This is a genomic window from Streptomyces sp. NPDC048417 (genome assembly GCF_040651615.1).
Classification (GTDB): Bacteria; Actinomycetota; Actinomycetes; order Streptomycetales; family Streptomycetaceae; genus Streptomyces.
On sequence record NZ_JBEZKI010000007.1, the window covers coordinates 129945 to 186151 of the forward strand.

Annotated in this window: 59 protein-coding genes (2 of these 59 cut by a window edge); 37 read left to right on the forward strand and 22 right to left on the reverse strand. The window is 69.9% G+C overall.

Annotated elements, in window-relative coordinates; translation table 11 throughout:
* The 8 genes from AB0D59_RS13245 to AB0D59_RS13280 all read left to right on the forward strand — a co-directional run.
* Window positions 1-1011: the 3' portion of a menaquinone biosynthesis decarboxylase gene (locus AB0D59_RS13245; RefSeq protein WP_362564362.1), read on the forward strand. Its footprint begins 447 nt before the window's first position; only the last 1011 of its 1458 coding nucleotides appear in the window; its start codon lies off the left edge, out of view; it ends in the stop codon at window positions 1009-1011.
* 216 nt (window positions 1012-1227) lie between these two features.
* Window positions 1228-2130 (forward strand): menaquinone biosynthesis prenyltransferase MqnP, encoded by a 903-nt coding sequence (gene mqnP, locus AB0D59_RS13250; RefSeq protein ID WP_362564364.1) that lies wholly within the window; start codon window positions 1228-1230, stop codon window positions 2128-2130.
* An 85-nt stretch (window positions 2131-2215) separates the two neighbouring features.
* On the forward strand, window positions 2216-2860 hold the full coding sequence (locus tag AB0D59_RS13255; protein WP_362564365.1) for a UbiX family flavin prenyltransferase: 645 nt from the start codon (window positions 2216-2218) through the stop codon (window positions 2858-2860).
* A 113-nt stretch (window positions 2861-2973) separates the two neighbouring features.
* Window positions 2974-3429, forward strand: coding sequence for an Lrp/AsnC family transcriptional regulator (locus AB0D59_RS13260; RefSeq protein WP_351327910.1), 456 nt, complete (start codon window positions 2974-2976; stop codon window positions 3427-3429).
* A 38-nt stretch (window positions 3430-3467) separates the two neighbouring features.
* A complete protein-coding gene (mqnE, locus tag AB0D59_RS13265) occupies window positions 3468-4631 on the forward strand; it encodes an aminofutalosine synthase MqnE (protein WP_093499805.1) in 1164 nt (387 codons plus the stop codon).
* Between the two features lie 475 nt (window positions 4632-5106).
* On the forward strand, window positions 5107-5631 hold the full coding sequence (locus AB0D59_RS13270) for a GNAT family N-acetyltransferase (RefSeq protein WP_362564367.1): 525 nt from the start codon (window positions 5107-5109) through the stop codon (window positions 5629-5631).
* Window positions 5632-5706: 75 nt separating this feature from the next.
* Window positions 5707-6018, forward strand: coding sequence for a DUF4229 domain-containing protein (locus AB0D59_RS13275; protein WP_362564369.1), 312 nt, complete (start codon window positions 5707-5709; stop codon window positions 6016-6018).
* 39 nt (window positions 6019-6057) lie between these two features.
* The gene (locus tag AB0D59_RS13280) at window positions 6058-6708 is read left to right on the forward strand and encodes a TetR/AcrR family transcriptional regulator (protein ID WP_362564370.1); all 651 of its coding nucleotides are present in this window, start codon (window positions 6058-6060) and stop codon (window positions 6706-6708) included.
* Between the two features lie 117 nt (window positions 6709-6825).
* Here AB0D59_RS13280 and AB0D59_RS13285 read toward each other — a convergent pair whose 3' ends face one another.
* The gene (locus AB0D59_RS13285) at window positions 6826-7764 is read right to left on the reverse strand and encodes a MaoC/PaaZ C-terminal domain-containing protein (RefSeq protein ID WP_362564372.1); all 939 of its coding nucleotides are present in this window, start codon (window positions 7762-7764) and stop codon (window positions 6826-6828) included.
* A 380-nt stretch (window positions 7765-8144) separates the two neighbouring features.
* On the opposite strand from AB0D59_RS13285, the gene AB0D59_RS13290 reads away from it, so the two are divergent.
* The gene (locus tag AB0D59_RS13290) at window positions 8145-10055 is read left to right on the forward strand and encodes an AMP-binding protein (protein WP_362564659.1); all 1911 of its coding nucleotides are present in this window, start codon (window positions 8145-8147) and stop codon (window positions 10053-10055) included.
* An 11-nt stretch (window positions 10056-10066) separates the two neighbouring features.
* On the opposite strand, the gene AB0D59_RS13295 is transcribed toward AB0D59_RS13290, so the two are convergent.
* Both AB0D59_RS13295 and AB0D59_RS13300 read right to left on the reverse strand, forming a co-directional pair.
* Window positions 10067-10381, reverse strand: coding sequence for a hypothetical protein (locus tag AB0D59_RS13295; RefSeq protein WP_362564373.1), 315 nt, complete (start codon window positions 10379-10381; stop codon window positions 10067-10069).
* A 93-nt stretch (window positions 10382-10474) separates the two neighbouring features.
* Entirely contained in the window at window positions 10475-12676 is a 2202-nt protein-coding gene (locus AB0D59_RS13300) for an MMPL family transporter (RefSeq protein WP_362564375.1), read from the reverse strand.
* Window positions 12677-13027: 351 nt separating this feature from the next.
* On the opposite strand from AB0D59_RS13300, the gene AB0D59_RS13305 reads away from it, so the two are divergent.
* A complete protein-coding gene (locus tag AB0D59_RS13305; protein WP_362564376.1) occupies window positions 13028-14233 on the forward strand; it encodes a histidine kinase in 1206 nt (401 codons plus the stop codon).
* Window positions 14234-14239: 6 nt separating this feature from the next.
* On the opposite strand, the gene AB0D59_RS13310 is transcribed toward AB0D59_RS13305, so the two are convergent.
* The 4 genes from AB0D59_RS13310 to AB0D59_RS13325 all read right to left on the reverse strand — a co-directional run bounded on the left by AB0D59_RS13310 (window position 14240) and on the right by AB0D59_RS13325 (window position 16740).
* Window positions 14240-14914, reverse strand: coding sequence for a response regulator transcription factor (locus AB0D59_RS13310; RefSeq protein WP_362564377.1), 675 nt, complete (start codon window positions 14912-14914; stop codon window positions 14240-14242).
* Between the two features lie 8 nt (window positions 14915-14922).
* Window positions 14923-15528: a helix-turn-helix domain-containing protein gene (locus AB0D59_RS13315; RefSeq protein ID WP_362564379.1), complete on the reverse strand. Its 606-nt coding sequence runs from the start codon at window positions 15526-15528 to the stop codon at window positions 14923-14925.
* Between the two features lie 37 nt (window positions 15529-15565).
* Window positions 15566-16234, reverse strand: coding sequence for a methyltransferase domain-containing protein (locus tag AB0D59_RS13320; protein ID WP_362564381.1), 669 nt, complete (start codon window positions 16232-16234; stop codon window positions 15566-15568).
* Between the two features lie 302 nt (window positions 16235-16536).
* Complete coding sequence (locus tag AB0D59_RS13325) at window positions 16537-16740, reverse strand: cold-shock protein (protein WP_003992177.1); 204 nt, start codon at window positions 16738-16740, stop codon at window positions 16537-16539.
* 318 nt (window positions 16741-17058) lie between these two features.
* Between AB0D59_RS13325 and AB0D59_RS13330 the strand changes: the two genes are divergently transcribed.
* Entirely contained in the window at window positions 17059-17907 is an 849-nt protein-coding gene (locus AB0D59_RS13330; RefSeq protein WP_362564383.1) for a menaquinone biosynthesis protein, read from the forward strand.
* A 616-nt stretch (window positions 17908-18523) separates the two neighbouring features.
* Here the strand turns inward: AB0D59_RS13330 and AB0D59_RS13335 are convergent.
* Entirely contained in the window at window positions 18524-23089 is a 4566-nt protein-coding gene (locus tag AB0D59_RS13335) for an FtsK/SpoIIIE domain-containing protein (RefSeq protein WP_362564384.1), read from the reverse strand.
* A 237-nt stretch (window positions 23090-23326) separates the two neighbouring features.
* On the opposite strand from AB0D59_RS13335, the gene AB0D59_RS13340 reads away from it, so the two are divergent.
* On the forward strand, window positions 23327-23632 hold the full coding sequence (locus tag AB0D59_RS13340; protein WP_351317920.1) for a WXG100 family type VII secretion target: 306 nt from the start codon (window positions 23327-23329) through the stop codon (window positions 23630-23632).
* Between the two features lie 67 nt (window positions 23633-23699).
* On the opposite strand, the gene AB0D59_RS13345 is transcribed toward AB0D59_RS13340, so the two are convergent.
* Entirely contained in the window at window positions 23700-24392 is a 693-nt protein-coding gene (locus tag AB0D59_RS13345; RefSeq protein ID WP_362564386.1) for a hypothetical protein, read from the reverse strand.
* A gap of 78 nt (window positions 24393-24470) precedes the next feature.
* Here AB0D59_RS13345 and AB0D59_RS13350 point away from each other — a divergent pair, with 78 nt between their 5' ends.
* Genes AB0D59_RS13350 through AB0D59_RS13370 form a run of 5 tightly spaced genes read left to right on the forward strand, consistent with a single transcriptional unit; the run spans window position 24471 to window position 27905 of the window.
* On the forward strand, window positions 24471-24776 hold the full coding sequence (locus AB0D59_RS13350; protein WP_362564387.1) for a hypothetical protein: 306 nt from the start codon (window positions 24471-24473) through the stop codon (window positions 24774-24776).
* Window positions 24773-26050 carry a putative T7SS-secreted protein gene (locus AB0D59_RS13355; protein ID WP_362564389.1) on the forward strand — a complete coding sequence of 426 codons (1278 nt, stop codon included), beginning with the start codon at window positions 24773-24775 and terminating at the stop codon, window positions 26048-26050. Before AB0D59_RS13350 ends, AB0D59_RS13355 begins: the two co-directional genes overlap by 4 nt.
* A gap of 51 nt (window positions 26051-26101) precedes the next feature.
* Window positions 26102-26680 carry a hypothetical protein gene (locus AB0D59_RS13360; RefSeq protein ID WP_362564390.1) on the forward strand — a complete coding sequence of 193 codons (579 nt, stop codon included), beginning with the start codon at window positions 26102-26104 and terminating at the stop codon, window positions 26678-26680.
* Window positions 26677-27342 carry a hypothetical protein gene (locus AB0D59_RS13365; RefSeq protein WP_362564391.1) on the forward strand — a complete coding sequence of 222 codons (666 nt, stop codon included), beginning with the start codon at window positions 26677-26679 and terminating at the stop codon, window positions 27340-27342. The genes AB0D59_RS13360 and AB0D59_RS13365 overlap by 4 nt, the downstream gene beginning before the upstream one ends.
* A complete protein-coding gene (locus AB0D59_RS13370; protein ID WP_362564393.1) occupies window positions 27342-27905 on the forward strand; it encodes a hypothetical protein in 564 nt (187 codons plus the stop codon). Before AB0D59_RS13365 ends, AB0D59_RS13370 begins: the two co-directional genes overlap by 1 nt.
* 59 nt (window positions 27906-27964) lie before the next feature.
* On the opposite strand, the gene AB0D59_RS13375 is transcribed toward AB0D59_RS13370, so the two are convergent.
* The 4 genes from AB0D59_RS13375 to AB0D59_RS13390 all read right to left on the reverse strand — a co-directional run bounded on the left by AB0D59_RS13375 (window position 27965) and on the right by AB0D59_RS13390 (window position 30929).
* Entirely contained in the window at window positions 27965-29050 is a 1086-nt protein-coding gene (locus AB0D59_RS13375) for a hypothetical protein (RefSeq protein ID WP_362564394.1), read from the reverse strand.
* Entirely contained in the window at window positions 29041-29718 is a 678-nt protein-coding gene (locus tag AB0D59_RS13380; RefSeq protein WP_362564396.1) for a hypothetical protein, read from the reverse strand. Before AB0D59_RS13380 ends, AB0D59_RS13375 begins: the two co-directional genes overlap by 10 nt.
* A gap of 489 nt (window positions 29719-30207) precedes the next feature.
* Window positions 30208-30585, reverse strand: coding sequence for a hypothetical protein (locus AB0D59_RS13385; RefSeq protein ID WP_362564397.1), 378 nt, complete (start codon window positions 30583-30585; stop codon window positions 30208-30210).
* On the reverse strand, window positions 30585-30929 hold the full coding sequence (locus AB0D59_RS13390; RefSeq protein WP_362564399.1) for a hypothetical protein: 345 nt from the start codon (window positions 30927-30929) through the stop codon (window positions 30585-30587). The genes AB0D59_RS13385 and AB0D59_RS13390 overlap by 1 nt, the downstream gene beginning before the upstream one ends.
* Before the next feature lie 182 nt (window positions 30930-31111).
* Here AB0D59_RS13390 and AB0D59_RS13395 point away from each other — a divergent pair, with 182 nt between their 5' ends.
* The 4 genes from AB0D59_RS13395 (at window position 31112) to AB0D59_RS13410 (ending at window position 34350) form a co-directional block, all read left to right on the forward strand.
* Window positions 31112-31381 (forward strand): GntR family transcriptional regulator, encoded by a 270-nt coding sequence (locus AB0D59_RS13395; RefSeq protein ID WP_362564400.1) that lies wholly within the window; start codon window positions 31112-31114, stop codon window positions 31379-31381.
* 470 nt (window positions 31382-31851) lie between these two features.
* Window positions 31852-32169 (forward strand): hypothetical protein, encoded by a 318-nt coding sequence (locus AB0D59_RS13400; protein WP_362564402.1) that lies wholly within the window; start codon window positions 31852-31854, stop codon window positions 32167-32169.
* A complete protein-coding gene (locus tag AB0D59_RS13405) occupies window positions 32159-32866 on the forward strand; it encodes a hypothetical protein (protein ID WP_362564403.1) in 708 nt (235 codons plus the stop codon). Before AB0D59_RS13400 ends, AB0D59_RS13405 begins: the two co-directional genes overlap by 11 nt.
* Window positions 32867-32871: 5 nt before the next feature.
* A complete protein-coding gene (locus AB0D59_RS13410) occupies window positions 32872-34350 on the forward strand; it encodes a putative T7SS-secreted protein (RefSeq protein WP_362564405.1) in 1479 nt (492 codons plus the stop codon).
* Here AB0D59_RS13410 and AB0D59_RS13415 read toward each other — a convergent pair.
* From AB0D59_RS13415 to AB0D59_RS13430, 4 genes are all read right to left on the reverse strand, one after another.
* A complete protein-coding gene (locus AB0D59_RS13415) occupies window positions 34340-34837 on the reverse strand; it encodes a hypothetical protein (RefSeq protein WP_362564406.1) in 498 nt (165 codons plus the stop codon). The genes AB0D59_RS13410 and AB0D59_RS13415 overlap by 11 nt on opposite strands.
* A 6-nt stretch (window positions 34838-34843) precedes the next feature.
* Window positions 34844-35509 (reverse strand): hypothetical protein, encoded by a 666-nt coding sequence (locus tag AB0D59_RS13420; protein WP_362564407.1) that lies wholly within the window; start codon window positions 35507-35509, stop codon window positions 34844-34846.
* Between the two features lie 238 nt (window positions 35510-35747).
* Window positions 35748-36020, reverse strand: a complete 273-nt coding sequence (locus AB0D59_RS13425; RefSeq protein WP_362564408.1) for a hypothetical protein — start codon at window positions 36018-36020, stop codon at window positions 35748-35750.
* A gap of 30 nt (window positions 36021-36050) precedes the next feature.
* Window positions 36051-36716, reverse strand: coding sequence for a hypothetical protein (locus AB0D59_RS13430; RefSeq protein ID WP_362564410.1), 666 nt, complete (start codon window positions 36714-36716; stop codon window positions 36051-36053).
* 271 nt (window positions 36717-36987) lie between these two features.
* Between AB0D59_RS13430 and AB0D59_RS13435 the strand changes: the two genes are divergently transcribed.
* Genes AB0D59_RS13435 through AB0D59_RS13455 form a run of 5 tightly spaced genes read left to right on the forward strand, consistent with a single transcriptional unit; the run spans window position 36988 to window position 40895 of the window.
* A complete protein-coding gene (locus tag AB0D59_RS13435) occupies window positions 36988-37272 on the forward strand; it encodes a hypothetical protein (RefSeq protein ID WP_362564411.1) in 285 nt (94 codons plus the stop codon).
* Window positions 37269-38681, forward strand: a complete 1413-nt coding sequence (locus AB0D59_RS13440) for a hypothetical protein (protein ID WP_362564413.1) — start codon at window positions 37269-37271, stop codon at window positions 38679-38681. Before AB0D59_RS13435 ends, AB0D59_RS13440 begins: the two co-directional genes overlap by 4 nt.
* Window positions 38682-38740: 59 nt before the next feature.
* On the forward strand, window positions 38741-39580 hold the full coding sequence (locus tag AB0D59_RS13445; protein WP_362564415.1) for a hypothetical protein: 840 nt from the start codon (window positions 38741-38743) through the stop codon (window positions 39578-39580).
* The gene (locus tag AB0D59_RS13450) at window positions 39577-40251 is read left to right on the forward strand and encodes a hypothetical protein (RefSeq protein WP_362564416.1); all 675 of its coding nucleotides are present in this window, start codon (window positions 39577-39579) and stop codon (window positions 40249-40251) included. The genes AB0D59_RS13445 and AB0D59_RS13450 overlap by 4 nt, the downstream gene beginning before the upstream one ends.
* Window positions 40251-40895, forward strand: a complete 645-nt coding sequence (locus tag AB0D59_RS13455; RefSeq protein WP_362564418.1) for a hypothetical protein — start codon at window positions 40251-40253, stop codon at window positions 40893-40895. Before AB0D59_RS13450 ends, AB0D59_RS13455 begins: the two co-directional genes overlap by 1 nt.
* On the opposite strand, the gene AB0D59_RS13460 is transcribed toward AB0D59_RS13455, so the two are convergent.
* Window positions 40837-41400, reverse strand: coding sequence for a hypothetical protein (locus AB0D59_RS13460; protein WP_362564419.1), 564 nt, complete (start codon window positions 41398-41400; stop codon window positions 40837-40839). The two genes, AB0D59_RS13455 and AB0D59_RS13460, sit on opposite strands and share 59 nt — an antisense overlap.
* A gap of 18 nt (window positions 41401-41418) precedes the next feature.
* On the reverse strand, window positions 41419-42075 hold the full coding sequence (locus AB0D59_RS13465) for a hypothetical protein (protein ID WP_362564421.1): 657 nt from the start codon (window positions 42073-42075) through the stop codon (window positions 41419-41421).
* A 581-nt stretch (window positions 42076-42656) separates the two neighbouring features.
* On the opposite strand from AB0D59_RS13465, the gene AB0D59_RS13470 reads away from it, so the two are divergent.
* From AB0D59_RS13470 to AB0D59_RS13510, 9 genes are all read left to right on the forward strand, one after another.
* Window positions 42657-43373: a hypothetical protein gene (locus AB0D59_RS13470; protein ID WP_362564423.1), complete on the forward strand. Its 717-nt coding sequence runs from the start codon at window positions 42657-42659 to the stop codon at window positions 43371-43373.
* A gap of 16 nt (window positions 43374-43389) precedes the next feature.
* Entirely contained in the window at window positions 43390-44229 is an 840-nt protein-coding gene (locus AB0D59_RS13475; protein ID WP_351694080.1) for a hypothetical protein, read from the forward strand.
* Window positions 44226-45533, forward strand: a complete 1308-nt coding sequence (locus AB0D59_RS13480) for an ATPase, T2SS/T4P/T4SS family (protein ID WP_362564424.1) — start codon at window positions 44226-44228, stop codon at window positions 45531-45533. Before AB0D59_RS13475 ends, AB0D59_RS13480 begins: the two co-directional genes overlap by 4 nt.
* Window positions 45534-45563: 30 nt before the next feature.
* On the forward strand, window positions 45564-46511 hold the full coding sequence (locus AB0D59_RS13485) for a type II secretion system F family protein (protein ID WP_362564661.1): 948 nt from the start codon (window positions 45564-45566) through the stop codon (window positions 46509-46511).
* Window positions 46508-47428: a type II secretion system F family protein gene (locus tag AB0D59_RS13490; protein ID WP_362564426.1), complete on the forward strand. Its 921-nt coding sequence runs from the start codon at window positions 46508-46510 to the stop codon at window positions 47426-47428. The genes AB0D59_RS13485 and AB0D59_RS13490 overlap by 4 nt, the downstream gene beginning before the upstream one ends.
* A gap of 91 nt (window positions 47429-47519) precedes the next feature.
* Window positions 47520-47771, forward strand: a complete 252-nt coding sequence (locus tag AB0D59_RS13495) for a hypothetical protein (RefSeq protein ID WP_362564663.1) — start codon at window positions 47520-47522, stop codon at window positions 47769-47771.
* Window positions 47772-47799: 28 nt separating this feature from the next.
* Window positions 47800-48249 (forward strand): TadE family protein, encoded by a 450-nt coding sequence (locus AB0D59_RS13500; RefSeq protein WP_362564428.1) that lies wholly within the window; start codon window positions 47800-47802, stop codon window positions 48247-48249.
* The gene (locus AB0D59_RS13505) at window positions 48250-48666 is read left to right on the forward strand and encodes a TadE/TadG family type IV pilus assembly protein (protein WP_362564430.1); all 417 of its coding nucleotides are present in this window, start codon (window positions 48250-48252) and stop codon (window positions 48664-48666) included.
* A gap of 2 nt (window positions 48667-48668) precedes the next feature.
* Window positions 48669-49124, forward strand: a complete 456-nt coding sequence (locus AB0D59_RS13510; RefSeq protein ID WP_362564664.1) for a pilus assembly protein TadG-related protein — start codon at window positions 48669-48671, stop codon at window positions 49122-49124.
* Between the two features lie 6 nt (window positions 49125-49130).
* Here the strand turns inward: AB0D59_RS13510 and AB0D59_RS13515 are convergent, their stop codons facing one another.
* Complete coding sequence (locus AB0D59_RS13515) at window positions 49131-50657, reverse strand: sigma-70 family RNA polymerase sigma factor (protein ID WP_362564431.1); 1527 nt, start codon at window positions 50655-50657, stop codon at window positions 49131-49133.
* A gap of 198 nt (window positions 50658-50855) precedes the next feature.
* Between AB0D59_RS13515 and AB0D59_RS13520 the strand changes: the two genes are divergently transcribed.
* Complete coding sequence (locus tag AB0D59_RS13520; protein ID WP_351740918.1) at window positions 50856-51206, forward strand: SsgA family sporulation/cell division regulator; 351 nt, start codon at window positions 50856-50858, stop codon at window positions 51204-51206.
* Here the strand turns inward: AB0D59_RS13520 and AB0D59_RS13525 are convergent.
* Complete coding sequence (locus tag AB0D59_RS13525) at window positions 51196-52254, reverse strand: hypothetical protein (protein WP_362564433.1); 1059 nt, start codon at window positions 52252-52254, stop codon at window positions 51196-51198. The genes AB0D59_RS13520 and AB0D59_RS13525 overlap by 11 nt on opposite strands.
* Window positions 52251-52901: a hypothetical protein gene (locus AB0D59_RS13530; RefSeq protein WP_362564435.1), complete on the reverse strand. Its 651-nt coding sequence runs from the start codon at window positions 52899-52901 to the stop codon at window positions 52251-52253. The genes AB0D59_RS13525 and AB0D59_RS13530 overlap by 4 nt, the downstream gene beginning before the upstream one ends.
* A 304-nt stretch (window positions 52902-53205) precedes the next feature.
* Here AB0D59_RS13530 and AB0D59_RS13535 point away from each other — a divergent pair, with 304 nt between their 5' ends.
* Window positions 53206-56207 carry the 5' portion of a hypothetical protein gene (locus AB0D59_RS13535; RefSeq protein WP_362564437.1) on the forward strand. It continues 7 nt past the right edge of the window, so 3002 of the gene's 3009 nt are visible here — the first part of the coding sequence; it begins with the start codon at window positions 53206-53208; the stop codon falls past the right edge of the window.

Here is a 56207-nt window from a genome sequence, read left to right on the forward strand (position 1 = left end):
GACGGCGGGTCCTTCTTCAACCTGGGCCTGACCCACACCAGGGACCCCGAGTCCGGCATCCGCAACCTGGGCCTGTACCGGCTCCAGCGGCACGACCGGAACACCATCGGCATGCACTGGCAGATCCACAAGGACAGCCGCAACCACTACCAGGTGGCGGCGCGCAGGGGCGAGCGGCTGCCCGTCGCGATCGCCTTCGGCTGCCCGCCGGCCGTCACCTACGCCTCCACCGCCCCGCTCCCCGGAGACATCGACGAGTACCTGTTCGCCGGGTTCATCGCGGGCCGGCGGATCGAGATGGTCGACTGCAAGACGGTCCCGCTCCAGGTCCCCGCCAACGCCGAGGTCGTCCTGGAGGGCTGGCTGGAGCCGGGCGAGATGCTCCCCGAGGGTCCGTTCGGCGACCACACCGGCTTCTACACCCCGCAGGAGCCGTTCCCGGCGCTGACCATCGACTGCGTGACGATGCGGAAGCGGCCGCTCCTGCAGTCGATCGTCGTAGGCCGCCCCCCGACGGAGGACGGACCCCTCGGCCGTGCCACCGAACGGTTCTTCCTCCCCCTGCTGAAGATCATCGTCCCGGACATCGTGGACTACCACCTCCCCGAGGCAGGCGGTTTCCACAACTGTGCGATCGTCTCGATCGACAAGAAGTACCCGAAGCACGCGCAGAAGGTCATGCACGCGATCTGGGGGGCGCACATGATGTCCCTCACCAAGCTCATCGTGGTCGTCGACTCCGACTGCGACGTCCACGACCTGCACGAGGTCGCCTGGCGGGCCCTCGGCAACACCGACTACGCCCGTGACCTCACGGTCGTGGAAGGCCCCGTCGACCATCTCGACCACGCCTCCTACCAGCAGTTCTGGGGCGGCAAGGCCGGCATCGACGCCACGAAGAAGTGGCCCGAGGAGGGCTACACCAGGGACGGGGGCTGGCCGGACATGGTCCTGTCGGACCCGGATACGGCGGCGACGGTCGACCGCCGCTGGAAGGAGTACGGACTTTGACTGCTTCCCGCCGACCTTCACGCCTGGCTGGTTGCTCAGGCCAAGTCCGCCCGTCGCTCCCTCAATTCCGAGATCGTGTACCGCTTGGACGGTGAGCGCTCGACCACAGCGTCAGACGGCGAGTCACCATGACAGCGATTCGTCTTTCCGTGCCCTGCACCGCAGGCGCTTGATTCCTCCCCGATCTGAAGGCCGGGGCATCCTCGGAGGTTCCCAGTGAGTTCTGCATCAGCCGCGATCCCGCAGCCAGGACGCACCAAGGCGTTTCTCCGTCTGGTGATGATCGAGCACTCGGTCTTCGCCCTGCCCTTCGCGTACATCGCCGCGCTGACCGCGATGTTCGAGCTGGACAAGAACATCCACTGGGGGCGGCTGCTCCTGGTCACGATCTGCATGGTCGGGCTGCGCACCTTCGCGATGGCCGTGAACCGGATCATCGACCGCGAGATCGACGCCCGGAACCCGCGCACGGCCCACCGGGAGCTGGTCACCGGCGCGATGAGCGTGAAGCACGCCTGGACCGGCGCGCTGATCGCGGTGGTGGTCTTCCTCGGCGCCGCGGCCCTCCTCAACCCGCTCTGCCTGGCGCTTGCCCCCATCGCGGTGATCCCGATGGTGGTCTACCCCTACGGCAAGCGGTTCACGAACTTCCCGCAGGCCATCCTGGGTCTCGCCCAGGCGATGGGCCCGATCGGCGGCTGGCTGGCGATCACCGGCGAGTGGTCCTGGGACGCGGTGATCCTCGGCCTGGCGGTCGGCGTCTGGATCGGCGGCTTCGACCTGATCTACGCCTGCCAGGACGTGACGACGGACCGCGAGATCGGCGTCATGTCGGTCCCGGCCCGCTTCGGCATCCCGGCGGCGATCTGGGGCGCCCGGGCCTGTCACCTGGTCACGACGGCCCTGTTCGTCTGGTACGCCGTGGCGACGCACGCGGGCGGGTTCTTCTGGCTGGGTCTGGTGATCGTCGCCGGCGCCTTCGCCTACGAGCACTCCATCGTCCGCCCCCACGACCTCTCCCGCCTCAACCGCGCCTTCTTCAGCGTCAACGGCTTCATCGGCATTGCTCTCTTCGTGTGCGCCCTGCTGGACCTGCTGGTCCGGGGCCTGACGGTCTGAGTACCGGCGGCCACCGCGGCCCCGTCCTGAACTCGGTCGGGCGCGCCGGTACGCTCAAGGTGTGAACGCAGGAGAAACACAGCGCGTGCCTTGGATCGTGGGGGTGTCCGGGGCGTCCGGTACGCCGTACGCGGCCGCTGTGCTGCGTGCGCTGCTGGACGCGGGCGAGAGCGTCGACCTGGTGGTCAGCCGGGCCTCGCGGCTCACCCTGCTGGACGAGACCGGGATCTCCTTCCGGGACGCGCACTGGCGGGACGACCTGGGGGAGTGGCTGGCCCGGGGGGCCGACGGCAAGCCGGGGACCTTCCAGGCGGACCTGGCGCGGGTGCGGTACTGGAACGCCGGGGACCTGGCCGCCGGGCCGTCCTCCGGGTCGTACCGGACCAAGGGCATGCTGATCGTGCCGGCGTCCACCGCCGCCGTCGCCGGGGTCGCGCTCGGGCTCTCCAAGGACCTGCTCCAGCGGGCTGCCAGTGTCAACCTGAAGGAGCGGCGCCCGCTCGTCGTCGCCGTCCGCGAGACTCCGCTGAACGGCCAGACCCTGCGTCACCTCGTCACCCTGGACGACCTGGGGGCGGTCGTCGTCCCCACCTCCCCGGCGTTCTACGCGGGCGCGACGCACATCCAGGACCTGGTGGACTTCGTCGCCGGGCGGGTGCTGGACGCGGCCGGTGTGGGGCACCGGCTGTACCGCCGCTGGGAGGGCGACCTCGGAGGCGGCGGCAAGTAGCAGAACCCGGTACCACCCGGAATCACCGGCCAGCACCACCCGGCACCACCAGGCTCCACCTCTGCAGTACCTCTCATCTACTTCGGGAACTTTCAGCGGAAGGCTTCGATCGCATGGACGCCGTGGACAGGCAGCTCATCCAGGCCCTGAGAGAGAACGGCCGGGCCTCGTACGCGGAGCTGGGGCGCCTCGTCGGACTGTCGGGACCCAGCGTCACCGACCGCATCAACCGGCTGGAGGCGGCCGGTGTCATCACCGGCTACCGCGCCACCGTCGACGCGGCCTCGCTCGGCCTCGGTGTCATCGCCCTGATCGGCATCTCCCTCTCCGACGCGGCCGACCACGAGGACGTGGCGCAGCGGCTGCGGGACCTGCCGGAGATCGAGGACTGCTGGTTCATCGCCGGCGACGACTCCTTCATGCTCAAGGTGCGTTCGACGAACGTCGACGGCCTGGAGAAGACCATCCGGCGGCTGTCCGGGACCAAGGGCGTCTCCCGGACCCGTACCACCATCGTGTTGTCCACGAAGTGGGAGAACCGGGTCGGGGAACTGCCCGAAGAGGTGTAGCCGTACCGTTGGGCAAGTCGTCGGAGAAAGGTGTGGGCATGGATGTCGGGCTCAAGCGCGAGCTGGAGGAGAAGGTCAGGGCCGGTGAGCGGCTGACCCGTGAGGACGGCATCGCGCTGTACGAGTCGGACGACCTGGCCTGGCTGGGCGGTCTCGCTCACGAGGTGCGGACGCGGAAGAACGGTGACGTCGTCCACTTCAACGTCAACCGCCACCTCAACATGACCAACGTGTGCACCGCGTCCTGCGCGTACTGCTCGTTCCAGCGCAAGCCGGGCGAGAAGGACGCGTACACGATGCGCATCGAGGAGGCGGTGAAGCTCGCCAAGGCGATGGAGGGCGAGAACCTCACCGAGCTGCACATCGTCAACGGCCTGCACCCGAACCTGCCCTGGCGGTACTACCCGCGGTCGCTGCGTGAACTGAAGGCGGCCCTGCCGGACGTGTCGTTGAAGGCCTTCACGGCCACCGAGATCCACCACTTCGAGACGATCAGCGGGCTGTCGGCCTCGGAGATCCTCGACGAGCTGATCGACGCGGGTCTGGAGTCCCTCACCGGCGGTGGCGCGGAGATCTTCGACTGGGAGGTCCGCCAGCACATCGTGGACCACCGCACCCACTGGGAGGACTGGTCCCGGATCCACCGGCTGGCGCACGAGAAGGGCCTCAAGACGCCCTGCACCATGCTCTACGGCCACATCGAGGAGCCGCGCCACCGGGTCGACCACGTGCTCCGTCTCCGCGAGCTCCAGGACGAGACGAACGGCTTCCAGGTCTTCATCCCGCTCCGCTACCAGCACGACTTCGTGGACATGAAGGACGGCAAGGTCCGCAACCGGCTCCAGGCGCGGACGCAGATGGCGACCGGCGCCGAGGCCCTGAAGACCTTCGCGGTCTCCCGGCTCCTCTTCGACAACGTGCCGCACGTCAAGGTCTTCTGGGTCATGCACGGCGTGCAGACGGCGCAGCTGGCGCTCCAGCACGGAGCCGACGACATGGACGGGTCGGTCGTCGAGTACAAGATCACCCACGACGCGGACAACTACGGCACGCCGAACAAGCTGACCCGCGAGGACCTGCTGGACCTCATCCGCGACGCCGGCTTCCGGCCGGTGGAGCGGAACACGCGGTACGAGATCATCCGCGAGTACGACGGCCCGGACCCGGCGCGCCGGGAGTCCCCGCAGCCGATGCGGGTCTGAGCGGGCCGTGGGGTGCGTTCTGCGGGTGCGGGTGCGGGTGCGGGTGCGGGTGCAGATGCGGATGCGGATGCGGGTGCGTCGTGGCTTGTCGCGCAGTTCCCCGCGCCCCTGAAGGGCACGTTGCCGATGCGCCCCTTTCAGGAGCACGTCAGTTCCCCGCGCTCCTGGAGGGCACGTAGCTGATCCGCCCCTTTCAGGAGCACGTCAGTTCCCCGCGCTCCTGGAGGGCACGTAGCTGATCCGCCCCTTTCAGGAGCACGTCAGTTCCCCGCGCTCCTGGGGGGCACGTAGCTGATCCGCCCCATTAGGAGCGCGTCGGTTCCCCGCGCCTCTGTGGGGCACGTTGCTGTTGCGCCCCTTCAGGGGCGCGGGGAACTGCGTGATCAGCCCCCGCTCACCCGCAGCCGCCACGGGACCGGTCTCGCCGCGGCGAATAGTCGTCGACCCACCCCGCCGTAATGGATACCATCCCGCCATGCCCCTTACCTTCACCCTGGATCCCGCCATCACCCCCGCCCTCCGTGACGGGATCCTCGACCTGTGGACGGACGTGTCCAACGCCGGTGGAGCCGTCGGCTTCGTCGCCCCGGTGAGCCCCGAGGACATCCGCCCGGAGCTGGTCAAGCACTTCGTCGCCATGGCCGAGGGGCGCCACCGGCTCCTCGTCGGCCACGACGACACCGGTACCGTCGCCGCCACCGCCTTCTTCTCTTTCAACACGCACCGGCTCATGAACCACTGGGTGTGGCTGTACACGGTGATGGTGCACCCCAAGCACCAGGGGCAGGGCTACGGCCGGGACCTGCTCGCGGCCGCCGCCGACGCGGCCCGCGGCTTCGACGGCATAGCCGCGATACGCCTCGGCTGCCGCGGCGGCCACGGCCTGGAGAAGTTCTACGGCGCCTGCGGCTACCAGGAGGTCGGCCGCGTCCCCGCCGCGATCCGCGTCGCCCCCGGCGACGACCGCGACGACATCACCATGCTGCTGCCGCTCGTCTGACCCCGCCGCAAGATCGGTCTCACGCCGTGCTTCACTGGACGGTGCCCCTTTTCGTCATCGGAAGACTGGATTGAGATGCTCCGCTACACGCTGATGCGCCTCGGTATCTTCGCGGGCTGCCTCGTTGTCGTCTGGGGCCTGGTCTACGCCGGCGCGTTCCCGCGTGGCTTCGGCGACTCCAACCTCCTGTGGGTCCTGCTGCTCTCCCTGGTCCTGTCGGCGCCGATCAGCTACGTGGTGCTGCGCAAGGAGCGGGACCGCGCCTCGGTCCAGGTCTCGCAGCGGGTCGACCGGATGAAGGCCAACCTCGAGGCCAACCGCAGCCAGGAGGACGACGCCGTCGACGAGACGACGCAGGCGCAGGGTCAGGCCCAGACCTCTTCCTGAGCGACTCCCGCGCCGCCGGCCCCCCTTAGGCTTTGCCCCATGGGTGCCGTGAAGACCAAGCGCATGCCGCGGGCGGTCCGGGAGCAGCAGATGCTGGACGCCGCCGTGCGGACCTTCGGGCAGCGCGGCTACATGGCCGCGTCGATGGACGAGATCGCCGAACTCGCCGGTGTCTCCAAGCCGTTGGTGTATCTGTACCTCAACTCCAAGGACGACCTGTTCACGGCGTGCATCCGCCGTGAGGCGACGGCGCTGACCGAGGCGATCCGGACCGGCGTGCGCCGGGACCTGCCCGCCGACCGCCAACTCTGGGACGGGCTCCAGGCGTTCTTCGCGCACACCGCCGAACACCCCGACGGCTGGTCGGTGTTGCATCTGCAGGCACGAACGCACGGCGAGCGGTTCGCCTCCGAGGTCGCCGCGATGCGCACGGAGATCGTGGAGTTCGTGACCCAGCTCATCGTGGTCGCCGCCCGCGAGGCGCGCCGCGACCCCGACCTGCCCGAGCGCGAGGTGGCGGGGCTCGCCGAGGCCCTGGTCGGTGCCGCCGAGTCCCTCGCGGCCTGGGCGAACGTCACTCCGGGTGTCACCGCACGCGAGGCGGCGACGACCCTGATGAACTTCGCGTGGGCGGGCCTCGGCAACCTGATGGACGGCCGGCCGTGGATGTCGCCGGTCACGGTTTCCTGAAGGATCCGCACGGGTTCGGGGTGCTTGTCGCGGAGTCACGGTCATGGGCATCCGGCTCTGGGGCCCCGCCACCGGGCGCTTCCCGCGGACCGACCTGGTCGACAACCGCCGCATGCCTCAGGTGGCGAGCGGCAGCACTCGTCCCTCGACATGTACCCGCTTCGGGCCCCGCAGCGCGAACCGTCCGGTGCCGTCCGCCGCGTACGCCACCGTGCCGGGCAGCAGCACCGGCGCCCGGAACTCCGCCTCCACCCGGGCGCGTTCGGGCACCCCGTGCGCGGCGAGACAGCGGGCCACGGTCCACATGCCGTGCGCGACGGGCCGGGGGAAGCCGAAGAGCCTCGCGGTGAGCGGGTGGAGGTGGATGGGGTTGCGGTCCCCGGAGGCGGCGCCGTACCGCCGGCCGACATCCCCGGCGATCTTCCACTCCTCGACCACCGGCAGCGGCTCCCGGTCCTCCCGGTCCTCCCGGTCCTCCCGGTCCTCCCGGTCCTCCCGGCCCTCTCGGCTCTCCTGGTCCTCTTGGGGTGTGCCGCCGCGGACCGCCGTGGTCCGGTGCCGCGCCAGGTAGCTGCTCCGCGACGCCCACACGACGTCCTCGCCGACGCGCGCCTCGGTGACGACGGTGGCCTCGGTGCCGCGCCGATGGGGGCTCAGCTTCTCGATGTGGACGGAGAGTTCGTACGTCCCCGCACCGGGCAGCTCGGCATACCGCTCGATCTCGACCGAGGTGTGCACCAGGCCCAGCAGCGGCAGTGGGAAGTCCCGCGCGCTCATGAGCCGCATGGCCAGCGGAAACCCGAGGACGTGCGGGTAGGTGACGGGCAGTCCGTCGTCGCCGGTGGGGAAACCGCAGACGCGTTCGTAGGCGGCGAGCCTGTCGACGTCGGCGCGGACGGCGGGGAGTACGAGGCGGGTGCGGGGGAAGGGGGCGTCGGCGGCCGGCCTCTTGAAGGGCGACCGCAGCGCACCGCGCGCGAGCAGGGGCCCGAGAGCGGGCGGGCCACCGAGGACGATCACCGCGCCCGCCCTTCCCGCGGCCGTCGGCGCGGACAACGACAACGGTCCGTCATATCCGTCCCCCAGGATCGCCCAACTGCTGACTCTCAAGTAAGGTTACCCAAGGTAAGTCTATGTCAGGGCTGTCAGGGTCCGGAAGCGGGGCCTAATGTGAGAGGTCCTCACGTAACCTCCGGGATTGCACAGGCCCGGCCCCGGACCATTCCCGAAACCCCACAACCCCGCCACAGCGGCCCCGTACGATCTCCAGACCTAACCGCCGGTAACCCTTTTCTGAGGCCCGGCCCCGGTGAACGCCTCGGTGCGCGAGGCGCGTACGACATGCAGCCAGCAGTTCACTCGCTGCACGCCCGAGGAGCCGCCCCGTGTCCACTTCCTCTTTCCAGAACGTCGCCCCCGTCTCCTCGGGTGCCGCGATCCAGGCCACGGACTACGACGGGAAGCCGATCCTGATCGAACCCCTCGTCCAGCGGCTGGACGGGGTGGTGCGGGAGGCCTACGTACCGCCGTTCGCGCCGCCGGTGCGGCACGGCTCGCTCGCCGACCTGCCCTTCGAGAACGCGGAGGCCGAGCCCGGCACGATCGTGCTCAGCCGCAAGCCGGCGGCGGGCGAGGGCCGGTGGGAGCAGGTGACGGCCGCCCAGTTCGCCGCTCAGGTGCTGGCGGTGGCCAAGGGACTGATCGCGGAAGGGCTGATGCCGGGCGACCGGATAGCCGTCATGGCCCGGACCACGTACGAGTGGACGCTCCTCGACTTCGGCGCCTGGGCGGCCGGCCTGGTGACCGTCCCGGTCTACCCGACCTCGTCGCTCTTCCAGACCCGCTGGATCCTGCACGACTCCGGCGCCGTCGCCCTGGTCACCGAGACCTCCGCCCAGGCCGCCGCGCTCGGCCCCGAACTGGACCGGCTGCCCGACCTGCGCCATCTGTGGGTGATGGAGAAGGGGCACGTGGACCGGCTCGCGGAGGCGGGCGGGCACGTCCAGGACGCCGAAGTGGGCGTACGGCGCGGCATGCTGGGCCCCGACACGCTCGCCACCCTCATCTACACCTCGGGCACCACCGGCCGCCCCAAGGGCTGCGCCCTCTCGCACGGCAACTTCTTCGCCGAGGTCGACAACGCGATCGAACTCCTCTACCCGATCTTCAAGGCCGGCCACGACGAGGAGGTCTCCATCCTCCTCTTCCTGCCCATGTCCCATGTGTTCGGGCGGATGGTGGCGATCGCCTGCATCCGCGCCGGCGTCCGCCTCGGCCACGCCCCCAGCCTCAAGGCCGAGGACCTGCTCCCGGACCTGGCCGCCTTCAAGCCGACCTGCCTTCTCACCATCCCGTACATGCTGGAGAAGGTCTTCAACACCGCCCGGGCGAAGGCCGAGGCGGGCGGCCGGGTCGTGGTCTTCGACCGGGCCACCGGGGTCGCCCAGCGGTACGGCGAGGCCCTGGAGGCCAAACAGACCGGCACCGGCAGCGGCCCCGGCCGCGCCCTGAAGACCGCCCGCGCCCTCTACGACCCGCTGGTCTACCGCCGTATCCGCACCGCCATGGGCGGCCGGGTCCGCCACATCATCTGCGGCGGCTCCCCGCTGGGCCGCCGGCTCGCCGCGTTCTACGCCGGCGCCGGCATCGAGGTCTACGAGGGCTACGGGCTGACCGAGACCACCGCCGCCACCACCGTCACCCCGCCGCTCAAACCCCGGCTGGGCACGGTCGGCTGGCCGATGCCCGGCACCAAGGTCCGGATCGCCTCCGACGGCGAGATCCTGGTCGCCGGCGACCACGTCCTGCGCGGCTACTGGGACCCGCAGGCCGGCGGGGTCGTGCCGGCGACCCGGGACGGCTGGCTGGCCACCGGCGACCTCGGCGAACTCGACGACGAGGGCTACCTCACCATCACCGGCCGCAAGAAGGAGATGCTGATCACGGCCGGCGGCAAGTCGGTGGCCCCCGCCCCGCTGGAGAACTGGCTCCGCTCCCACCCGCTGATCTCCCAGGTGATGCTGGTCGGCGACGGACTGCCGTACGTCAGCGCGCTGATCACCCTCGACCGGGACGGCCTCACCCACTGGCGCCAGATGAACGGCAAGCACCCGGTGCCGCCGGAACTCCTCCTGGACGACCTGGAGTTGCAGGCGATCCTGCAACGGGCCGTCGACGAGGCCAACAAGCTGGTCTCCCGCCCCGAGTCCATCCGCCGCTTCACGATGCTCCCCGTCGACTTCACCGAGGAGGCCGGGCATCTGACCCCCTCGATGAAGCTGCGCCGGGAGGCGGTCATGAAGGACTTCGCGACGGAGATCGAGAGCCTCTACACGAGGAAGAGGTAGCCGGGGGGCGCTCAGGGTCTCCCCGGGCACGCCTCGCCGGTCTTCACGACGCGCACGGTGACCGGCGTGGTGAGGCTGTGGCGGGCCGGCGGGGGCTGCTGTGAACAGACCCGCCAGTTCGAGCCCAGCACGGGGATGCGGTGCCGGTCGAGGGCGTCCGTACCGGCGAGCCGGCGGAACCCCGCGTCCCGGGCCGCCAGTTGGGCCGCGCGCAGGGTCATCCCGCGGAGGTCCGGAAGATCGGCGGTCTGCTGTCCGGCGTGCCGGGACAGGGCCAGCAGGGCGATGACGACCGCGAGGGCCGGCAGGGCGGGACCTTTGCGCATGGACGACTCTCCCGGGACGGACATGCTCGGGTGTGTTCGTGACCGTGGTGCGGCGATGCGCCCGCACTCGGGGTGCGGGCGCATCGGCCGGTCTCAGTTGACGCTGGTGAACCCGGCTTCCCTGGCCGCCGGTTCACGGTCCGCGGGGGCGGCGCCGGTCAGGCGCTCGCCCTCGATGTCGACGTGCGGCAGGCGGCGGTCGATCCAGCGGGGCAGGGACCAGGCGCGGCGGCCGAGGAGGACGAGGACCGCCGGGACGATCGTCATGCGGACCACGAACGCGTCGAAGACGACCGCCGCGGCCAGGCCCAGACCCAGCGACTTGATCATGGTGTCGTCGCCGCCGATGAAGCCGCCGAAGACGAACGTCATGATCAGCGCGGCCGCGGTGACGACCTTGGCGCTGTGCCGGAAGCCCTCGACGATCGCTTCACGCGGACCGGCCCCGTGGACGTAGGCCTCGCGGATCCGGGTGACCAGGAAGACCTGGTAGTCCATGGCGAGGCCGAAGACGATGCCGACCAGGAGGATGGGGACGAGGCTCATGATCGGGCCGGTGGTCTGCAGCCCGAACAGGTCCTTGAGCCAGCCCCACTGGAAGACGGCGACCATCGCGCCGAAGGCGGCGAGGACGGACAGCAGGAAGCCGAGGGCTGCCTTGAGCGGTACCAGGAGGGAGCGGAAGACGAGGATGAGGACCAGGAAGGCCAGGCCGACGACGAGCAGCATGTAGGGGACGATCGCGCCGGCGAACTTCGCGGCGATGTCGATGTTCAGGGCGGTCGTGCCGGTCACCAGGGCTTCGGCACCGGTGGCGGCACGGGTGTCCGCGGTCTGGTCGCGGAGGGCGTGGACGAGGTCCTTGGTCGCCTCGCTGGAGGGGGCGCTCTTCGGGACGACGGTGATGATCGCCGTGTCGCCGGCCGGGTTGTAGACGGCCGGGGCGACCGCGATCACGTCCTTCGCGCCGTCCATGGTGCCGGTGAGTTCACCGACGGCCTTCTTCGCCGTCGCCGGGTCGGAGTCGCTGACGACGACCGTGAGCGGGCCGTTGAAGCCGGGGCCGAACGACTCGGCGAGCATGTCGTAGGCCTTGCGCTCGGTGGTGGAGGGGGGCTTGGACCCGTCGTCGGGCAGGCCCAGCTGGAGCTTGGTGGTGGGCAGGGCGACCAGGATCAGGCCGGCGACCGCGACGAGCAGCACCTTCCAGGGGCGACGCAGGACGAAGACCGCCCAGCGTTCGCCGAGGGGCGTCTTCGTGACCGTCCGCGGCTTGCGGGCGGCGCGGCCGAGGACACGTTCGGGGGCGAGGGCGAGCAGCGCCGGGACCAGGGTGACGGCGACCAGGACGGCGACGACGACCGCACCGGCGGCGGCCAGGCCCATGGCCGTGAGGACCGGGAGATGCACCACGGCCAGACCGACCAGGGCGATGACGACGGTCAGCCCGGCGAAGACCACGGCGGAGCCGGCCGTGCCGTTCGCCCGGGCGGCCGCCTCCCGGGCGTCGTGTCCGGCGGCCCGTTCGGAGCGGTAGCGGGAGACGATGAACAGCGCGTAGTCGATGCCCACCGCGATGCCGAGCATGGTCGCCAGCGCCGAGGTGCTGCTGTTGAGGTCGAGGGGGCTGGTCAGCGCGGTCAGGGTGCTGATCGTGATACCGACGCCGATCAGCGCCGTCAGCAGCGGCATGCCGGCCGCGGCCAGGGAGCCGAAGGTCATGACCAGGATCACCGCGGCCAGCACGAAGCCGATCGCCTCGGCGGAACTGCTGGACTCGGCGGCCGCCAGCGCGTCGCCGGACGCCTCGACGGTCAGCCCCTTGGCACGGGCGTCGTCGAGGGCGTCGTCGAGGTGCCGGTGGTCCGCGTCGGTGAGGTCGGTGGACTTGGCCTTGTAGGTGACCTGGGCGTAGCCGGTGGTGCGGTCGGCGCTGACGGTCTTGGCGGTGAAGGGGTCGGTGACCGAGGCGACGCGCGGGGAGGAGTCCCGCAGGTCCTTCAGCAGCGCGCGGACCTCGGCCTTGGGTCCGCTGCCGGTCAGCTTCTCCCCGTGCGGCGCCCGCAGCACGACCCGGGCGCTCGCCCCGGAGGCGTTGGCTGCGGGGAACTTCTTGCCGAGCAGGTCGTACGCCTTCTGTGCCTCGATACCGGGCAGGGTGATGTTCGAGTTGCCGCTGCCGGTGCTGTTGGCCGCCGCGGCGCCCGCGACGCCCAGCACGACCGCCCAGAGCAGCAGAACCAGCCAGCGGCGTGTGAAGGCACCCCGGCCTATCCGGTGCAGGAATGTAGCCATGAGGAAGACAGACTCCGAATGTCAGGACGTGAAAGGGAGGGGAACGGGGGGGAACGAGGGGAACGGACGTGAGGGGGCACCTGCGGCGGCCCCGAGGTGACGGCCCTGACGGGCGACCGCCCTGACAGGCGGCGGTGCCGGCAGGCGGCGGACACGGGGCGGTGCTCCGGGCGGCCCGTCGTCGTCGGCGGGCGGAGGGAAGGGCACCGGCGCCGGGGCCGCCTGTGCCCGGACTCCATGCTGCGCCGCCCCGCCCCGCCGCCGTGTCGGCCGTTCGTCCGGGGTGTGTCCCGCCGTGTCGGTCATCCGGCCGACACCACCGGATCCGGCCGGTTTCCTACCCTGGAGAGCGTGGACTGGAAGCTTCCGTTCTCGCCGCTGGTACGACGGCTCCTCACTGGCGCCGCCCTGCTGGCCCTCGCCCTGACCTGGGTGGTCGACCTCGTCGCGCTGTACCAGCCGGCCGGGGCGAGCGCGCCCATCCGCTGGCTGCCGGTGTTCGTCACCGGCCCGCTGGCCGTGCTGGCGCTGCCCGACACCCGCCGGTCGCCCTCGCTCACGGCCCGTGCCGTGGGCGTCGCCGCCATGTCCGCCGTGCTGACCTGCGTCTGCCTGTCCGTGTCGGGGAGAGTGGCGAACTGGGGTCTCCTGGAGACCCTCGCGCTGCTGTTCCTCATCGTCCGGGTGCTCGCCGGGACGGAGTCCGACCGCACCACGGCATGGACCGTCGCCGCCCTGGTCGCCGCCGTGCTGATGCTGCCGCTGCGCGGCCGTACGGTGGCCACTTTGGTGGCCGGGCAGTACGTGCTGACGGTCGCGCTCTCCCTGGCGGTCCTCATCGGCTGCTTCCTGCGCGCCATGGAGGCCCGCAGACAGCGCGCCGTCCAGGACGTGCGGTACGCCGAGCGGCTCGCCCTCGCCCGTGACCTGCACGACCTCATCGCCCATCACATGACGGGGATCATCGTGCAGGCCAACGCTGCCCGGACCGTGCACGCGATCGCGCCCGAGAAGGTCGATCCGGCCCTGGAGGCGATCGCCCGGTCCGGGACGGAGACCCTGGAGTCGATGCGGCGCCTGGTCCGCGTCCTGCGCGAGGACAACCACCAGGCCCTGCGCCCCGCCGACCTGCTCTCCGGCCTCGGCGACCTCGTCACCACCTTCTCCGGGCGCCGTACCGACGCCCCCGCCGCCCGGTTCGAAGCGGGCGCGGCGGCCCGGACCAGCAGGTTCAGCCCCGAGGTCGAGACCTCCGTGTACCGGGTGGTCCAGGAGGCCCTCACCAACGTGCACCGCCACGCCCCGGGCGAACGGGTCGTCGTACGGCTGGACGCCGACCCGGACTGGCTCCATGTCACGGTCACCAACAGCCTGGCCCACCGCCGTACCGGCAGTCCGGCGGGCGGGCAGAGCGGGCTCGGGCTGATCGGGCTGCGGGAGCGCATCGAGGCGCTCGACGGCGAGTTCTGGGCCGGGGCCGTCGACCCCGCCCAGTGGGAGGTCCGCGCCAGCGTGCCCCGCTCCCCGGCGGACCCGGTGCTCGGACTGCCGGGATGAGCCCGCTCAGTGGTGCCGCGAGGTGACCACGCCGTGCTCCCAGGCCCAGGCCGCGACCTCCACCCGGTTACGGGCGCCGGTCTTGGACTGGATCCGGGCCAGATAGGTCTTCACCGACGACAGCGACAGGAACAGCGCCTCGCCGATCTCCTGGTTGGTACGGCCCACCGCCACCAGCCGCATGATCTCCGTCTCCCGGGCACTCAGCCCGGCCGTGTCCGGGCCCGGGCCCGTGCCGGGACCCCCGCGCAGCTCCCGCAGCAGCCGGACGGTGACGGCCGGCGCCACCAGGGCGTCCCCGCGCGCCGCCGCCCGCACCGCCTCCACCAGCAGCGCGGGCGAGGCGTCCTTCAGGAGGAACCCGCAGGCGCCGAACCGCAGCGCGTCCCGTACGTAGTCGTCCTGGTCGAAGGTGGTGATGACGACGACGTTCGGGCCGTGGCCGCCGTTCCGTTCGCCGGTCAGCGTCCGGGTGACCTCCAGCCCGTCCAGCCGGGGCATCCGCACGTCGACCAGTACGACGTGGGGCTTCAGCCGCCGGGCCAGCTCCACGCACTCGGCGCCGTCGCGGGCCACGCCCACGACACGGATGCCCGGCTGGGCGTCGAGGATCATCTCGAAACCGGCCCGCACCAGCTCCTGGTCGTCGGCGATCACCACGTCGATCGGTTCGTCGGCCATGCGCGGTCCTACCTCGCCCGCACCGCAAGCACCGGGATCGGTGCCGCGGTGCCCTCGTGCAGCATCGTGATGATCCGGTCCGCGTAGTCGGCGGGCGCCACCTCGTCGAGGCTGTCGCGCGCATGGTCGTGCGCCATGCCGACGATCATGAGCGTGAGGTGTGCGGCGGCCGCGTTCCACAGCCGGTCCCGGCCGCTGCGCTCCGCGATCGCGTCCTCGAGCAGCAGCCGCTCCCGGTGCACCAGGTCCCACAGCCGCGCCCGCGGCCCGGGCGCGCGGTCCAGCTGCGCCCGCAGCCGGCGGAGCCGGGCCAGTTCCTCCGGGTCCAGCTCGAGAACGGCGCGCGCGGCCCGGCCCAGCGAGACGGCGACGTCCTCGCCCTCGGGCCGGGCCCGGAGCTGCCCGGCGAGCGCGCCGATGCTGCGCTCGACCGGGTCGAGCAAGATGGCGTCCTTGTTCGCGAAGTACCGGTAGACCGTGGAGACCGCCACCTCGGCCCGCTCGGCGACCTGCTCCAGGGTGGCCGCCTCGTACCCGTCCCGCTCGGCCAGCGCGATCATGGCGTCGTAGATCGCGTCCCGGACCTTCTGCGCCTTCTTCTCCCTCAGACCCACGCGGCAACCGTAACAGAATGAGAAGTCTTCTCATTTTTTACCGGGACTCGTGCGACCGGTCCGTGCGGCCGGCGCCTGCGAACAGGAACGCCTGCGGGCACGTTTCGTCGAGGGCGGCGTCGGCCTCCCGCACCGTGCTGGAGTGGAGCGTGAAGCCGGCCTCCGCCAGCAGGCGTGCCATCTCCTGCGGCCGTCGCCGTTCGAAGTCCAGCGCCACCGGATGCCCCCACGGATCCTCGTGCCGCCGTGCCACGTCCCCCACCTGGAACGCGAGCAGCAGCCGGCCCCCCGGCCGCAGCACCCTCCGGAACTCCCCGAACAGCGCCGGCAGCCGGTCATCGGGCGTGTGGATGGACGAGTACCAGCACACCACCCCGTCCAGCGCCCCGTCCGCCACTGCCAGCTCCAGCATCGAGCCCGGCACGAAGCGGAGGCCGGGGTTCTCCCGGCGGGCGATGGCCAGCATCGACTCCGACAGGTCGAGCCCGAAGACCGACAGCCCGAGGCCGGCCAGCCGGGCGGTGACCCGACCGGGCCCACAGCCCAGGTCGGCCACCTCCCCGCCCTCGCCGACCAGCCCGGCGAACGCGGCCAACAGGGCCCGCTCCAGCGGCCTGTCGGCGAGGTCCGCGCGGAAGTGGTCGGCGTAGTCCTCGGCGATCGTGTCGTAGAAGGTACGGGTGGCGGCAAGGAAGTCGGCAGTCATGCCCGCGGACACTAACGGCCGGCACTGACAACGGCCCCCACCGACAACGGCCCCCACTGACAACGGCCCTCACCGACAACGGCCGCCCCTGGACTTCGGGTGGACTTCGGGGAACCCCTGGCCGAATGTGCCGCAGCATGAGTGCGAACGTGGTCGCGGGCGCCGGCGCTCACGGGAATGCGGAATATCCCCGCGATACGGCGGGCGGGAAAAGGCAGGAGCCCCGTCGCCGGAAGGCGCGGGGCTCCTTGGGTACTGCACTCAGTCTGAGATCAGACTCTGGGGTGTCTGGATCAGTGAGATCAGACGGGGGTGACGTTCTCCGCCTGCGGGCCCTTCGGACCCTGCGTGACGTCGAAGCTCACCTGCTGGTTCTCCTCGAGCGAGCGGAAGCCGCTCGCGTTGATCGCGGAGTAGTGAACGAAGACGTCCGGGCCGCCGCCCTCCTGGGCAATGAAGCCAAAGCCCTTTTCGGCGTTGAACCACTTAACGGTTCCGGTAGCCATAAGCCCTCCTTGGGCTCAAAAGGGTCGCCCTGCTCCAGAACCTGCAAGTGTGAAAACAAACTAAGTGCCGCACAACTGCATACGTCTGAAAACGACGAGAGCCTGCGGTTACATGCTCCGCAGGCTCTGTACTGCAAGGGAAACCAAACTGCAACTTGCGGCGAGCCTAGCATGTGGGCAGCCGAAAGCAACAGAGGCCAAGATCACGTCACCCGGACGTTTGAACGGCCTCGTAAGTGGGTTGACGCCCGGGGTGGCTTGGGTGCCGACGGCGGGGGCGGTCCCAGCACCGTACCTCATGGGGTCTAGTGTCGCGATGTGGACAATTCTCGCACCCGGCCGCGCGTCGGCCACATCCAGTTCCTGAACTGCCTGCCCCTCTACTGGGGGCTCGCGAGAACCGGCACCCTTCTCGACTTCGAGCTGACCAAGGACACCCCTGAGAAGCTCAGCGAGCAGTTGGTGCGCGGCGACCTCGACATCGGGCCCATCACCCTCGTGGAGTTCCTGCGCAACGCCGGCGACCTGGTCGCCTTCCCGGACATCGCCGTCGGCTGCGACGGACCGGTGATGTCCTGCGTGATCGTCTCGCAGGTCCCGCTGGACCAGCTGGACGGCCGCCGGGTCGCCCTCGGCTCGACCTCGCGCACCTCGGTCCGCCTGGCCCAGCTGCTGCTCGCCGACCGCTACGGCGTCCAGCCCGACTACTACACCTGCCCGCCCGATCTCAGCCTGATGATGCAGGACGCGGAGGCGGCGGTGCTCATCGGCGACGCCGCCCTGCGCGCCAACCTGCTGGACGGTCCGCGCTACGGCCTCCAGGTGCACGACCTCGGATCGCTGTGGAAGCAATGGACGGGCCTGCCGTTCGTCTTCGCCGTGTGGGCGGCCCGCCGGGACTACCTGGAGCGCGAACCGCATCTCACCCGCGAGGTGCACAGCGCGTTCCTCGACTCCCGCGACCTCTCCCTCGAAGAGGTCGCGAAGGTCGCCGAACAGGCCGCCCGCTGGGAGGCCTTCGACGAGGCGACCCTGGCCCAGTACTTCACCACCCTCGACTTCAGCTTCGGCGCACCGCAGCTGGCGGCGGTGGCGGAGTTCGCCCGCCGGGTCGGCCCGACGACCGGGTTCGCGGCGGATGTGAAGGTCGATCTGCTGCAGGCCTGACCGGCAATGGGCTGCTGCCCGGACTTACTGGGGGGTGGGGGCATGCAGCCGCTCGCGGGTGACGAACCTACGACTGTCGGGCCGTACCGGCTGCTCGGCCGACTCGGCTCCGGCGGCATGGGCCGCGTCTATCTGGGCCGTTCGGCCGGCGGCCGGACCGTCGCCGTGAAGATCGTGCCGGGCGTCACCGGCGCCGCGGACGGCGTCGGCGTCGGGCGGCGGGCCGGTCCCGGCCGCCTACCTCGGCACCTGGGAGGGCTTGGCCACCGCCCTGGACGGCAATCTGCCCGTCGGCACCTTCCGGGGCACCGTCGAACAGACGACGGTCGGCCGGGAGCTGGGCCGGCTGCGCCAGACCGACCGGCTGGGCGGGGTCTGTACGGACGTACTCACCCTGAAGTCGGTGACCGCCGAGAAGCTCGTCGCGACGTCGAAGGGCGTCGAGGGCAACCACGACGGCTGCGACCCGGACCCCACCACGGTGTACCTGACCCCGAAAGACGGCGAGCTGACCTACACGTCGGACAGCTCGGCGGAGGGAAATCCGGTGGCGGTGATGTCGATGACGGGGGACCGAGCCCCCGCCGTCCGACCACGACTATTGCGGGGTGGTCACCTACTGCGGGGTGGTCACCGTGACGTGCTCCCCGCTGCCCAGGTGCAGCATGCCCCGGCCGGGCTGGATCGGGCCGCCGACCATCGCGCGGGTGGTCCGGATACCGATCAGCTCGCCGGAGCCGGACTCCTGCGGGGAGAGCAGGATGCCCCGGCGGGCCTTCTTGGCGTCGACCTGCCAGCCGGAGAAGCCGTCGCAGATCTCGTCCTCGTCACCGGCGATGACCACGGCGAGCCCCTCCTCGGCGCCGCTCTCGACGATCCGCTTGAAGACGTCCTCGGCGTCGCAGTCGTCCAGCACCTCGGCGTCGTCGACCAGGACGACGATCGGCTCGGCCGGTGACGCCGAGGCGATGACCCCGGTCAGCTCGTCCTCGTCGATGTCCCGCCCGGTGAAGACCTTCAACACACCTTCCTGGCCCTCGAGTTCGCGCAGCGGGGACGTCCGTGGCGCGGCGACGACGATCCGTACGCCCTTGGCGAGGTAGGAGCGGGCGAAGCCCAACAGGGTGCTGGAACGCCCGGACTTGGCGGGACCGCCGATCACGAACGCGGGCACGCCCTGCGCCAGGTCCGGCCCGAAGGCCGTGAGTTCGTCGCCGCCGACGCCCACCAGGGCCCACAGCGGTGCGGCCGCCACGGCCGGATCCCGCATCGCCCAGGCGTCCTCGAAGGAGATCCGGCTGGGCAGCACGTCCACCCGGAACGGGCGCCGGGAGCGCGGCACCTGGGCGTCCCGGGCCGCCGCCGCCTCGCCGATCGCGACGATCGCGGCGGCCTGCCCCTGACCGGAGGTGTCCGCGGACAGCAGCGCGAACTGCGTCTCGGCGGCCGTCTCGCTGCGGAAGGCACGGCCCGGCGGGATCTCCTCGGGAACCTTGCGGGAGTTGATGTCCAGCATCGAGAAGTCGGCGCGGTCGGCGAGCCGCAGACCGTACTTGTCCTCGGTGAGGGAGGAGATCCGCCCGGCCAGGATCTGCCGGTCACCGGTGAGGACGAGATGGATACCCACGCTCGCGCCTTCTCGCATCATCACCATGATCTGGTCGGTGAGATCACCGTGGTTCAGCTCGCCGAGGGTGGGCAGCCAGCCCTCCCAGCGATCCAGCAGCAGCACGATGTGCGGCAGCCGCTCCGCCTCCGGCACGGCGGCCCGCTGCTCGCCGATGTCCGCGAACCCCCGGTCGGCCAGCAGGTCCTGACGCTGGCTCAGCTCACCGGAGAGCCGGGCCATCAGCCGCTCGACGCGCTCGGTCTGGTTACGGCTGACGACCGCACCGCAGTGCGGCAGCCGGGTCAGCGCGTTGAGCGCGCCGTTGCCGCAGTCGATGCCGTACAGGTGCACGTCCGCGCAGGAGTTGGTGCGGGCCAGCGAACCGGCGATGGTGCGCAGTACCTGCGAGCGTCCGGTGCGCGGGGCACCGGCGATGATCAGATGCCCGAAGCCCGCGAAGTCGACGGCGACCGCACGGCGGGCCTGGTCGGCGGGCAGGTCCTCGACACCGTAGGGGGCGGCGGGCAGCGCGCCCTGCGCCGGTGCGGCCGGCACGTCGTCGAGCAGCAGCATGTCGTCCAGGGCAGGCAGCCACGGCGAGTGCTGGGCCGGGATCGCGAGCGCGGTGTTGGCCTCGCGCACGGCGTCCACCAGCACCTTCAGGTCCGTGATCTCGTCGTCGTCCTTGGCCTCGGACTTGGGCTTGCGCAGCGCTGCCCGCCCGAGGTCCTGCCAGGACAGCGCCCCGGCCCAGGGCGCGAGCGTCGCGGGGTCGGCCGCCCCGGGGCGCCGGCCGCCGACCCGGCCCGACTGGAAGGGGATCAGCGAGGCATGCCCGAGCCGGACGTACGCCCGTCCCGGCGTGCTCTTCGCGATGTGCCCGGCGTCGGGAGCGTCGATGACGTCGGTCGACTCACCGGCGTCGGTCACACGCAGCGCGATCCGCAGGTTGGTGTTGGCACGGATCTCGGGGGACACCACACCGGACGGCCGCTGGGTGGCCAGCAGCAGGTGGATCCCGAGGGACCGGCCACGCTGGGCGATGTTGACCAGTCCCGCGACGAAGTCGGGAAGGTCCCGCACCATGGACGCGAACTCGTCGATGACGATGAGGAGCCGCGGGACCGGCGGCCGGGACGGATCCCTTCGCACCAGGTCCTGGTAGTCCTCGATGTCCTTGGCGTCGGCGGCGGCGAGGATGTGCTCACGGCGCTTCAGCTCGGCGCCCAGCGACTCCAGCGCGCGCTCCACGAGGTGGGCGTCGAGGTCGGTCACCATGCCGACGGTGTGCGGGAGTTTGACACAGTCCTTGAACGCCGAGCCGCCCTTGTAGTCGACGAGCACGAAGGTCATGTTCTCCGGCGTGTTCGCCACCGCCAGCGCGGCCACGATGGTCTGCAGCAGCTCGGACTTGCCGGAACCGGTGGTACCGGCGATGAGCCCGTGCGGCCCGTCGCGCCGCAGGTCGATGCCGAACGGGCCGTCGTACGACTCCCCGATGACCGCCATCGTCGACTGCCCGCCCATCCGCCACCGCGCGGCGATCGCGTCCCGGGAGGGCGGCTCCAGCTGGAGCACGTCGAGCAGCCGGCTGGCGGCGGGCAGCGCCGAGTCCTCGGCCTCACCGCTGATGTCACGCAGCGGGGAGAGGGAACGGGCGAGCCGGGCGCACCAGGCGGGGGAGACGAAGTCGGGCCGTACGTCGCGCTTGCGCAGCGCCCCGCTCTGCTCGACCCGCAGCCGCAACTCCAGCTCCTGCGGGGCCTGTTCTTCGGCCTGCTGGGCCTGCGGGTGCCAGGCCTGGAAGGACGGGAAGCCGCCGGCGGCCTGCTGCGCCACGGCTGTCGCGGGCGCGTCCTTGGCCGCCACCGGCTCGGCGACGACGACGCCCTGGCACTCGCCCGGCAGGAACCGCTCCTCCTCGTCGAGACAGATGGAGCGCAGGGCCACCCCCGGCCCTTCCTTCAGCAGCCGCACCACACCCGGCATGGACCGCAGCCGCCGCGACCCGTCCCACACGATCACGATGTCCGGATCGGAGAAGGCGGGCCCGTCGGTCTTGCTGCGTCCGCCCTGCTGGAGGGCCTTCTGCCGGCCGTCGAGGAGCTGGGTGAGCTCGCCGACGCGGGCGGCCACGGTCTCGGAGTCGGTGCCGATGAGGACGTTCACGTCCTGGCCGCCGCCGGGACGGGAGTGCGGCAGCCAGCGCACCCAGTCCCATCGGGTGCCGGCGTCGTTGTCGGTGAGGACGTAGAACTGCACGTCCATCGGGCTGTGCAGGACGGCGGTCTGGGCGACCGCCCAACGCCCCAGCGCATGTGCCGCGTCACCGGGCCCGGCGACGCCGATGACCCCGAGGTCGCGCAGCGACAGGGCGACCGGAGCGTCCTCGATGTACCAGCGGACCTTGCGCTTGTGCTCGTCCTGCTCGGGGTCGTCGAGTTCGACCTCGGAGGGGACGCGCCCGGTGCCGAAGCGGATCAGCAGATGGTCGGCGTCGGTGCGGCGCCGCTCCCAGAGCCGGGTGCGCGGCCCGGTGCCGTACGTCAGCACGGCGGCGGGGTCGGGCACGGCGGCCCGTCGGTCGCTGCGTTCGGTCTTCAGGGCGTCCTGTGCGTCGTTCTCGATGCGGCCCTTGTGCTCCTTGTACTCCTTCAGCTGCTTGGCATGGGACTTGCGCCCGTGCTTCTTGTCCATGAAGTAGTTGCCGAAGAGCATGACCGGGCTCATCACGGCCATGATCAGGTAGTACCAGCGGTGGAACATGAACACCGAGACCACGGCACCGACGAGCGGCAGCACCGCCATCAGCCAGGGCAGCGGACGGGCCTCGTAGTCGCCGGGCGGGTTCGGGAGCGAGAAGTGCGTCTGGTGCTCGGCGGGGCGCAGCCGCGGGGGCCGGTTGTAGTCGAGCCCGGCACCGTCGTCGGACCACTTGAGGGCGGCGTTGGGCGGCGCGTAACCGGTGATCTCCAGCAGGGAGTTGCCGACGGCGAGCTGGGAGCCGAGCGGCCAGTCGCCCTCGCCCTCGAACTCCTCCCCGTCCAGCCGGGCGCCGTCGCCGTGCGTCCGTACCTTGCAGGTGCCGTCGATGGCGATGGTGAGGGTGGCGGCGCGGTCGGGCAGCTCCGGGTCCTCGACGCGGATGTGGCAGGCGGGGCCGGTACCGATGTCGTACCGCCCGACACCGAGCCGGTGCACGGCGCCGGCGGCGGGACCGCCCGCTGCCCGGAACTCGACGATGCCGGTGGGCTCGCCGAGCAGACACCCGGCGGGGTCGTGCAGGCTGACGACCACGCCGTCGCGCAGCGGCGAGCCGACGACGGTGGCGGCGGGGTCGAGGGCGTAGCCGTCGACGTAGGCGAGCGGACCGGCCGCCTGGACGACCGAGGTCCCCCTCGGCGCCCCGATGGGTATGACCTGGGCGACCTCGCCGTGGTCCGGGTAGCCCAGACCGACCTGCCTGGCCAGCTCCCGGGCCACGTCACCGACCGTCGACTCGGGATCCGCGTCGAGTACGACGTCGGCGGTGGCACCGCCGACCGGGTCGACGACGGTCAGACTCAGGCGCACGTTCGTCCTCCTCGCAGGCCCGGCACATTCGGTGTGACCTTAGCCGGACGGGCTTTCACGGGCGCAACGGGATTGCGCCGGTTCACGATTCCCTCGCACGAGGCCCCTGCGGCCATGTGCCTCCCACCCGTAGGATCTTTGCTCATGGGACGGCCGGGTCAGGACCGGCCGATCCGTCAGAGCAAGCCACGGGGGCGAGCCCTGGGGCGGCCACAACACAACGGGAGGGATGCCGACATGGGCAAGGGCAAAGACACGGACCTTACTTATGCCGAGATGGAGAAGGTCGCAGGCGACCTGATCAAGGACATGCACGAGCTCGAGGACAAGATCAAGAACATCGAGAAGCGTGTCTCGGCACTGGTGGAGGAGGGCTTCACCACCCAGAAGGCCTCGGGAGCGTACGACGACTCCATGAAGGACTTCACGAAGGGCGCGACGAAGACGATCCAGGGCCTGCACGGCCTCTCGGACTTCCTGAAGAAGGCCAAGGAAGCGTACGAGCAGCTGGACGACCAGCTGGCGAAGCAGGCCAAGGGTTAGTAAAGTCCGAGGTCTTTGAACGACTGGGTGCGACGGAGTGCGTCAACTGCTCCGTCGCACCCGGCTGTCAGGCCTCGGTGGCCTGGGTCTCGCCCGGCTGCGGACGACGCATCAGGTAGGTGTGCAGCTCGCTGCGCCACTCCTCGGTCGTGAGCGTGAGCCACGAACCGTCCTTGAAGCGCAGGAGCAGCCGGTCGTTCTCGAACGCGGGGAGGGGGTCGGCGAGGGTGGCGTCCCCGGCCGGAATCTCGGCGACGACCTGCATGAGTGCGTCCCGGCGGATGGACACGCGGGTGGGCGGAGCGGCCAGCAGGATGCGGTCCCCGGCAAGGGCGACCAGGCGTTGGTGGTGGGAGGAATGGCTGTACCACTGCAGGAGGAAGCGGCCGGCGGCCCCGTTCCAGTCGCCGTCGAAGGTCTTGTCGAGACCGAGTTCGACGACGGCCTGGTCCCGCCGCTTCTCGTCGAGTTTCGCGGCGCGGTGGCGCTCCTGTTCCCCTGTGGTCGACAGCATGCGCTTGAGGGCCTCCTCGCCGGCGCCGAGGAGACTCAGCAGCTTGCCGATGAACAGCAGGGGCGATCCCAGAGCGACGCCGAGCATGCCGAGCGGTCGTATGGAGGCAGGGCGCAACGGCCGGGATCCTGCTGCCCGGTGTGCTTCGGCGGGCGGCTCGGGGATCTTGCCGATCGTGCACCAGGCTGCCGCGTCGGGTGTGACGCCGAGTCGGTCCCGTACGGTGCGCTCGGTGCTCGTGGACAAATCCGTTCCACCTTCCAAGTCGTTTGCCGAAGGAAGTCTCGCGGCAGTGTCTCATGTCCATGATGGGGGATTTTTTCAATGGCGGACAGAATCAGGTACGACCTCGACATGATCAAGGGGTGCTCTCGGACGCTGGGCAAGCTCCACAATGAGTTTGACCAGCACGGGAACCCTGCGGACGGTTACGAGGACGAACTGGGGCACGGTGGCCTGAAAGACGCCTTCGATGACTTCAGCACCACGTGGAAGAAGACGCGGAAGAAACTGTCGAAGGAACTGAAGAAGCTGGCCGAGTACACCGGAGCCGCGGCCCAGAAGTACGAAGAGATCGACCACGAGTTGGCCAAGGCAATTGCCGATAACACGGGGAAGGGCAAGAAGTGAGCAGGCGATCCGGTGACTGGCCGCCGCTGTGGGACGAGGACCCCACACCGGGGAATCCTGACGAAGTCGCCGCCCTCGGGCGGAAGTTGCGGCAGATGGCCGACATGATCGACGAACAGGCGCGGGTCATCAAGGCGCTGTCCTCGGTGGAGGGCTGGGACAGCGATGCCGGCCGAGCCTTCAACGACATCGCGGACGGTGCCGGCGACCGGCTGAAGAAGGCGTTCGAGCGGTACGACGAGGCGTCCAAGGCCGTGGGTACCAAGGTGGCCGAAGGTGAATCAAAGGAATTCGCCGGAGAGTTGCACCGGTCTCAGAAGAAGGCCGACAAGGCCTTGGCGGATTACCGTGAGGCCAAGTCCGATCACGATCTGGCCGACCGGGAAGTGAAGAAGTTCACGGACAAATACCTCGTCAGCCAGATACCCGAGGCGGACAAGCCCGAGTACGAGCGCTGGGAGAGGAAGCGCGACGAGGCGCTGCACCGCATCGGCCAGGCGCGTAAGGAAGTCAAGGACGCCAGGGACATCTTCGACGACGCCGGAGACCGTGCCGCCCGCCGTATCAAGGATGTGGTCCACCACGACGCGGTGCGCGACCCGGGCGGATTCATGAACTGGCTCGCCGACTGGGCGGACACGTTCTCCAACATCTCCGCGATCCTGTCCGTCCTCGCGGTCGTCTGTGCGTTCATCCCGCCGCTGCAGTTCCTGGTGCCCATCTTCGCCACCCTCGCGGTGCTCAGCAGCGCGGCGGCCCTGGCCGGCCACGCCTACGACATGACGGTGCGCGGTGGGAAGGTCAACTGGCTGACGCTGGGGACGGACTTCCTCGGAGTCCTCCCGGGGCTCGGCGCGCTCAAGGGTTTCAAGGCCGTGTCCAAACTCAAGGGCCTGGCCAAGCTCAAGGCCTTCGGCAAGGTCGGCACCTGGGGCGAGGCCTCCCTTCGAGGGCTCGACGGTGTCGGGCACAACTTTCTCAACGGCCTCAGTGTGAGCATGACGAACAAGGTCCTTTCCCAAGGCCTCAAACTCGGACAGCGGCTCAACATCGCCGGTCTGCCGGAGAAGTTCGCACCCATCGGCGGAAAGCAGATCACGGCGGTCATCAAGGGGAACGGCCTGGCGAGCGCGCTCCACCGGATGTTCAGCGGTGAGAACGGCGGGACCACCGGTTACCAGGAGCCGGAAACGGCCAAGCCGACGCCGACGCCGACCCCGAGCCCGTCGCCCCAGCCTTCGCCGAAGCCGTTCCACGCGGCTCTCGCCGCGTAGACGTAGCGGTTTCGAAGTCGGTGTGAACCGCATGAAAGGAGGGCGATCCAAGTGAGCGACTCGACCGATCTTGACGAAGGGGAATTCGTCGGCCGCAGGGGCACGGATCCTGTCCGGCTCGTCCCCGGTGAGGTGATCGCCGCGGTCCCCGCCGCCAAGGCGCTCGCGGAACGGTCCGGCAGAGAACTCCGTTTCGACTTCCTGGACGACCGAGCGGTCCTTCGTATGCTGCGGCTTCGGCACGAGGACGAGACCGCGATGTTCAACGCGGGGTTCAAGACCGGTGTTCCCCTGGCGATCATCGGTTTCGGCGCCGCGGTGTACTGGGGCGGCGTGGTCCAGTACTGGGAGTCGGGCACCGCGCGAGGTGTCTATGCGGCCGTGGCCGTAGCCGTCGTACTGATCCTGCTCGCCGTGTACGTACGCACCGCCGTGACCCAGTGGGGCGACCCGGTACGCCAGAATCTCCGCGCCCGGGCGCGGAGATACCGCGAGCTGGCGCATCTTGCACGCAGGGAAGGGGCGGACATTCCTGCCCACTATCCCCACTACGGGCCGTATCCCTTCGCGGCCACGTTCCATCCCGAAGTGGATGAACCGGAAACCATCGATGGAGAAGGCCTGTCGTGAGCGCCGTAGCAACTGAAGAGGATGTCCAGGGCTCAATCGGCGGGCCGGGCATCGATGTCCGCTGGATCATGCCGGAGGGCTTCTTCGAGATTCCGATGGACTCGGAGAGCCTGGACGAGACCGCCGAGCAACTCGTCGAACTGGCCCGCGCCGTGATGCCGGAGGCCACCTTCGAGGTGCAACTGGAGTGGGCGGTCATGGTCGCCGCGCACTACGACTCCTTCGTCGAGGCCGGCATCCAGTACTCCGGCTTCGTCATGACAGAGGTCGACGGGGAGCGCTGCACGGCGACGGTTTCCGTCAGCATGACCGATCTGGACGAGAGGGCCGGCGCGCATCCCGTCGGGTTCCTGGGCTCGACGATGCGTCACCTCAGCATGGGAGAGGTCAGCGAGATCGAGCTGCCGTGCGGCCCTGCTGTCTCCTGCATCGGGACCCGGAAGGGGAGTCTGCCCGGCAGTCTCACCGCGTCCGGATCCGACGAGCCGGTGGTGACCTCCTTCATCCAGGTCCAGATACCGCTCAGCAACGGGACGGTCCTGCTTCTGGAGATGGGCACCCCCACACCGCAGGCCTGGGAGGTCTTCTCGGCCATGTTCGCCGGCGTAGTGAAGAGCGTCCGCCTGTTCAACGAGTCGGGCAAGCCGATGGTGATGTCCTGATGACCGCGGAGCCCGACGCCACGGCACCTCCCAGGGACTATCGGCTCCTGGTCCCCCGGGACTGGTTCCGCATCGATCTCACCCAGGACCGCTGGCGTGCCCAGCTGAAGACGTTCGTGGACCACCAGGCCGAGGGCAGGAACGTTCCGGCCGAGCTCAAGCAGGAGGCCTGGGCCACCCTGCGCAACACCGCCGAGGCCGGGGTCAGAACCGGTGCGCTGGAGTTCTTCCTGAGACCGGAACTGGAAGGCGGCGGCATCCTGCCCGCGTCGCTCATCGTCTCCTTGATCCCTCGCCCCGGGGGACTGACCCCCCGGGGTCTCCAGGAATCGCTCGAAGCGAAGCAGGTGCGCAACGCCTCCGCCGCAGAGGTCTCGACCGTCGTCCTTCCCGCGGGGGAGACCGTGCGGGTCCTCGGCCCGACGACTCTGGACCTGTACGTCCGGATGCCCGGTGGCGTCGGCTACCTGGCCCTGGCGTTCGCGGTACCGCTCAGTGGGGTGACCGGCCCCATGCGCGGACTCTGCGACTCGATCGCGGAGTCGTTGCGGTGGATCGTGTGAGCGGCACCGCTTTCGGGCCCCTCCTGACCGGACACCCCGACGCGGTCACCTGCGTCTGATCAGCGGTTGACGGCTTGGATCTCCTGGACGGTGACGTCCTGTGTGGTCCCGAAGGTGCCGTCGGGCAGGTCTCCGCCCGCGCCGCCGGTGCCCGTCCAGGAGATCTTCCAGGTGATCGTCGCCCGGAGCTTGAAGACGCCGTCACCGGAGGAGTGCAGGTACCTGATTCCACAGGGCGGCGTTTTGCCCGCGTCTCCCTTGGCATACGGCTGGCCGATGGAGCCGTCGGGGTTGATGGCGCACTGGCCGGAGGCGGGGAAGGTCTCGGCGTCCGCGGTGCCGGGTTCGAGTTTGAGGGAGACGGGCTTCGCGGTGGTCGTGGCCTGGATGCCGAAGCCGGGGACGTTGATGGCCGCGGTGGCCTGGACCTCGTCGAAGACGGCCTTGTCGAGCCAGGCCCAGGTCGGCAGGTTCACCTTGGTGGCGGTCTCGGGTGCGAGGGTCACCTCGGTGTCGGGCAGTTGCATGCGCTGGTAGGCGAGGGCGGCGAGGATCTCCGGTTTGATGGCCTCTTCGTACCGGGCCGGTGGGGTGTCGCCGTTGTCGACCCAGAAGGGGAGGTCGTTGCAGGAGCTGCGCTTGAGTACGTCGGGCTCGTCAGGATTCTCGACGGCGGCCCAGAACATCCCCTCGCCGTCCTTGTCGACGTTGTAGTCCTTGTAGCCGGGGGTGTCGGTCCAGCCGTACTCGTCCTCGTAGTGGCGCTGCATCTCGCCGATCGCCGCGCCCGCGGTGCCGCCCATGCCGGGCGTGTTCTTGGCGCTCTCGATCTGCCCGGACATCTTCTTCTTGAAGTCCTTGGCGCCGAGGTAGGGGGCGTACCAGCAAGGCGGCGGCGTCCAGTTGACGTCGGAGGACGTCACGTTTCCGGTGCCGCCGGTCTTGGTTACGGCGCCGGAGTACTGGATTTTTGCGGCGGCGTAGATGCTGGTGTTGTCGCTGCCGGCCGACTGTTCCGTGTCGGCGCCCTTGTCCTTGCCCGTCGGCCCTGCCGCGTAGGCCGGTTCTGTGAGGACGAGGACGCCGAGAAGCAGAGTCAGGGCCCCGGTGCCGAGCAGTACGCGTCGAGATCCGCTCACTGGCACTTCGCCGCCTTGGTCTGGACGTACACCTTGGACGCCTGCCACAGGTCATCGGCCGTGGGGAACTTGGCCATGACGATCTTGAAGTAGTCGAAGTCCGCGAGACTGGGCTTAGTCTTCAGGACCTTCCCTGTCTTGATCTCCTTGCCATAGAACTTGCTTGAGTCCACACAGAACGCCACCTCCACGGCCTGGCCGTTCGTGGTGGACCGGGTGCTGACGTCGTAGTGGCGCTCCGTGCCGGTCGCCGTCCAGCCGCCCTTGATCCAGGAGTTGATCTGCACCTGCGCGTAGTGGAGCCCGTCACCAGTGGCGTATGTGGTCACGGCCGCGTCCTTGGCCGACCGCTTGTCGATGCCCCGGTAGATGGCGCGGAGGAAGTTCGCGGCGTCGTCCATCGCCGCCGCCTCGTTCTTGTCCTTTGGCTTGCCCCAGTCGAAGACCATGGTCAGGTCCATGTCCTTGGGGAGGGACACGTCCACGCCGTCCGGCTTGTCCTCTGCTGGTGCTCCCGAAGCGGATGCCGAAGGCGTCGGCGTCTTCGTTTCCTGGTCGGCGCCGGCGATCTTGTCGTTGTCGCTGGCTTTGTCGTCCCCACTGCCGCAGGCGGTCAACAGCAGTGCTGCGGTTGCCGCCAGCGCGGCAGCGGCGGGCAAGGTGCGGCGCTTCACAGTGAACTCCCCGTGAGAAAAAAGTCCATTCAAGAGACCCGACGCTATCGGGGAGGTTCTCGGTTTCGCCAGAGCGAACTTCCCTGTGATTGGTGACAATTCCGGGCGCATGGGGTAGGCGGAGGTGTGACCTGTGTCCTGATCTTGCCCGAATGGATGACGACTCGGATGTGTCGGGACGCCGTGCCCGGCCATCGTGAGGTGCGAGTTCCGTTTCGCTATCGCGGTGCGTTGCATCTCGGGTAGGCGCACGGCGGGTATGCCGATGTGCGCGGCGCCGGTTCGGTGCGTCCGTCGGCCAGGATCTCGAGCTTGCCTTGGTCCTAGGTCATCTCACCCTGCGCGCCGACCTTGTAGACGCGCAGGGTGAGGTGGGAGCGGCGGTCGGTGGAGTCGAGGAGTTGGAGTGCGTCGGTCAGGGGCGGACGGTCGCTGTCGGTTCGGCGGCGTGAGCGGCCGTGACCGGTGAACTCCTTCGATGCGTCGCGGCTACGACCGTAGTTCGCTCCCTGCGCTATGCGGTGCCTGCCCGTTGGTGCTTTCGCGGTCCTCCTCGTCGTCCGGTACGACCAAGCGCATGCCCCGGGAGTCGGCGACACGGAGCGCGTCGGTGAGGCACTCGGCGAGGCGGATGCCGGCGTAGCGGACCTCGGTGTACGGCGACATCGGGTCGTCCAGTACCTGGCGGGCGCGGCCCAGGACGTCGGTGCCAGCGGCGAGTTGAGTGGTCTCCAGGTCGTCGGCGAGGCGGGAGAGATACCCGCCGTTGTTGTCCGTGACCAGGTAGCACGGTTTGCCTTCGGGGGTGGGCCAGGGGAGCAGGCGGGGGGAGGTCGGGGCGTGCGCGTGGCTGCTTGGCTGTTCCATCACGCGGCTACCTCCGGCGCGCCGATCACGTGTTGGTCGAGGTCGATCCCGAAGTCGGCGGCGAGTACGAGGGCAAGGCGGCGGCGCTGCTGGAGGGCGGCCTCGCGCTCGTGGGCGGTGAGGTAGGGGCGGACAAGGGCGGACTCGGCGCCGTCGAGGAGAGTGGCCAGGCCGTACGGCGACCGGTGGGGGAGGTGCGAGGCCTCGGCGGTGAGGGGGCAGCGTACGAGGGTGAGGTGGACGTGGGGGAATGGTGGGCGGTGAGGACGGCGGCGCCGTTTCCCGGTGCCAGGGGCGAAGAGGAGGCGCAGCCATTGGAGGGCGCGAGGGATAAGGTCGTACATGTCGACGCTCCTTGTAAGCGTTGGCCGTGCCCCGGGAGGTCTAGCCACCTCGCCGGGGTCCTGTCATTTCGACCATACCGGTAACTGCGTCCCCCTGCACCCCCCAGATATATTCCGCGTCCCGCTGCGTTGGGACGCGTTCTGGTCCTGCGGTATGCGTAGGGCTGCGGCACGGTGGAGATATGACCGAGCTTCCGCGTTATGAGTACGTGAAACTCGCCGACGCCATCGCGGCAGACATCGCCTCCGGAAAACTGCCGCAGGGGGCCGCGCTGCCCGGCGAGCGCGCCATGACGGATCTGTACCGCGTGAGCATCGGCACCGTGCGCCGCGCCATCGTCGAACTCCGCAAGCGAGGGTTGGTGGCGACGCTGCCTGCGAAGGGGACGTACGTCATCGGGATGCCGGAGTCAGATGGCGGCGCCCCTACGGAGGACGGATCGAACGCCTGAAGGGGCCGCGCATTGCGTTGCGCGGCACCTTCGGCCCTGCTGGCTACTCAGCAGCAGCCCCGCTTCTTCTTGGGACACCGGCAAGGGCGTGCCGACTTGTGGGCGCTCAGTTCTCCAAGGCCGACTCGTCGGCTCCGCTGCTGCCTTGTCCTGCCGAGCCCGATCGGAGGTTCGCCAACGTGAACAGCTAGAGGCCGGGCGGTCGAGGGTATCCGTGCTTCTTTGTCGCGCTTTGTGTTCGATCGGGTGTGCGGGGCGAGTCGCAAACCCCCTGCCCCGTAAGGGGCGTCCTGAGCCTCCAGGGCGGCCGAGGCGGCCGGAGTGGACACGGCGGTAGCTTGTAACGTGTGTGCTGCAATGAATCGGTCGGCAGTCGTCGCAACCGTGACGGACAGTAGACTCCGACGGCCGTATTGCAAAAGCGACTTGTGTCATGGCAGCGCAATCTGGGGTATTGGGGGATACCGGACATGTCCAAGGGCGATCTCGTCCTGAGCCTTGCCGGCCTCGACGATCTGGCGGGTCAACTGCGGTCGATCAAACAGCGCATGGACGACACCGGCCAGGTCGACCGGAAACTGGGCAACGGAGAGCTGGGCTCGAGCGCGGCCTTCGACGCGATGGAAGACTTCATGCACGGCTGGAAGGACGGCCGCAAGGAGATCGACGTCGGCCTCGAGAACGTGGCGAAGATGGCGCAGGAGATCGTCGACAAGATGACCAAGCTCGACGTCGATCTCCGGAACGCCGTCCGAAAGCACGAGAAGGAGGGCAAGGGTGGAAACTGACGCCCCCCGCACCGAAGAGCCCGCCGCCGAGGACCCTTTCGCCGGAGCGGCCCCCGGGGACGTCATCGGCATCAACATCCAGGTCCCCAGTACCTGGTACGAGTTCGACGTCCACCCCGCCACGGTGAACCGCTCGATCCGCGAGGTGGTGGCGGAGCGGGTCAAGCAGCGGCCCGAGCTGGCCGGGCACCAGGCCGATCTGGTCAAGACCCTGAAGAAGGTGGCCCGCGAGGCCCGCAAGAACAACGTCGTCTACTCCGGCTCCATGTGCGAGATCGTCGACGACGAGCCGATGGTGGCCAGCCTCACGGTCAGCGTGAGCGCGGCGGTGAACGAGACCACCGGCGAGACCGCCGTCACGGGACTGGACACGCTCATGGGCGTCCTGACGCCGATCACCCCCGGCCGTCGGCCGACCGATCCGTGGCGTCGCGTGCGCCTCGTGGAGCTGCCGGACGCCGGCCAGGCCGCGCGTACCGAAGGCATCGAGGACATCGAGATCCCCGACGACAACCGCAGCTACCGCGCGGTGGTGATGCAGACCCTCATCCCCTTCCCGGGCGGCAACCCGAAGGTCGCCGTCATCAGCGCCAGCACACCCCAACTGGCCCTGGTCGAGCCGATGCTGGAGCTCTTCGACCTCATCACCAGCACCTTCCGCTTCGTCTACCGCGCCGACCTCGACACGGAGAGCTGAGCCCAATGGTCCGCCCCGCCGACTGGCACAACCTCGATCTGCACGACGACCCGACGCCCGGCGATCCGCACGAGGTCAAACTCCAGGGCCAGCGATACAAGACCTTCGTCGAAGACGTTGCCACGGTGCTCAGCGGAATCCGCTCCGCCTCGAAGGACTCCGTCCTCAAGGAGTCGGCCGGCAAGGCCATGGACGCGTTCAAGGACCAGATCGGCAAGCTGCCCGGCCAGTTGCAGAAGCTCCACGACTCGTACGAGATGGTCTCGGGCGCCCTGCTGACCTACGCCGGGAAGCTGGAACTCGCCCAGACGACGGCGGACCACGCGCTCGCCAAGGCCCGGACGCTGCGCGGTGACCTCTCCCGGGCTCAGTCCCGGCTGGCGAGTGCCACCACTACGGCGAACAACGCCAAATCCGCGCAGGACAAGCTCAACAACCCCACCGGCAACGCGGCGGCCCCCGACCCGGAGAAGGTCCGCAAGGCGACACGCGACGCCCAGCACGCCAACCAGCACCAGAAGGCGATGCAGGGTCAGGTCGCCAGCCTGAACGCGCAGTTGGTCGAACTGAGGACGAAGGCGGAGAACGCCGGCAAGGACCAGGACAAGGCCGCGACGAAACTCGTCCACGACATCCACAGTGCCTCAGATGCCGGGATCCACAACAAGAAGTGGTACGAGAAGCTCGGCGACTGGGTGGCGGACCACTGGGACAGCTTTGTCGCGGGATGCAAGATCGTGGTGGCGGTCGCAGGCATCGTGGCGCTCTTTGTGGCCGCTCCCTGGCTTGTGATCATCATCGTGGCCGCAGCGCTGATCGTCCTGGCGGACACAATAGCCAAGTTCTCGCAAGGTAAAGCCGGCTGGGGAGATCTCGTGTTCGCGGTGCTGGACTGCATTCCCGTGGTCGGCAGGCTGGCCATGGTAGCGAAGGCCGGCAAGCTGGTGGGTGGCTTCAGGATGGCACTGCGGGTCAGGAAAGCCGAGATCGCGTGTAGCCGTCTCATTAAAATGTGGCGTATGGGTGAAGATCTCAAGGGCTTCCGCAAGGTCGCCTACGCGTTCGCCACCGGAGAGCTCAAAACCACCCTCAAGGATGCCTTCAATGGCGGCTGGAACGAGGTCCAGAAGAACGCCCTGGGCAATCTTGTCGGTAATGCTATCGGAGCCGGTATGACACCCTTGGTCGGCAAGGGTTTCAAAAAGCTCCCCAAGATCATCAACGACAGCAGGTTCACCAACCTGACTCGTAGAAAGTATCGGGATCTCGGCATGACCCTCGCCGGGAAGAATCCCAGGGGCCAGATGATCACCGGCGGCGTCGAAGGTCTTGTGAAAAGCGTGACCCGAGCCACGGTGAATTCGGTGTTCTTCGGTGCGAGCTTCGACACCAACGGCGTCATCCTGGATGGCTTGAGTGGCGCGGGTGGCGGCGGCGGTTACAAACCCGGCATCCTGCCTGCCAGGACACAGTTCAGCTTGTAAGTGACCTGCGCGCTTCCTGGAACCTCGACATGGCTGCAGGCAGTTGAACACGGTAGTCGATGTACCCGATGCTGCCGTCTTCCGTGATGTCGGTGTGTTCAGTCGATGTTGTGACACGCGCCAGGAGGCTTTCCGACAGCCTCTGCGCAGCGGTCCACACCGCATCGGCGACAGCCTGTGGCGACGACTCGTCGATCACTTTCAGACGGTGCTTGATCGACATGACGTCCCCCTTCAGTTTGAATGTCAGGGTAGGCCCCATGCCGGAGGTGGCGAATCTGCCGCGCCCGCGCCGCAGCAGCTCCGCCACGCCGTCGAGCAGGTCCACCAAGTCGGGGAAGAGGATGATTCCCATACCGCCGTCCGGTCGGCGGTTGGTGCGTGTGGTGGCGGTCCCTGCGTTTCCCGTGATGTCGAGGTGTCCGAGGAAGAGCCCGTCTTCGACGTCTTCCTGGCCGACAAGCGGGGTGTAGATGAATTCAGGCATGGAGCGTCACTTCCCCTCTGCCTGCAGTTGTCGGACTTCTTCTTCGGTCAGCGGTGATTCCCCGGAGATACCGGCTGCTTGAGCGCGCTGCCAAGCCGTCTCGCTGACACCGTCAGGCCGGGCTCCCTTGCTCGGGGCGAGCACATGCGTGGGCCTTGCGGCGCCCAACTCATTCACACCCTGAAGCGCGATCACAGTGCCGAACCGAGGATCCCCCGCGAACTTGAAGCCCCGGCTCCTGGCGTTGGCCACCGCGCTTCTCCAACGTTTGCCCGTGAGCCCGTATCGCCGGACGGCAACGCTGACGCCCTTTTGCCGGTCATCAGGGTTGGGGAGTTTCAGGTAGCTGATATCCGCCGGAGTGTTGCTTTTGAGTGGGGCGTGGTCCTGCCAGGGATAGGCGGCCAGGATTCCCCGCATGTTTTTCAGCTGTACCCGGCGGGAGTCGGACACGGCAATCCCGATGACCGAGACAACGATGGGAACTACCATCACGTACACCGGGAGGGATCCGCCGACCAACGACTCCCAGAGAACCGTCTCCAGCACGAAAAAGCCCGGTAGAGACAGCACCCACAAAGTCGTTGTCGTGATGGTCCGCCGTCGTGCACGCTGCCACGCATGCAGGGTGGCCGGATCATCGAACGCGGTACGAGGCGTTACGTCCCCCATGCGCTGAACCCTCCCGACAGTTGGTTAGTTGTTCCGATTCTGCCGTTCGCTAAACGGAATCGGCAAGCAGTTCGGCGCTTCAGGCCGACGGTATCAGGAGGACGGTGCTCCGCCAGTGGGGCGAACGGGCCGTGGGACTGGTCCGGCTCTTGCCGACCACGCTTCCCGGCACGAGTCCCAGCCCATAGGAGAGTGCCGCGCGCCGGGTCCCTGTCGGTCGTGTGCCCGCGCCCTTCATTCACTGCTCTTTCTGCCCTTCGTCCAAAGGCGATTCGAAGCTGGTGAGTTCCGCGATGCTGTGGAGGATCGCGCGGTATTGGACACGTCGTTCCTCCGCGGTGGTGCTCAGTGGGAGAACCGCCATGCGCTTGTGGTCCGGGTGGGGAAGGCAGGTGTGGACCTGGAGCAGCGGGGTCGGCGGAAGGCCCGACTCGGGGGACGGGGTGCGCACGGTCTCCCCCATGGATGCCGGCCCGCCGGGCAGATCCAGGTACCCGACATGGGCGTCCATGTTCTTCGGAGGTTCCGTCGGTGTCGGAATTCAGGAACGAGCGGGCACAATGCCGGCCCGACGACCGCGTTCGACGTCCTCGGCGGTGGCACCCCAGTCGGCGACGCCGCGAAGTCCTCCGTCCGATCCGGTCTGCTGATGAAGGAAACGGAAGCGGCGCGGCATCGACCCGTCGGACGCGGGCGCGGCCAGCACCCCGATGAAACGGGGGTCGCCGGCCAACCACACCTCGCCGATCTGGGCCTTGAGCTCCGATGCCGCACGGGGTGACATGCGGCGGCTCCACCAGCCGACTCCCCAGTGCCGGCCGAACACCATGGGCAGCGCTTCCTCCGGCCGGGCCGGGTTCGGGAACTCGAACCAGCCGAACTGCCTGCCGACGACATCGGTCCGCTTGGTGAGGCCGTACGGCACCTCGTGGGACAGCTGCCACGGGTACACCTGCAGGACCCGACGCATCCGGAAGACGGCGGAGACGACGAAGAGCTGCAGGAAGGCACGGTAGAAGCTGTAGATCAGGAACGGCACGACGACGATCGCGTATCCGGGCCCCGGGATCACCGCCAGAACGGCCAGCAGGGCGAACCACACCGCGATCCAGGCGAGGAGAGCCAGTACGTTCGTCACCAGCTGCTTGCCCCAGGCGCGCCGGGTCGGAGGGTGCTCCCAGGCTGTGGGATGGTCCGCGGGGTTCATATGGGCTCTCTCTTGCGCTTCGATTCAGAACAATGCCGTGCGAGGTCGATCAAGGCGGCGACCGACTTGCGTGGTCATTGTGAAGCCCGGGTGGATTTGGCGTGAGGGCCGATGCGGTCAGCCGGGCGGCACCCCTCCTTTGAGCTCCCTTTGCGGTCCATTGGTTGTGGCCCCGAAACCCTCGCCCCACAGTGACCGTGGCCGTCTGCGTCCTGCGGGGCGGCCGGGTACGCAGGTATTCACGGGGGTAGTAGTGGCGGATCACGTCAAGGTGTCCACGACCGAGTTGCGGGAGATCAGCCGGTCGGTCGCGAAGTTGAAGTCCAGCTTTGAGCATGCGAAGGATCTCGTCGACTCGTACGGCTCCGAGATCGGGTCCGGTGATGTGGCCGGCGCGCTGGGTGACTTCGCGGACGACTGGAAGAAGAAGCGCAAGCAGCTCTGCGATGGCCTCGAGTTTCTCGGGAAGACCGCGGGCGAGGCGGCCAAGGCCTACGACGGGGTCGATCAGCATCTCGCCGACGCGTTGCTCAAGGCCCAGTCGGGGGACAAGTGAGCGATCACGACTTCTCCGGTATCGACTGGCAGACGGCTCGGTACGACGACCGGGAGTTCACGCCGGGGGATCCGTACGAGGTGGCCCGGCTCGGCAAGCGGATCTCCGACACCGCCAAGCTGATCGAGGAGCAGGCCGGCAAGCTGCACAACCTCGTCGACGGGAACGGGTGGGACTCCGACGCGGGCAGGGAGTTCACCAAGAAGACCGGGGACACCGTCAAGCTGCTCAGCCAGTCGCATCAGCGGTACGCGGCGGCGGGTGCGGCCCTCGGATCCTCCGTGCCGTACGAGCCCATCGCCGACACCGTCCGGGAGAACTGGGCCACCGCCCTCAACCACGCCCAGAACCGGGTCCGTTCGGCGCTGAAGAAGGCAGCCGCTGCCGATACCGACAGCAGTAACTACCAGAAGCAGATCGATCAGCATCCGTCGAGTAGCGACAGCCATCCCGACAAGCAGAAGCTGAAGCGGCAGAAGGAGGCCTCCGACGGGGAGCTCGACGCCGCCAAGCGGGAGCTTCGGGCCGCGCTCGACTACCGGGACACCCAGGCCGGGTACGCCGCCAAGGCGATACGGGACGCCATCGACCACGACGGGCTGAAGGACCCCAAGCACCACTGGTGGGACAACTGGAAGGACTGGGTCGCCACCATCGGCCACTGGGCGGGAGCGATCGCCGGAGTGCTCTGCCTGCTGGCTCTGGTGCTGAGCTGGGTCCCCATCCTCGGCGAGGTGCTCGGGGCACTGGCCCTGATCGCCTCCGTGGTCGCGCTCGTCTGCGACACCGTCTCCGCGCTGGACGGCAAGGGCACCTGGCTGGACGTCGCCATCGACGTGGTCGGCGTGCTGTCCTTCGGTGCCGGCCGGGTGCTCGGGACGACCTTCAAGGAGGCGGCCACCGCCGCACGAGGATCGTCGGCGCTCAGGGAGTTCCTGAACCTGCGGGGGCTGGGCGTGGGCGAGAAACTGGCCGGTGAAATCGCCCAGGCGAACTCGGGAGTCAAGGCGGGCAAGATCGGCGAAGCCCTGGCGAAGGGACCGGACAGCGTCCTGCCCAGGATGAAGTCGATCGTCAAGGAGTCCGTCAACTTCAAGGCGTACTTCAGCGACATCCGCACGGCCGTCGCCGAGCGTGGTGCCGAGGACTCGATCCTCACCAAGGACCTGCCCAAGTGGAGCGGTCTCTCCGAATCGGTCTTCAAGGGCAAGGCATGGTCGGCCGGTGGCCTGTACGCAGCGAGCCAGGTGCTGCCGCTGGGCGCGGGCATCGTGAACCTGGCGCCCGCGGCGGGCTGGGAGCCGGCCTCCATCGAACGCAACCTGTTCGACGGTCTCAAGCACACAGCTCCCCTCGGGTCGAGCGGGATTCCCTTCTACAACTGGAACTGGAAGGTCGCCGGCGGCTGAGGGCGTCCGCGGTACCGGATCACGGCGAGGCCCGCAAGGGCGAGGAGAGAACGAGGAACGTGGCACTTGGAGACGGTCAGACCGTCGACGAACAGTTCGCCCGGCTTCCGAGAAGCAGGCAGCGCGAACTCGAGGAGAAAGGGCTCGGTCTGCCGAGACTGCGCGACATCGCCCTTGAGGAGGGCGGTGAGCTGGCCGTGCAGCACATCCTCGCGGAACACTCGCGCCCTTCCAGCCTGTGGGATTTCGACGGCGATCGACGCACGGACGAGAGCAGGGGGGCGTGGCCGTGGATACGGCTGCTCCTGGCCGCCGTCATCGGCGTGGTCCTGTGCCTGCTGTCCACGTACGTCCTCAATTCCTCGGCGCTCTTCGTCGGCGCGGCCTGCGGTGTGGTCGTGGCCTGGGCGGGGTTCAAGACCCGCAGGTCCCTCGGCGGGCTCGTGGCCTGCGGCCTCGTCGCGGTCGCCTATGTCGCCCTGATCTGGATGGGCTCGTACGCCGCCGACGAGTGGTACCTGCACCTGCGTGGGCAGGAGACCACGGTCACCTACGCGAAGCCCCTGCACGAGCAGGCGTCGCACGGCGTCCGCGTCACGTACTGCCGTGTCACGCTCCCGGACGGAACGGTCCGCAGGGTGTTCAAGAACGACAAGCGGTGCCCGGACGAGACCATGGTCGGCGCCAGGACCCTTGCGGTGATCGACCCGTCGGATCACTACCGGCCGGTTCTCGGAGGCAAGTCCGCCATCGGCGGGACCGCCGCCGCGTATGTCTGCCTCTGCGCCGCAGCCGTCCTCGTCCTCACCCCGGTGACGGCCGCTGTGATGAGCCGGTCGAACGAGCGGCGCAGCGGGCGGGGCGAACAGGGCCGTCGGGCGAGCGGAACGGACGTATGACCGACGGTACGGAAACCCGCGTCACGCCCGTCCCACCCCCCTCCGACTACCGTCTCGCCGTCCCCGACGGCTGGGAGCGGATCGTGCTGGACAGTCCGGAGCGCTGGACGCACCGCATCGACAAGCTGGTCAAACGGGGGCTGCGGCGTACGCAGGCCACCCCGCAGCTGGAGGCCGCGCTCGCGGAGCGGATGCGGGCACAGGCCGAGGCCGCGCAGGCCAACGGCGGTGTGGAGATGTACGTCGTCAACCAGGTCCTCGGCCAGGTTGCCGTCTCCGCCGGTCTGGTCGTGACCGTCCTGCGGCCCTCGCCCGGCACCGACCCCGGCGACCTCGGCGACATCGCCCGCTCCCTCGCCCTCCGCGCCGACGCCGGTGACGCCGGTGACGCCGGTCAGGTCGGTGACGACGACGTCACCCTCGTCGACCTCCCCGCCGGCCCTGCCGTACGCCACCGCTACCTCCGCCGGCCCGCCCCCGACGCCCCCGGCAACCTCGACGGCAACAAGCTCGCCGTCGCCCATCTGGACGTCTACCTCGCCGTCCCGCACAGCGGCCAGCGGCTGTTGCTCTCCTTCTCGACCCCGACGGCACCGCCGCTTGAGCCGCTGGTGGAGGCCCTGGTCACGTTGTTCGACTCCGTCGCCCGCACCCTGCAATGGATGGCCTGATGCCCGAGTTCGCCGCCGCCACCGTTCGTATGCGGACACTGGAGGACGCCGTCGCGCTGCCCGTGCGGTCGTCCGTGGATCCGCGCGTGTGGGCTGCGGGGGCCGCCCGGGAGCTCGCCGGCCCGGGCGACGACGAGCCGAAGCTGCTCGACGCTCTCGCCGCCGAACTCCGCGAGGCCGCCGCCGACTCCCGCGAGCGCGGCCCGATCACGGCGCTGTCGTACGTCCCTGAGCCGCGCCTCGGTGAACTCGCCCGGATCGAGCTGTCCGCGCTGGTCGCCGACGACACGTACCCGACCATGACCGTCGACCTGCTCCAGCGCTATCTCGCCGCCCCCACTCCGGTCTCCTACCGCCCGCCCGAGGCCGAGCTCCGTACCCTTCCCGCGGGCCCGGCGGTGCGCGTACGGCACGCGTACGTCCAGGACGTCGGCCGGGACGGGCTGGGGACGGTGATGGAGACGTGCGCGTACGGCATCCGGGCCGACGCGAAATGGGGGCTCGTCCTGCTCACGTCCTGGCGGGCGTTGGCCCACACGGACACCCTGTGCGAGCTGACCGACGAACTGGCCAAGACCGTCCGGGTCACGTCCTGGCAGCGTCGCTCCGCCGGGTCAGGATCACCGTCAGCCACACCAGCATGACGACCGTGGCGAGCGTCGAGAAGATTCCCACCGCCCACAGCCAGGGGTAGTGGCCGAACACCCAACTTGGTGGTCCCGAGCGGTGTTTGCTCTTGCCGCTGTCCACCGTGTTGAAGGCCAGGGACAGGAAGGGCACGAGCGGGGCCGCCGCCAGGACGGCGAGCATGGTGGAGCCCAGGGCGCGGCCCGGGTGGGCCTTCCAGGACTTGCGGTCCGCGCCGCCCATCGCCCGGAGGAAGAGGGCGAAGAGGAGCGGGGCGGCCGCGCCAAGGCACACCGCGAAGGCATACGCCCCGCCCGGCCAGTTCCGTGCCGCCCACCGCCAGGTGTCGTCGCCCCACAGCGAGTCGATCGTCGCCAGCAGGACGATTCCGCCCGCGATCAGAAGGAAGACCAGGCACCCGAACAGGCCGTCCCTGCTCTTCTTCTCCTTCTTGCCGGCCCCCCGGACCCGCGACGCGGCCGGAGCGGCCCTCGGGCGCCTGGGCTTGGCCGATCCGCCCACGGTGAACCTCTCTCTCGGTCAGCCGGCGGTCAGATGACGAAGCAGGGACTCGCCCTCCAAGGACGTCAGACGGCACCAGGAGCCGTCCGTGAAGGTGATCCTGAAGTCCCGTTTGCCGGCACTGAACGGTCGCCGCTCGACGGCGGCGACCGTGCTGAGGTCCGTCTCCCAGAGGACTTCCTCCCAGGGCTCCCTGGGGTCCTTCAGCCCGCCGAGCACCAGCAACCGGCGGTCGGTCAGGGCCAGCTCCGTGATGTCCGTGTCAGGGCGGCGGGCCGGGTCCAGCTGCCAGGGGAGGGTGCGGGCGATCGTGCCGGAGGCGGCCCACAGCACCGGGAAGTCCTTCTCCTCGTTCTCCGGGTCCTCGCTCCTGCCGAGGCCGTCGGGCTGGGCCGGGCTGCCTCCGAGGAGTCCGAAGACGATGGTGAGCAGGAGGGTGAACACCGCCACCACGCCGTCCCACACCACTCGGTCGAACCACGAGCGTGGGCGATACGCCGGCCCTGCCGGCCACTCCGCCAACTCGCCCTGGATGTCCCGCCGTTCCGTGTCCCGGAACCAGCGTCGCCCCTCGACCCGCCCCGCGGCCGCGGTCGCGAAGGACACCCGGCCGCGCGTCACGAGCTCCTCGCCCTCGGGGGGCTTCCAGTGATGGCGGTACGACGGCTCGATCACGGCCCGGCACCCTCCCCGTCATTCATGCCAGCGAACCTTCACCCGGCCGGCTGATCCTAGTCGGGCCGCTCCGCCGGCAACCGCCGCAGTACCCGCGACAGTTCGGGCACTGCCGCCACGACCGTGCCTGCCATCATCCGCAGGGCCGGCCCTGCGCGGCACCCGCACCAGCCAAGCAAAAATCACGGCATGTCTCGGTCAAACCGACGTGAGTGATTCGTGCAGGCCTCATGGGTGCGTGGTGAGGGCTCCTGGCGTGGAGGGTGCCCGAGCAGGGCGTTCGGGATTCGCCGGCGCACAGTCCGGCTCGTGTCCGCGTCCCCATACTCCCAACTGGCCCAAGGGTCTCCCTCGTTGCAGATCGGAACGACGATTGCAGTGAGGTCAAGGTGTTCGAACGCGCCTTGAGGGGCTTATGCGCGGCTGATACGGTGCGATCGCTTGACACTCACCCCGCGGCCGAGTAATCGGCCGAGTCGGGGTGATTCGTGTGGAGTGTCCGCTTTCGCGGTGCGGAAAGCGTTGACGGCGTTTCAGAGTTCTTGACAGACAAAGTCTTGGGTGTAACGGGGAGCGGTTGCGTGAAGATCCAGGAGCGTACGGGGGCGGGCGCCGGTCGTTCCGCCGGTCCGGCTCAGCCTTCGGTCGGTGACCGGCTTCCCACCGCGCCGCGCGAGCGCAAGCCGGCGCTGGCCGCACTCGCGGTGCTGCTGATCCTGCTGGGCGCGCTGGGTGCCACCATGCTGGTGCTGCAGGCCGGCGACCGGATCGAGGTCGTCAAGGTGACCGACGACATCCAGGCCGGCGAGTCCGTCAACAGCAGCAACGCGGCGTCCGTCCTGGTCGCGGCCGACGACAGCATCAACTACGTCAAGTGGTCCCAGCTGGACTCCCTGAAGGCCTACAAGGCCAGGTCCACCATCTACAAGGGCACGGTCGTCATCGGCGACATGTTCAGGAAGGGCAACTCCCTGCCGGCCGGCAAGGCCGCCGTCGGTGTCGCCCTCAAGGAGGGCCAGTACCCGGCCGACATCAAGCCCGGTGACGTCGTCGCCGTCTACAACGTGGGCACGAGCAGCTCCGGCTCCGGCAACACCGACTCGACGTCCACCTCCTCCGGTACGCCGATCGTCGACAACGCCGAGGTCAAGACCAAGGCCGACACCAGCGACGCCACCATCAGCACCGGCAACCTCTCGCTCACGCTGCTCGTCGACGAGAACGACGCCGCCGCCGTCGCGCGTGCCGCGTCCGCCGGCGCGGTCGCCATCGTGCACGTACCCGGCAACGGCAACTAGAAGGCGGCCCCACCCCATGGCGCTCATCGCAATCGCCGCCGACAAGGGTTCCCCCGGCGTCACCACCGCTGCCGTCGCGCTGGCCGCGGTCTGGCCGCGCCGGGTCCTGCTCGCCGAGGCCGACCCGGCCGGCGGTGACCTCGTCTACCGCAGTGCCGCCGCGCACGGCGGACCGCTCAACCCCAACACCGGCATGCTCTCCATCGCCGCTACCGCCCGGCGCGGGCTCGTGCCCGACCAACTCTGGGATCACGTACAGCCGTTGAGCGGTGGCCTCGAGGTCCTCGTCGGGCTCGGTATCGCCGAGCACGCCGCCGGTCTCGCCGGGCTCTGGCCCACGCTCGGGCACGCCTTCGCCTCCCTCGCCGACTCGCCGAACGCGCCCGCCGACGTCATCGCCGACTGCGGTCGCATCAGCGGCGACACCCCGGCCGTGGAACTCCTCCCGCACGCCGCGCTCGTCCTGCTGGTCTCGCGCACCGAGCCCGAGGCCCTCGCCCGGGTCCGGGATCGTGCCGCCGCGCTCGCCCAGAAGCTGCACGGCGGCCCGCGCGGTGCCGCCGCCCTCGCGACCCCGCTGATCGGGGTCGTCCTGATCGCCGACCCGGCCGGTTCCGGCAAGCTGGTCAACCAGGTCAACGACATGCTCGTACACGCCCAGACCGGTGCCCGGGTCGTCGGTACCATCGCCGACGACCCCGCCGGCGCCGACCAGTTGGCCGGCCGCAAGCGCGGGCGCCTCGACAAGTCCCTGCTCATCCGCTCGGCCCGCAAGGTCACCGCCGACCTCCACCAGCAGTACGGCGCCGCCTGGTCCGTACCGACGCAGGCGCCCCATGCGGGGGCCGGCCGATGACCGCTGTCGACCACCAGTTGGTCAAGCGGTTCCGGCAGGACGCCGGCGACCGGATCGCCGAGCAGCGCCGCCAGGACCAGGCGTCCGGCGTCACGCCGATGTCCACCGAGGACGAACGGCAGTACGCCCGCGCCGTCATAGCCCAGATCCTGGAGGAGAACGCCCGCGCGGAGATCAACGCCGGGCGCACCCCGCTGGACGCGGAGACCGAGGAGCAGTACGCCGCGGCGGTGCACGCGGCGCTGTTCGGCGTCGGCCGCCTCCAGCCGCTGCTCGACGACCCCGAGGTCGAGAACATCGACATCAACGGGTGCGACCAGGTGTTCGTCGGGTACAGCGACGGGCGGGAGGCGAAGGGGGATCCCGTCGCCGAGACCGACGAGGAACTCGTCGAGCTCATCCAGGTGCTCGGCGCCTACTCGGGTCTCTCCTCCCGGCCCTTCGACTCCGCCAACCCGCAGCTCGACCTCCGCCTCCCCGACGGCTCCCGGCTCTCCGCCGTCATGGACGTCACCCGGCGGCCCGCGCTGTCCATCCGCCGCGCCCGCATGGGCAAGGTCTTCATCTCCGACCTGGTCGGCAACGGCACGCTGACGCCCGAGGTCGCGCACTTCATGGCCTGCGCCGTGCGCGCCCGCAAGAACATCATGATCGCGGGGGCGACCAACGCCGGAAAGACGACGCTGCTGCGCGCCCTCGCCAACGAGATCCCGCCGCACGAGCGGCTCATCACCGTCGAGCGGGCGCTGGAGCTCGGCCTCGACACCTTCCACGACCTGCACCCGAACGTCGTCGCCTTCGAGGAGCGGCTGCCCAACTCCGAGGGGCAGGGCACCATTTCGATGGCCGAGCTGGTCCGCCGTTCACTGCGTATGAACCCGTCCCGGGTCATCGTCGGTGAGGTCCTCGGCGACGAGATCGTCACCATGCTCAACGCGATGTCGCAGGGTAACGACGGGTCCCTCTCCACGATCCACGCCAACAGCTCCAGCGAAGTGTTCAACCGTATCTCGACGTACGCGCTCCAGGCCTCCGAGCGGCTGCCCATCGAGGCCAGCCAGATGCTGATCGCGGGCGCGGTGAACTTCGTCGTCTTCATCCAGCGGCGCAACAACTACCAGACCGGCGGCCGCCTCCAGCGCATGGTCACCTCGGTCCGTGAGGTCAACGGCGTGGACGGCCGGGTGCTGTCCAGCGAGGTGTTCGCGGAGGCCCCCGACGGCCGGGTCGTACCGCACGCGCCCATAGCCTGCCTGGAGGACCTGATGGCCTACGGCTACCAGCCGCACGGGGCGTGGGGGTGACGTGACATGAACCTGGGTTCCCTGGGCTCCATGGGCGGCCTCTTCTCCGTCCCGGTCCTCTCCGCGCTCGCCTGCGGTGTCGCCGTCGGCGGCGGGCTCGCGCTGCTGTTCCTTGCGGTCCGCGGCCTGCCCGCCAAGCCCGACCACGAGAAGCAGAAGGCCAACGAACGGGCCGCCGAGCTCATCCGGTTCGCCGGTCAGCGCGGTTCCCTCGCGGCCATCATCGGCCTCGCCGTGCTGCTGCTGACCCGCTGGGCGGTGGCCGGTGTCGCCGCCGGTGTCCTGGTCTTCTTCTGGGACAAGCTGTTCGGCGGCGCCGGCGAGGAACGGGCCGCGATGAAGCGCGTGGAGGCGCTCGCCTCCTGGACCGAGTCGCTGCGCGACACCATCGCCGGCGCGGTCGGCCTGGAGCAGGCCATCCCGGCCTCCGCCCGCGCCGCCGCGCCGATCCTGCGGCCGCACCTCGACGCCCTCGTCGACCGGCTGCGCGCCCGCACCCCGCTCCCCGACGCGCTCCAGCACCTCGCCGACGAGATCAACGACGCGTCGGCGGACATCATCGTGGCTGCGCTCATCCTCAACGCCCGCCTCCGCGGCCCCGGTCTGCGCCAAGTGCTGGGCGCCCTGGCCAAGTCGTCGCGCGAGGAGGTCGACATGCGCCAGCGCGTGATGGCCCAGCGGGCGTCCACCCGGCGATCGGTGCAGATCGTCGTCGCCGTGTCGGTGGCGTTCGTCCTCGGCCTCGCCGTCTTCAACCGCGACTTCGTCTCGCCGTACGGCACCGCCGTCGGCCAGCTCGTCCTCGCCCTGGTCTGCGCCCTGTTCGCGCTCGGCTTCTGGTGGCTGCGCAAGCTCTCCACCATCGAGACCCCGGAGCGGTTCCTGGTCCGCGACCAGTCCTCCGTGCAGTTCGTACGACCGCCCCGCACCGCGCCCGGGCAGCAGCCGCTGCCCACCGAGGAAGGAGTACGCCGATGAGCCTCACGATGCCGATCGTCGTCGGCGTGATCCTGGGTCTGGGCGTCTACGCCCTGATCCGCGCCCTGATGCCCTCAAAGCGCAGCGCGATCGCACAGATCGCCCGGATCGACGCGATGCGGGCACGCGGCGCGGCCTACGAATCGGCGCGGCAGACCCAGGACACCGGCCGGTTCGGCTCACTGCGCGCCGACGTCGGCGAGCGGGTCGCCGAGTTCTACCGGCAGCAGGGCTGGGAACAGCGCTCGCTGCGCGCCGATCTCGCCGTCCTGGACCGCAGCTGGGAGAAGTTCCTGGCGACCAAGGTGCTGCTCGCGGCCGGCGGAATGCTCTTCGGGCCGTTCCTGTTCGCCGTCGTCTACACGATGGGCTTCGGCCGCAGCCCGGTCATCCCGGTCTGGCTGGCCCTGGTCTGCTCGGCCCTGTTCTTCTTCCTGCCCGACCTGGAGGTACGACGGGACGCGGCCGACAAGCGCCGGGACCTCAAGCGGGTCATCGGGGCCTACCTCGACCTGGTGTCGATGAGCCTCGCCGGTGGCCGAGGCCTGCCCGAGGCCCTGATGGCGGCCGCCGAGATCTCCGACGGCTGGGCCAACCAGCGCATCCGCAACGCTCTCTCCGACGCCCGGATCACCGGCGTCAGCCAGTGGCAGGCGCTCGGCGCGCTCGGCGAGGAACTGGGCGTAGAGGAACTGAAGGACCTGTCGGCCTCGCTGGCCCTGGTCGCGGACGACGGCGCCAAGGTCCGTGAGTCCCTTGCCTCCCGCGCCGAGACCATGCGCCACCGCGAACTCGCCGAGATCGAGGGCAGCGCGGGCGAGAAGTCCCAGTCGATGCTCGTCGCCCAGCTGTTGCTGTGCGCCGGCTTCCTGGTTTTCCTGATCTTCCCGGCGGCGATGCGGGTGTTCCAGGTGTGAGCTGACGTGAGCCGAATCGCGAACCTTCGCCAACTGCTGTATCGACAGGAACGATAGGAAAAGGGGAGAACTCACCATGAACGGACGGAACCTGACCGGGCGGAACTTCAGCACCGGGATCCCGGCGATGGACTTCCTCGTCACCTTTCTGCAGAGCCGGGTGCAGCGCGCCCGCTCCGGCGAACTCGACCGCGGCGCCTCCGCCGTCGAGTGGGTCATCATCTCCGCGGTGGTCGTGGCGATCGTCGGAGTGGTGGCCGCCATCATCAACGCCGCGCTGAGCGACGGCGCCAAGAAGGTCGGCGACTGCATCAAGGGCGCCAACGCGAGCGGGACCTGCTGACCAGGCACGCGACGGGGGCGAAACGGGGATGACGGGGGTCTTTGTGGACGTGAACGGATGGCTGCGCCGCCGGGCGGCCGCCGCGCGTGGTGACTCGGGCATGACCGCGATCGAGTTCGTGTTCCTCACCCCCGTCCTCTTCTTCATGATCTTCGCGACCGTGCAGTTCGCGCTGTACTTCTTCGCCGACCACGTGGCCCAGGCGGCGGCCCAGGCGGGCGCCCGCAAGGCCCGTGCCACCGCCGACGCCGAGCCCGGCGCCTGGCGCGGCGAGGCGCAGGACGTGGTCGACTCCTACATCAGCCAACTCGGGCCGCAGCTGGTCCTGTCGCCCGACGTGAAGATGCTCCAGCCGGAACAGAACACGGTCGGTGTCGAGATCACGGCCCGCATCCCCACGGTGTTCCCGGGACTGGACCTGACGGTGCACGCGCAGTCCTCGGGGCCGGTCGAGCGGTTCGTGGAGGATAAGAACTAGATGTCCTCCGTAAGGGAAAAAGCCCTGGACGACCGGGGGTTGTCGACCATCGAGGTGGTCATCCTCGCCCCGGTCATGATCCTGTTCATTCTCGTCCTGGTCGCCTTCGGCCAACTCGTCGACGGGCGGGGCGCGGTCGACGGCGCCGCGCGCGACGCGGCCCGGGCCGGCTCCATCCAGAAGGACCACGCCACGGCCATGTCGGAGGCCCGCAAGGCCGCCGAGGCCGACCTGTCGGACGTCTGCGCCGGCCCGGTCTCCGTCGTCCAGACCAGCGCGGGCTTCGCGCCCGACACCATCTTCACCGTCGAGGTGAGCTGCGAGGTGCGGGGCCTGGCCATGCTGGGCCTGGACATCCCGACCACCCTCACCGCGAGCTTCTCCTCGCCGCTGGACCCGTTCCGGAGGTCGGCGTGAGCATCGCGTTGCTGCGCAACTGGTGGGCCGTGCGCCGGCTCCGTCTCGACGACCGGGGCTCGGGCGCCGGCGCGGTCATCATCTTCGCCCTGGTGTTTCTGTCGCTGTCCGCTTTCGTCATCGACGGCGGCCTGTCCATCTCCAAGCGCGAACGCGCCGCCGACATCGCGGAACAGGCGGCCCGGTACGCGGCGCAGGACATCGACAGGGAGAAGCTGTACGAGGGCCAGGGCACCGCGCCGATCAACTTCCAGGACTGCGACGCCCGGGTGAAGACCTTCGCCCGCGAGATGGACATGTCCGGCGCCGACATCGCCGCCACGCACTGCGTCGCCGCCGACGCCCAACAGGTCCAGGTCGAGGTCCAGTTGACCTACGATCCGGTCTTCACGGGCATGTTCTACGGCGGAGCCATCGTGGTGCACGGCCAGGCGACCGCCGAGAACGAGGTCGGCTGAGGGCGGCTACCGGGCCGACGGCTGCTGCCGCTGCTGCGGCGGGGCTTGGCCGTTACGTTTGCCGTTGCCGTTGCCGTTGCCGTTGCCGTTGCCGTTGCCGTTGCCGTTGCCGTTGCCGTGCCCGGGTGTGCAGTCGTCGGCGGGTGGGGTGGCCGGGGCCGGGGCGGGGTCCTCGGTCGGTGAGGTCTCCACGGGGGCCGGGTCGGTCGGCGCGGCAGGGGGAGCGGGATCTTCCGGCTCTGCCGGGGGAGTCGGTGCGGTGGGTTCCGTCGGCGGAGTCGGGTCGGCCGGGTCAGTCGGGTTCGTGGGCTCGGACGGCGTCGGCTCGGTCGTCACGGGCGGCGCGGCCTGGCCGTCCCCCTCGCCTCCCGAGGCCGTCCCGCCGGCATCCGACGCGGCCCCACCGGTGTCCGACGGCCGGGTGACGACCGTACGCACCGCGTCGGCCGTATCCCCGGACCCGCTCGCACGCTCCGCCCGTGCCGCCCCCGCACCGCCACCCTTCCCGGTCGCCGCGGGCGCGTCCTTGGGCACCACCGGCGTCCCGGTCACCGGCACCTGGGCCACCGGCGCGTCGGCGACCGGGGTCCGCCGGGCCGGGACCGAGGCGGACTGGTCCGGGCCGAGTATGAGCACCAGCGCCGCCGCACCGGCCGCCATCGCGCCCGCCGCGATCGCCACCGGCGCCTTCGTACCGCCGACGGTGGTGGCCTGCCGTACGCCGTGCAGCAGCCCGCCCCCGCCCGCGTGCCCGCTCGCCGCAGCCCCGGCGGCGGTCAGGGTGAGCAGGAACTTGCCGGCCGTACCCCCGACCGCGAACACCAGCAGGGCCGGGCCGACGAGGGCCGGGAGCCGGTCGTTGGCGGTCATCAGGGCGGCGAGGCGGGCGCGGCAGTCGTCGCAGGTGTCCACATGGGCGAGCAGCCGGTCGGACTGCCGTTCCGTCGCGGTGCCCCGTACGTACGCGGGCATCCGGCTCCAGTGGACCTGGCAGGCGGGGTCGTCCGGCGCGCCGGTCTGCGTGCGCAGGAAGGCCTGCCGCATGCCCTCACGGGCGCGGTGCAGCAGGACGGCGGTGGCGCCCTCCTTGGTGCCCAGCTGCGGCCCGATCTGCGCCAGCGGCTGCCCCTCCGCCTCGGCCAGCCACAGGGCCTTGACCCAGCGTTCGGGCAACTGGGCCAGTACGCGCACGAGCAGATCGACGGAGGAGACCTGCTCGGCCGGGTCGTCGCCGTGCCGGCCCGCCTCGGCCTGCTCGTCCTCGTGCGGATCCCGGGGCGTCTCGCGCACGGCACCGCCGGCGGCGTACGCGAGGTGCCGGACGGTCGTCATCAGATACGCCGACACGTTGTCGATCTCGTGCCCCTCGGCCAGCCGCCGCCACACCCGGAAGTGCGCCTCGGCGACGAGGTCTTCGGCGACCCACGCGTTCCTGGTGAGGGAGCGGGCATACGCGACGAGACGCGGCTGCTGTTCCTCGTAGATCCGGGCGTAGGCGGTGGTGCTGATGACTGCAGAGGAACCGTCGTGCATGGCGGAACGCTCCAGTTGCCGGCGTGGGGCGGGGAAAGGGTTTGTCACTGTAGATGGCAAAAATTTCAAGCAAAGTTTCAAGCACCTCGAAAAGTGACACATGTCACTCAACTCGCTTGTGTTTCCCGCGTAATCAAACGGACGCCGGGCGCTCTCACAGTTACGACGACCTGCACCGCACCGCACCCGGAGAAGCCCGTGCCCATCACGCTCGAACAGCCCACCGGCGCCCGTCTGCTCACCGCGGACGAGCAGGAGGTCGCGGTCCCCGCGACGCTTCGCTACACCTCGGCCGACCCACAGGCCGTGCACTTCGTCTTCCCGCCGTGGATCTCCCTGGACGGCGAGGAGGTCACCTGGACCTTCGCGCGCGCTCTGCTGGAGGAGGGCCTGGAGGGTCCGGCCGTGCTCGGCAATGTGCACGTCCGTCCGTACGGCCCTGCCCGCACGGTCGTCGAACTCCGCGCGGAGGAGGGCGTGGCGGCGATCAGCTTCGCCACGTCCGCCCTCACCCGCTTCCTGCTGTCCTCCCTGAGGGTCAGCGGTTGACGGACTGGATCTCCTGGACGGTGATCTCCTGCGTGGTGTCGAAGGTGCCGTCGGGCAGCCCGCCGCCGCTGCCGCCGGAGCCGCGCCAGCTGATCTGCCAGGTGACGGAGGCCTTCAGCCGGTACGGCGTGCCGCCCGTGGCGTGCAGGTAACGGACGCCGCAGGACGGGGTCCTGTCCGCGTCGCCCGGCCGGTACGCGGTGCCGATGGAACCGTCGTCGTTGATCGTGCAGTTGCCGGAGGCGGGGAACGTCTCGGCGTCACCGGTGCCCGGGTCGAGATGCAGGGCGACGGGCTTGGCGGTGGTCTCCGCCCACAGGCCGGTGCCGGGCAACTCCGCCCGGACCCTGACCTCCTGGAAGCGGCCCTTGTCCAGCCAGGCCCAGGTCGGGAGGTTGACGGTGGACCTGGCGGCCGGCTTCAGCTCGACCGAGGTGGTGGGCACCTTGATCTTGTTGTAGGCGTAGTCGGCGAGGGTCTCGGGAGTGGGGGCGTCCGGGTCGTCGGGGACCTGCCCGGCCGGGACCCAGAACATCAGCTTGCTGCACAGCGAGCCGTCGTCGATGGCCTCGATGCCGTCGGGGGCCACCCCGCGCCAGAAGTAGCCGTCCTTGCCGAGGTTGTAGTTCTTGTACCCCGGGACCGAGGCCGGCTCGGTGAAGATGGTGGTGGTGTCCTTGCCGTCCTTGAAGTGGTCGGTCCACAGCCCCTTGCCGAACCACGCGGTGCGCATACCGACGTCACCGTCGCCGACGTGCTCGGAGAAGTCCTTCAGCTGCTGCGGGGTGAAGACGGGCTCGTACCAGCACTGCGGCGGCTTCCAGTTGACGTCCGTGGCGGAGACGGAGCCCAGCTTGCCGCCGGTGGGGCCGCTGATCCGGGTGACCTTGATACGGGAGTAACTCGCCGAGGCGGAGAGCTCGTTGCCCTCGGCCCCGCCTCGCGTGCCGGTGCCCCCGTCTCCGATCGCGACGGCGGGCGTGGCACTCAGCAGGGCCACGACGAGCGACGCGGCGAGCACGGGTATGCCCCGCAGGCGCGGCCTCACCGGGAGCACCCGCCCCGCGTCGAGTGGACGGACGAGTTCTGCCAGACCCCCTGGGCGCTCCGCGCCATCGAGACCGTGTAGACGACGTAGGGGTTGGTGCCCGCGGGATTACCCGCCTCCTTCCCCGTCTTGCGGTTCTTCGTGTACGCCTTGCTCTCGTCCGTGCAGTAGGTGACGGACGCGCCCTTGCCGCCGCTGCCCACGACGACCTTGGGGTCGAAGACGGGCAACTCGCCCATGACGGTGAGGTTCTTGTCGGTGTACGTCTTGATCCACGCCTTGGTCTGCCCGACGACGCCCTCGCTGTCGTAGAAGGTGACGTCCGTGCTGTCGGGGTTGTTCGCGATGATCGCCGCGTAACCCGCCTTGAGCTCTTCCCTGGCGTCGTCGAGCACCGCCTGCTTCGCCGGATCGCCGCTCGTCCAGTTCTCGAACGCGAGCTGGAAGCTGCTCGGCAGCGTGATCACCGGGCGTTTGACGCCGGACGCGGCTGACGATGCCGAGGCGGACGCCGACGGGCTGCCGGACCGCGTGTCCGCGCCTTTGATGTCATCCGTCCTGCCGCCGTCACCGCTTCCGCCGCAGGCGGTCAGCAGGAGGGCCGCGGCGGCCGTCAGGGTGGGCAGGGTCAGGGTGCGGCTGGCCACGGTTGAGTCTCCCCCGGAGTTCGGCATGTGTGCAGCTGGGAACGAAGCTAGCAGGGGGGTATGACAGTCCCTTGTGTGCTGATGGGGGGTTGTGTGGGGCATGTGGAGAGGCGGTGTGCGGACCGGGTGGCGGTAACTCCGGCCAATGGGGCCTCGCTTGTCGAAAGGGGAGGAAACGGGCCGCCGTTCGCCGCTCTTCCCTTCGACGCTGTCGGTGCCAGTCAATAGGATCGTCAAGGGGACCTCGATAGGCTCGATGCGCCCCCGGCCCACTCCGTCCACACACGACCCCAGGACACCCGCCATGGCGCGACGCAGCACATCAAGCTCGACGGGAAGACCGACGGGGAACCCGTCGGGTCCGCGGAACCGGACCCCGCAGCCGGTGCGGGTGCGACGGCGTACGTTCGGGGACTTCGTCAAGGCCTTCCTCGCCTTCGTGGCGCTGCTGGCACTCGTCGTCGGCGTCCCCGGCGCCCTCGCCATGACCGTCGGCTGGCCCCTGCCGCACAGCGCGCCGAAGATGGACTGGCTGTCGCAGCCGATCGGCGTCGACACGTTCCTCAACACCCTGACGGTCATCGTGTGGCTGGCCTGGGCCCAGTTCACGGCCTGCGTGCTGGTGGAGGTCAAGGCCGCCGTCTCCGGCGTCGGCCTGCCCGGCCGGGTCCCCGGCGCCGGCCCCAGCCAGCTGCTCGCCCGGCAGCTGGTCGCTGCCCTGCTGCTGGTCGGCGCCACCGCCGCCAGCCTCACCCCGGGCCTGTCGCAGCTCGGCCACAGCATGGAGGGCAACCAGAAGGGCACGGTGGCCGCCGCCCAGGCGACCCCCGGCCTTCTCGCCCAGCAGCAGGAGCAGGCCAAGAGCACCGCCGCCGCCCTCGCCGAGCAGGCCGGCCACGCCGCCGCCCAGGCCCAGGCCGAGCACGGCTCCACCGCCGCCGCGCACGGCGCGACGAAGTACTACCGGATCCAGCCGCCCGAGGGCCGCCACCACGACTCCCTCTGGGAGATAGCGCAGCGCCACCTCGGCGACGGCCGCCGGTACAAGGAGATCTACGAGCTCAACAAGGACCGCATCCAGCCCGACGGCTCCCGGCTCTCCGAGGCCAGCCTCATCCGGCCCGGCTGGATCATGGAGATGCCCGGCGACGCCCACGGCGGCGAACTCGTCGAGAACCCCGACGCGCATGTCTCGCCGGACGTCCAGCAGCAGATCGGCGACTACGCCAGGACCGGCGACCACGCCCAGCAGCACCAGCAGCAGGGCGGGCAGCACGCGGGCGAGGACGGGGCCACCGCGCAGATCTCGGTGCCCAGCCAGCGCCAGGCCGGCGGCGCCGGCACGTCCGCCCATGCGCACGACGCCTCCGGCCACTCCTCCTCCGGATCGGCTTCCGGATCCGCCTCCGGGTCGGTCTTCGGGTCTGCCTTCGGGCTGTCCGAGGCGCTGCTCGGTGCCCCCCTCCTCGCCGCCGGGCTGCTCGCCACCCTCGGCCGCCGGCGCCGGCAGGCCCTGTGGCAGTCGGCGCTCGGCGCCGTCGGCGGCCGGCGCGGCATGGAGCCGCCGACCCCGACCGGCGACGCCCAGGACGTGCAGGACGCGCTCCTGGTCGGCGCGGACCCGGAGGGCGTACGACTGCTCGACCGGTCCCTGCGCGGACTCGCCGCCGCCCTCACCGCCGAGTCCCGTTCGCTGCCGGTGGTCTACGCGGCCTGGCTCAGCCACGGCGATCTGCATCTGCAACTCGCCCAGCCCGCGGGCAAGCCCCCCGCGCCCTGGCAGCTCGGCCAGGACCAGACGTTCTGGACGCTGACCCGCGCGGACGCCGAGCGCTACGGGGACACCGACGCCGCGGCGCCGTACCCCGGCCTGGTCAGCCTCGGCACCATGGACGACTCGCGGCTGCTGCTCAACCTGGAGGCCGTGCCCGGCATCGTCTCGCTGAGCGGCCGGGAGGCCGACCGGGCCGCCGTGTTCGCCTCCGTCGCCGCCGAACTCGCCACCAACGGCTGGTCGGACCGCATGACCATCACCCTCGTCGGCTTCGGCGCCGATCTCACCCCGCTCGCCCCCAACCGGCTGCGCCACCTCGACGACGTGGACGCCCTGTTCGAGGCGATGGAGGCCGAGACCCGGCAGCGGCGCGGCGCGCTGGGCGCCGCCGGCCACGACTCGGTCCTCACCGGCCGCACCGGCCCGGCCCAGCACACCCGCTGGGCGCCGAACCTGGTGCTGCTCGCCGCCCAGCCGTCCGCCGAGGACGCGGTGCGGCTCGCCGAACTCGCCGCCGACGCCGCCCGGCTGGGCATCGGCTATCTGGTCGGCACCGAGAGCGCCGACCTGCCGGGCGCCTCCTGGGCGATGGAGATCACCCCGGACGGCAAGCTCCTCGCCCCGCTGCTCGGCCTCGAACTGGACGCCCAGCTGCTGCCCGCCGTGCAGCAGCGCGCGGTCGTCGAACTGTTCGTCGAGGCCGACCCCGAGCGCGACCCGGACGGGCCGACCAACGCCCCGCCGTTCCTCGTCGACATCAGCGAGCAGGGGCGGCCCGCGGTGTACGCGCGGCTGGTGGGACCGTACGAGATCATGGGCCTCGACACCCCGGACGGGGACCGCAGCGCGCTCCTCCACGAGGCCCTGGCGCTTCTCCTGCTGCACCGCGAGGGCGTGCACCCGCGCGTGCTGTCGTCCGCGCTGTGGCCGCGCGGGGTGACGGAGGACGTCCGCGACGCGCTCCTCGAGCGGCTGCGGGCCTGGCTGGGCACCGACCCGGACGGCAGCCCGCGGCTGCGCGCCGACGCCACCGGCCGTCTCATGCTCGCCAAGTCGGTGGTCTCCGACCTGGACGTGCTGCGCTCCCTCTACTACGAGGCCACCCAGGGCAAGGGCGTCGACAGCCGCGCGGTCCGCGGTCGCCTCCTCACCGACGCGCTCGTGCTCGTCCGCGGCCCGTTGCTCGCCGACCGCGCGGAGGGCCGGTACCGCTGGCTCACCCACGAGATCATCGACGCCCAGCTCCCGCTGCTGGTCGCCGACATCGGCCTCGCCCTGTCCGCGTTCCACCTGGAGAAGGACCGCGCGGAGAAGGCGATCGAGGCGCTCGGCGCGGCACTGAAGACCGCTGCGGCCGACGAGCGCCTCTGGAACGAGCTGCTGCGCGCCACCCACGCCACGGGCGACCCGGACCGCGTCCGCGCCCTCGCCGCCGACCTCGTCGCCCGCAGTGGGGCGCGCGGCCTGCCCCCGCGCACCGAGGCCCTCCTCGACGAACTCCTGCCGACCTGGCGCGAGAGCGCCGCCGCGAC

Coding starts and splice junctions, on each gene's coding strand:
- AB0D59_RS13260 (WP_351327910.1), top strand. CDS start 2,974: ATGGACGCCGTGGACAGGCAGCTCATCCAGGCCCTGAGAGAGAACGGC.
- mqnE (WP_093499805.1), top strand. CDS start 3,468: ATGGATGTCGGGCTCAAGCGCGAGCTGGAGGAGAAGGTCAGGGCCGGT.
- AB0D59_RS13270 (WP_362564367.1), top strand. CDS start 5,107: ATGCCCCTTACCTTCACCCTGGATCCCGCCATCACCCCCGCCCTCCGT.
- AB0D59_RS13275 (WP_362564369.1), top strand. CDS start 5,707: ATGCTCCGCTACACGCTGATGCGCCTCGGTATCTTCGCGGGCTGCCTC.
- AB0D59_RS13280 (WP_362564370.1), top strand. CDS start 6,058: ATGGGTGCCGTGAAGACCAAGCGCATGCCGCGGGCGGTCCGGGAGCAG.
- AB0D59_RS13295 (WP_362564373.1), bottom strand. CDS start 10,381: ATGCGCAAAGGTCCCGCCCTGCCGGCCCTCGCGGTCGTCATCGCCCTG.
- AB0D59_RS13300 (WP_362564375.1), bottom strand. CDS start 12,676: ATGGCTACATTCCTGCACCGGATAGGCCGGGGTGCCTTCACACGCCGC.
- AB0D59_RS13310 (WP_362564377.1), bottom strand. CDS start 14,914: ATGGCCGACGAACCGATCGACGTGGTGATCGCCGACGACCAGGAGCTG.
- AB0D59_RS13320 (WP_362564381.1), bottom strand. CDS start 16,234: ATGACTGCCGACTTCCTTGCCGCCACCCGTACCTTCTACGACACGATC.
- AB0D59_RS13325 (WP_003992177.1), bottom strand. CDS start 16,740: ATGGCTACCGGAACCGTTAAGTGGTTCAACGCCGAAAAGGGCTTTGGC.
- AB0D59_RS13340 (WP_351317920.1), top strand. CDS start 23,327: ATGGGCAAGGGCAAAGACACGGACCTTACTTATGCCGAGATGGAGAAG.
- AB0D59_RS13350 (WP_362564387.1), top strand. CDS start 24,471: ATGGCGGACAGAATCAGGTACGACCTCGACATGATCAAGGGGTGCTCT.
- AB0D59_RS13370 (WP_362564393.1), top strand. CDS start 27,342: ATGACCGCGGAGCCCGACGCCACGGCACCTCCCAGGGACTATCGGCTC.
- AB0D59_RS13385 (WP_362564397.1), bottom strand. CDS start 30,585: ATGGAACAGCCAAGCAGCCACGCGCACGCCCCGACCTCCCCCCGCCTG.
- AB0D59_RS13390 (WP_362564399.1), bottom strand. CDS start 30,929: ATGTACGACCTTATCCCTCGCGCCCTCCAATGGCTGCGCCTCCTCTTC.
- AB0D59_RS13395 (WP_362564400.1), top strand. CDS start 31,112: ATGACCGAGCTTCCGCGTTATGAGTACGTGAAACTCGCCGACGCCATC.
- AB0D59_RS13400 (WP_362564402.1), top strand. CDS start 31,852: ATGTCCAAGGGCGATCTCGTCCTGAGCCTTGCCGGCCTCGACGATCTG.
- AB0D59_RS13410 (WP_362564405.1), top strand. CDS start 32,872: ATGGTCCGCCCCGCCGACTGGCACAACCTCGATCTGCACGACGACCCG.
- AB0D59_RS13415 (WP_362564406.1), bottom strand. CDS start 34,837: ATGCCTGAATTCATCTACACCCCGCTTGTCGGCCAGGAAGACGTCGAA.
- AB0D59_RS13420 (WP_362564407.1), bottom strand. CDS start 35,509: ATGGGGGACGTAACGCCTCGTACCGCGTTCGATGATCCGGCCACCCTG.
- AB0D59_RS13425 (WP_362564408.1), bottom strand. CDS start 36,020: ATGGACGCCCATGTCGGGTACCTGGATCTGCCCGGCGGGCCGGCATCC.
- AB0D59_RS13430 (WP_362564410.1), bottom strand. CDS start 36,716: ATGAACCCCGCGGACCATCCCACAGCCTGGGAGCACCCTCCGACCCGG.
- AB0D59_RS13450 (WP_362564416.1), top strand. CDS start 39,577: ATGACCGACGGTACGGAAACCCGCGTCACGCCCGTCCCACCCCCCTCC.
- AB0D59_RS13455 (WP_362564418.1), top strand. CDS start 40,251: ATGCCCGAGTTCGCCGCCGCCACCGTTCGTATGCGGACACTGGAGGAC.
- AB0D59_RS13475 (WP_351694080.1), top strand. CDS start 43,390: ATGGCGCTCATCGCAATCGCCGCCGACAAGGGTTCCCCCGGCGTCACC.
- AB0D59_RS13480 (WP_362564424.1), top strand. CDS start 44,226: ATGACCGCTGTCGACCACCAGTTGGTCAAGCGGTTCCGGCAGGACGCC.
- AB0D59_RS13485 (WP_362564661.1), top strand. CDS start 45,564: ATGGGCGGCCTCTTCTCCGTCCCGGTCCTCTCCGCGCTCGCCTGCGGT.
- AB0D59_RS13490 (WP_362564426.1), top strand. CDS start 46,508: ATGAGCCTCACGATGCCGATCGTCGTCGGCGTGATCCTGGGTCTGGGC.
- AB0D59_RS13500 (WP_362564428.1), top strand. CDS start 47,800: ATGACGGGGGTCTTTGTGGACGTGAACGGATGGCTGCGCCGCCGGGCG.
- AB0D59_RS13505 (WP_362564430.1), top strand. CDS start 48,250: ATGTCCTCCGTAAGGGAAAAAGCCCTGGACGACCGGGGGTTGTCGACC.
- AB0D59_RS13515 (WP_362564431.1), bottom strand. CDS start 50,657: ATGCACGACGGTTCCTCTGCAGTCATCAGCACCACCGCCTACGCCCGG.